This window comes from Metabacillus sp. GQ13 (assembly GCF_059758525.1).
Map to the genome: position 1 here is coordinate 173,014 of NZ_JCAXET010000001.1, position 57,671 is coordinate 230,684.

Genomic DNA, 57,671 nt, shown 5'->3' on the forward strand with positions numbered 1-57,671 from the left:
TATTTGCATTTACTATTGAGGCAGTTCTTTTGAAATTTGAATAAGGTAATTTGCCATCTCACTATGATTTAGCAATTTATCTTGGCATTCTACTAAACTAGGCACTTTCTCCTTTCTCATATATTATTTTGGGATTTTAAGAAGAAAAAACGGAATTATTCCGTCTTTATCTTCTATTAATTCGATAAATACGTACATCAAAAAAAGTCTACTGTCACAATAAACGTTATTCAACCGATATCATCCACTTGCCATTTTAACTTTTCCTTAGCTGAGTATACGTATCTGAATAAATTTCTTTTAGTTTTTGTAGTGGCTGATTCATCAAAATGTCTTCCTGTATATACGTAAATATTTGCAAAAGTTACACTAATTCCCTCTGCAAAGCCAAAAAAACTCTAACTAATCACATTTAAAAAATTCCTCAAAAAAATAAGCAGGTGCTTGTAATCACCTGCTTACCTGAACTATTAAAATTTGGCTTGATAATTTGTTAATTCCCAACTGTGTACAGCTGTACGGTAGCTATCCCATTCTGCTTTTTTAGCAGTTACGTATTCAGCAAATACATGTTCTCCAAGTGTTTCACGACCTATTTGGCCATTTTTCATTTCTTCAACAGCAGCCTCAAGACTTCCAGGAAGGTTTTCGATTCCTAATTCACCACGACGGTCCTCCGTCATATGGAAGATATCTTCATTAATAGAAGCAGGTGCTTGTAATCCTTTTTCAATTCCTTCAAGACCAGCTGAAGCGATAATCGCAAATGTTAGGTAAGGATTTGCTGATGGATCTGGACAACGAAGCTCAACACGAGTTGCCATTCCCTTTTTAGCCGGAATACGAATTAGTGCAGAACGATTAGAAGCAGACCAAGCTATGTAACAAGGTGCTTCATATCCAGGCACTAACCGTTTGTAAGAGTTTACCAATGGATTTGTGATGGCTGTAAAACTTTTTACATTTTCAATTAAACCAGCAATAAATTGATATGCTACTGGAGATAGTTGGATTTCATCGCTTGGATCATAAAAAGCATTTTCATTATCTTTAAAGAATGACATATTAACATGCATTCCTGAACCATTAATTCCAAATATAGGCTTTGGCATAAAAGTAGCATGTAAACCAAACTTTTGGGCAATTGTTTTAACAACCCATTTATATGTAGTCGCTAAATCAGCAGCCCCAAGTGCATCTGCATACTTGAAATTTATTTCGTGCTGACCTTCTGCTACCTCATGATGCGAAGCTTCAATTGTAAAGCCCATAGCCTTAAGAGCACGATAGATCTCCAAACGAACTCGTTCTCCGAGATCCTTCGGTGATGGCTCGAAGTATCCACCATTATCACTCAATTCCATTGTTGGATTACCATTTTCATCTGCTTTAAATAAGAAGAATTCTAATTCAGGACCTACTGAAATCGTGTAACCATTATTCTCCGCTCGTTCTACTGTCTTTTTTAAAACATTACGGGTATCACCTTCAAAAGGAGTTCCATCCGGGTTAGCTGCTGAACAAAGGAATCGTGCTTCCGAATAACCTTCTTCAACTGTCCATGGTAATACCGCAAATGTCGAATAATCCGGGATTAAGTAAAGATCCGATTTATTGATAGGAGAAAATCCTTTTACAGAAGATCCATCAAACATCTGCTTCCCTTCGATCACATCATCAAATTGATCCACTGTTACTGTAATGCTTTTTAAGATACCTTCTATATCTACAAATTGAAGATGAAGTAACTCGACACATTGTAAGTTAATCATCTCTTTAATTTCTGTAAGAATTTCTGTATCATTTTTCGCCTTTGACACAACCGCTTCAACCATGTTAGAAAACCTCTCATTCAACGTCTATTTTTATAACATGGATTAATTATATTTAATCTATGTCATTTTGACAAGAGATTTCTAATTAAAAATTCTGTATTTTTATAATATTTAGTAGTAAGCGTTTCCATTTTTTTGTGGACGTATTACTTGATTTTATCATTGATATCAATAAATTAGATCTACTTATTTAATTGTATATTTATGCATATTTTTGTAGTCAGAGTTCATTCTCTTTAGCGGTTTAGTATTAAATTTAATTGCTTTACATAAGTTATACTATCTTGTCAATAAATTTCACCATTTCTTTTTTGTTGAAGATTTCTGCTTTTGTTTATAAGCTCATTTCGGTGCACTTGGCTTTTTCCTGTCAATCACTATGGACGACAAGCATTAATTGTATCTACTTGGGGCTACCACCGATTTTAGATTCATCAAAAATTCTATTAAGCTTATTTTTATAAGATGCCACATTAATTATTTGTTATTTCCAATAAATATTGTTGACACCAAGACTGTTTCTTTGACATTGAATCACTAAATTATGTAAGGTGAGGATGTTATAAATTTTCGCTTTTGATTTAGGTATCATTAAATTTACATACTGAAAGGAGCCAAACAAACATGGCACAATCATTAAAAGGAAAAATGGCATTAATCACTGGTGCCGGTAAAGGGATTGGTCGGGCAACAGCAATTGCATTAGCCCAAGAAGGTGTTAACATCGGTCTTTTAGCTCGAACAGAATCGAATTTAATTGAAGTAGCAAAGGAAGTTGAAGCTCAAGGTGTAAAAGTTGCCTATGCAACTGCTGATGTTTCTTCTATAGACCAAGTAAATCAAGCAGTTCAGAAACTTAATGATTCTCTTGGTACTATTGATATTCTTATTAATAATGCAGGCGTCGGGAAATTCGGGAAATTTCTAGAACTAGAACCAGAGGAATGGAAACAAATAATTGATATCAACCTAATGGGTGTTTATTACGTAACACGCGCTGTACTGCCACAGTTAATTGATAAAAATGGCGGTGATATAATTAATATCTCATCGACGGCTGGACAAAAAGGTGCACCTGTTACTAGCGCATATAGCGCGTCTAAGTTTGGGCTACTAGGGTTAACAGAATCTCTAGCACTTGAAGTCCGCAAACATAATATCCGTGTAACTGCTCTTACTCCAAGTACTGTTGCAACAGAATTAGCTTACAAAGAAAACCTAACGGATGGGAATCCAGAAAAAGTTATGCAACCTGAAGATTTAGCTGAATACATCGTTGCCCAACTGAAATTACATCCGCGTATTTTCATCAAATCCGCTGGTCTTTGGTCAACAAATCCTTAAAACTTGATTATTGCAAATCAATTCCAAATCAACCTGACTCAATCAGACTGATCTAAAAACGTAAACCAACTCAGGAAGAGCACCATATACCTGGGTTGGATTAAGCCTAACCCTCCACCTTTTGAATTAGTCCCTTTTTATCTCTTTTCTAACCCCCTAATCCATAAATAAGTGAATGTATAAGTTCATTTATCTAATCACACTTTCTTTTTCTTCATCAACTTTCATTCATTTATTATTATTTCAACGGTACCTTTTCCCTATTTTCCCTATTAACAGTTGACATTGAAAAACGAATAGCATATTATACTATTAACAATTAACATTTAGTTAATTAAAAATAACGTAGGAGTCCTAAAAAATGTCTAACCATGAAGCTTTAGAACAATACGATTCAAGCCAGTACCGAACACCTGATGGATACACTTCTGACATTGCAGTTTTTACAATCCTATCTTCTCGGATTGGAGATTTTAAGCCACCTCATATGACGTTAATGTTGATGCTGATCAAAAGAGCACAATTAAACGCTGAGGGTCAACCCAATATTGAAGCTGGAAAATGGGCATTACCAGGAGGTTTTGTTCAAGCTGACGAATCTGCCCTTGAAGCAGCTCAAAGAGAGCTTGAAGAAGAAACTAGTGTAAACAGTATTCATATTAAGCATTTTGGTGTTTATGATAAGCCAGGTAGAGACCCACGTGGATGGATTATTTCAAATGCACATTATGCCATTGTCCCAGAACACGAACTTGCGAAACGAAAAGCAAATGATGATGCAGATGATGTCTTGCTATTTCCTTTTGATGAAGTATTTAATCTTGAATTAGCGTTTGATCATCGCGAGATTATCGAGGATGCTATCTCGATCATTAAACATGATTTACTGCAAACAACAATAGCAAAGAACTTCTTACAAACAAATTTTACGTACTCTGAATTACAAGCAGTGCTAAAAACCGTTACAAGCGATCCAGCGATTACTAGTGATCAAGCATTTTCAAGAAAAATTAAGACCCTCCCTTTTATTGAGGAAGTGATTGGTCAAAAAACACAAAGAACATCTAAAACACCAACACAACTATATCGATTTGCAGATGAACAAAATATTGTAAGACCGATTTACACGGCTAGATATTAGTTAAAATACTCAATGGACCGTTAAGAGTAGTATGAACTGGATTTGGATAAAGAAATACGTATGTCATACACAGTACTATAAATAATTAATCTAGGGGGTAAGAATGATGAAGAAGGCTTTAATCAATATTGATTATACAAATGACTTTGTAGCAGATAATGGAGCATTAACTTGTGGTAAACCCGGACAATTGATTGAATCAAACATTGTACAGCTAACAAATGATTTTATTACACATAATGATTATGTCATTTTTGCTATTGATCTGCATGATGAAGGTGATCGTTTACACCCTGAAACAGCGTTATTTCCACCACATAATATTAGAGGAACAGAAGGTCGAAATTTATTCGGAAAACTTCAACAAGTCTATCAAAATAATAAACAAAACGATAACGTCTATTGGATGGATAAAACACGATATAGTGCATTTGCGGGAACAAACCTGGAACTTAAACTAAGAGAACGGGGAATAACTGAAGTACATCTAGTTGGTGTTTGTACAGATATTTGCGTCCTTCATACAGCCGTAGACGCTTATAATAAGGGCTTTTCAATTGTAGTCCATGAAAAGGCTGTTGCAAGCTTTAATCAACAAGGACACGATTGGGCATTAACTCACTTTCAAACAAGTTTAAACGTCTCTGTCAAATAGTTGACTATCGACCATAGCTTAATAAATTGATCTCTATTGGAGGAACTCTTATATGAATGCAAATTATAATGACGATAGTTTAGCTCTTCACACGGATTTATACCAAATAAATATGACTGAATCTTATTGGGATGATCAAATTCATACTCGAAAAGCAGTATTCGAAGTGTATTTTCGCAAACTTCCTTTTGGTAATGGCTACGCGATATTTGCTGGTCTCGAAAGAATGATTCAATATCTTAAAAGCTTCCAATTTAGCGAAACAGATATAACCTATTTACAAGATGAACTAGGCTATAAGGAAGATTTTCTAAATTATATGAAGGATCTCCGCTTTACTGGAAATGTGTATTCTGTCATTGAAGGTGAAATGATTTTTGCTAATGAACCAATTATCCGTATTGAAGCACCTTTGGCAGAAGCACAACTAATCGAAACGGCCATTTTAAATATTGTTAATTACCAAACGTTAATCGCAACAAAAGCAGCAAGAATTAAACACGTTGCTGGTGATGATACTGTCATGGAATTTGGTACCAGAAGAGCACAGGAAATGGATGCAGCAATATGGGGAACTAGAGCAGCTTTTATCGGTGGTTTTAATGCAACTTCAAATGTAAGAGCTGGTAAATTGTTCGGAATACCTGTTTCTGGTACACATGCCCATGCTTTTATCCAGGCATATAAAGATGAGTATATCGCTTTTCATAAATATGCACGCCGTCATAAAGAATGTGTTTTTCTCGTTGATACCTATGACACATTAAGATCAGGTGTTCCAAATGCGATTAAAGTAGCGACTGAATTGGGTGATGAAATTGTCTTTAAGGCTATTCGTTTAGATAGTGGTGATCTAGCTTATCTATCTAAGGAAGCTAGAAAAATGCTAGATCAGGCAGGTTTCCATGACACTAAAATTGTTGCTTCTAATGATTTAGATGAGGAAACAATCATGAACTTAAAATCACAAGGCGCTAAAATTGATACTTGGGGCATTGGAACAAAGCTGATAACAGCCTTCGATCAACCAGCATTAGGAGCTGTTTATAAGCTTGTTTCCATTGAAGGTGAGAATGGACAAATGGTTGATACAATTAAGCTTAGTGGAAATCCAGAAAAAGTTTCAACACCAGGATTGAAAAAAGTCTACCGGATCATTAATCGTTTGAATAATAAGTCTGAAGGTGATTATATTACTCTTCACGATGAACAACCAGAGGATGAACAGAAAATAAAAATGTTCCATCCAGTACACACCTTTATAAGTAAATTCGTTACTAATTTTACCGCTAAAGAACTACATCAAAAGATTTTTGAAGAAGGTAAAGTTGTTTATCACTCTCCTGCATTGCACGAAATGCAATCCTATACAAAGGAGAATTTACATTTACTTTGGGATGAATACAAACGTACCTTGCATCCGGAGGAATACCCTGTAGATTTGAGTCAAAAATGTTGGAATAACAAAATGAAAAATATTGAAGAGGTTAAAGAAAAGGTTGCAGAAATGATATCAAATAATGGTAAGTAATCTCCCTCCTCTGTAGCTGATTACGAAAAAAATCTTTGTGAAAACAGTTTTTCAATAAATCGTTTTGGAGTGATCACTTTGGGGAAAATTGGGATATATGGGTCTTCCTTTGACCCAATTACAAATGTACATCTCTGGACAGCAAGTACGATTTTACATCGCTGCAAACTTGATAAAGTCATTTTCTTACCATGTTCAAGCAAGCGAAAAGATAAGCAAATGAAAACAGATGATCACCATCGCTGGAATATGCTTCAGCTAGCACTTGATAACAATGATACATTCTGCGCTGATGATTATGAAATGAACCTAAATGCCTGGAATATATCGACCTATGAAACGTTAAATTATTTTAAAAGTAAATATAAAAATGATACGATCTATTTTATTATGGGTGCAGACCTATTAATTGATATTGGTAATGGCAAATGGGGTAATTCAGACCTTCTAGTAAAAGAAAATAAATTCATTGTCATGGCAAGAGATGGAATTAATATGCTAAAATCAATAAGCTCCTCTCCTATTTTACGTAATAACGACAACGGTGAGACCTTTCATTTAATCGATAAGGGTTTAGCAATGGAAATTAGTTCAACCTATATCAGAGAAGAGTTTTCCCTTGGTGGTGAACCACGCTATTTATTACCAGAAGCGTGTTATCAATACATTAAAGAACATTCAATATATTTAGGAGGATAAACATGAATTTACAAAAACAAATCATGAGTGATTTACATGTAAAAGAGACAATTAATCCTAAAGAAGAGATTCACAATCGGATTACCTTTTTAAAAGACTATTTAAAGAAAACAGGCGCAAAGGGATATGTCCTTGGGATTAGCGGTGGGCAAGATTCTACCTTAACTGGTCGATTAGCACAACTAGCAGTTGAGGAGCTCCGAAGTGAAGGTCACGAGGCAACGTTTACAGCTGTTAGACTCCCATATGGTATTCAAAAGGATGAAGCTGATGCTCAATTAGCGCTATCTTTTATTAATCCCGATAAAAATCTTGCGGTAGACATTTCTAATACAGTTGATGCATTTGCTAAAACATATAAAGAATCTACTGGTGAGCAGCTTTCTGACTTTAATAAAGGGAACGTTAAAGCTCGTGCTCGTATGATAACTCAATATGCAATTGGAGGCCAGAACGGACTATTAGTTATTGGAACAGATCATGCTGCAGAAGCTGTCACTGGATTTTACACGAAATACGGTGATGGTGGTGCCGATTTACTACCATTAACAGGCCTAACAAAACGTCAAGGAAAAAGCTTGTTGAAAGAATTAGGTGCGCCAGAACGCTTATACCTAAAAGTACCAACAGCCGATTTACTAGATCACACTCCTTTACAAGCTGATGAAACAGAGCTTGGAATCACCTATGATCAATTAGATGATTATTTAGAAGGAAAACAAGTTGATCAATTTGTCGCTGATAAAATTGAAAAACGCTACCTATTCTCTCAACACAAACGCGAAGTCCCAGCAAGCATGTATGATAGCTGGTGGAAATGAAAATCAACATATGAAAAAGTACTTTAAAGATCTAAACGGGTTCGGTTGTTTAATACAAAATATTAAATAGGATTACAAAAGGGAGGTCTATTCGCATATGAATTGGACTCCCTTTATTTATTGATATATCAATAGTTTTTTTATTTATTTAACGGCAATAATCAGTGAGGAAATGTTTAGTTGAGTTTTCAAATATTTATAAAAGGGAATCATAGGTACTTGTATTTATTAGTTTGGTGGGTTTTATTCTTCAGAAAAAAAGACAAATAAAGGATCTATATTGCAATAGGATTTTAGAGGGATTGGAAGAATAAACTTTTGATCCTTTTACATATGCTAAAACATATATAATTGACAAACGAAATAGCTAGCTTTTTGTATTGTTATTTTGTACGTCTGAACAAAATACGTTAGAAAGATCTAAACTCATTTTCATTTTTATCAATAATCTTTTTTGCCTAAAGCATTCAATAAAGTTTGATTGTTTTATTACTAATAATTATCAGCCTCAGTCTCTTTATCATTATATTTATACATTATTTAATTCTCCATCAGCACATTACCAATAACTATATTATGTAAAATAGAATAAATAAAAGGACTGACACAAAGTCAGCCCCATTCAATCTGCTTATAGGGTCACTCCTGTTTTAAAAATAGCAATCTCTCTAAAGCTATTCTTTTCATTATTTACTTTTTCCCCACTTGCCACGTTAATAATATAGCTAATAAATTCTTCTAATAGATTGTCGGATGATTGACCATCAATAAGTGTACCTGCATTAAAATCGATCCAATGCGGTTTTGTTTCATAGATTTGTGTATTTGTTGATACTTTCATTGTTGGGACAAAAGTTCCAAATGGTGTGCCTCTTCCTGTTGTAAATAAGACAAGCTGACATCCTGCTGCTGCTAAAGCAGATGAGGCAACTAAGTCGTTCCCAGGGGCACTTAATAAATTCAATCCTTTAGTGCGTAATGTCTCACCATATTTAAGTACGTCCACAACTGTTGTTGTTCCTGCCTTTTGCGTACAACCGAGTGACTTATCCTCTAACGTTGTTATTCCTCCTGCTTTATTGCCAGGTGATGGATTTTCATAAACTGGCTGTTCGTGTTTTTGAAAATACCGTTTAAAATCATTAATTAACTCGACGATTTTAAGAAACACTTCTTCATTTTCTGCTCTTTCCATTAAAATTTTCTCTGCACCAAACATTTCAGGTACTTCTGTTAACACTGTTGTTCCACCCTGAGCCACAAGAAAATCAGATAATCTTCCGAGTAATGGATTTGCCGTGATTCCCGAGAATCCATCAGAACCACCGCATTTTAATCCGATTTTCAATTCTGATAATGGAATATCTTCCCGTTTATCATTTCTAGCATTCTCGTAGATTTCCATTAATCGTTCGACACCTTCATCAATCTCATTGGAAACTTCTTGAGACCGTAAAAATTTAACTCGTGATTCATCAAATTCACCTAGCGAATCTTTAAACTCATTAATATCATTATTTTCGCACCCTAGACCTAGAACAAGTACACCACCTGCATTTGGATGCTTCACTGCATTCCCTAAAAATGTTCTCGTGTTAATATGGTCATCGCCCAGTTGTGAGCAGCCATAATTATGCTTTAGAACGTGAATAAGTTCAAATGGGCTAATCCCATCTACTCTTGCCTCGAATTCACGAATAATTTGATCTGCTATTCCATTTACACAACCAACAGTAGGAATAATCCAAAGCTCATTCCGTATCCCTACTTGCCCATTTTCTCTTCGGTAGCCTTTAAATGTTCGTTCTGCCTTCACCAGCCTTGAAGTTTGTTTTATTGGTTTGTATTCATACTCTTCAACACCTGAAAGATTTGTTTTTATATTATGTGAATGAACCCAGCTTCCGATTGCTATGTTTTCAGTGGCATAACCAATAGGAAATCCATATTTTATGATATTATCCCCTTGATTAATTGCTGTTAAAGCGAATTTATGACCCTTTTCAACTATCTCATTTATTTGGATGTTTTCTCCTTCAATTTCAAGTCGTTCATTTTTGTCTATTTTTCGAATAGCGACAGCGACGTTATCCTGTGCATTTATTTTAATGAACGCTTTCATTGTAATCCTCCTTCAATTGTGACTGGTTTGGGATTGCCTCTTTTATCCCAGTATGATAAATCTTAAATAGATAGTTGGTAACCATCTCTTTTAAATTCGGTATTTGGTTTAAATTTATCCCCCACAGCTTCTCCTCTGACAAAACGGATGAAACAAGAATTTCGATAGCCTCATTACTACCATCACAATTGTTCCATAATTCTTTAAACAATGATAATGTCCCCTCATCATCTACGAGAGTGATATATTCATCTTCACGTTTTCCGCGATAAAAATACAACAGTGAACTTAATGAAAAAACAATGCCAGTTGGTAGCTTTTGATATTGATCGAAGTAGTCTAGTAATGTCGGTAAAATTCTTGCTTTAAATTTTGCGGTTGAATTTAGAGCGATACTAGATAAGTAATGGTGAATATATGGATTTTTAAATCGATCTAAGACATCATTAGCAAACTGATTAAGCTCCGATTGTGGAAATTTTAAGGTTGGTAGAATTTCGTTGTAAATGACATGTTCAACAAAATCTTTCATCGTATCTTTTGTGACGGCTTCTCTAACAGTATTTAACCCATATAAAAATGCTACCGGAGTCATTACCGTATGTGCACCATTCAATATTCTAACTTTTTTCAGCCTAAAAGAACTTAAATCATCCACTACATGCACATTTAAACCTGCCTTTTCTGCTGGAAATTCATCCTTGATAAATTCCGGTCCTTCAATAACAAACAAATGAAACTGCTCACAAGATACGATCAACTTATCTGTATAGCCCAGTTTAGCCGTTATTTCCTCAATTGTATCCTTTGGAAACCCAGGTACGATCCGATCAACTAATGTATTACAAAATGTATTTGCTTCTTCGATCCAATCGTGAAATCCAGCTTCTAATTTCCATGCATCTGCATATTTTTTTATTATTCTTTTAAGTTCGTTTCCATTATCCTCAATTAACTCACATGGAAGAATAATAAACCCTTTAGCAAGATCACCCTGAAAGAATTGATATCGTTCATATAAAAACGCAGTTAATTTACCTGGGAAGCTTTTTTGTGGTCGGTCATGAAGTGTATCATTGGAATTGAAAGAAATTCCAGCTTCTGTTGTATTTGATAGGATAAATCGCAAATCGGGATTTTTAGCTAATGCCAAATAGCCATCATATTCCTCAACTAAATTTAATCCCCTACTTATACTGCTAATGACCTGATGCTCACTAACTGACTTATTCTCTTTTATTCCTTGCAAATAAAGCGTATATAATCCTTGCTGCTCATTAATTGTTGATACGGTTCCATTTGGCGTTGATTGCACAACGACCACGCTACCGTTAAAGAGATTCTTTTTATTCATTTCATGTATTTGCCAATCGGAGAAAGCCCGTAGGAAATTTCCAGTACCGAATTGTAAAACCTTTTCAGGATATGCTTGCTCGTCGGTTATTACAGATTTTGATAATTGTTTCAAGCTACTACCTCCTAGAATATTATTATGCACACGTGAACAATTTCATGTATGAGTCAAATTTAAAGTCAGTTGACTCTACTTTCTTACTGAAATTAACTGCAACTATACACCTACTACAGGCTTAAACTAAAAATGTCACTCTTACTTAGCGAGGAGATGATACAGATTCTCTAGTTACTAATGTAGTCGTAAGGAAGATCGGATCACTATCTTTCTCCTCTCCAGCTAACAATTTTAATAGTTTTTTAGCACCTACCTTGCTAATTAATTCAATAGGTCTTTTTACTGTGGTAAGAGCAGGAATTGAGAATTCAGAGTAGCCGATGTCATCAAAGCCAATAATTGAGAGATCTATCGGTACCTGTAGACCGGCCTCATTTATTGCCTTCATTGCACCAATCGCCATATCGTCATTTGAACAAAAGACAGCAGTTGGTGGTTTTTCTAGTGCTAATAAATTCTTCATTGCGTGATAACCACTCTCCATATTGTAGTTCCCTTTTACAATATACTGTTGGTGAATTGGTAATTCACTTTCCATTAATGCTTGTAAGTACCCCTCTTTACGTTCTTGTGAAGAACGAAATTGAGAGGTTCCCTCAATAATAGCAATATCACGATGGCCGTTGGCAATAAATAAACTAACTGCCTCGTAAGAACCAACACGATCGTTTGATAAAACATTTGTAATATTATGATCATTTACTTGTCGATTAAGAACAACAATAGGAATATCTTGATTTAAAACGTGATAGATAAACTGGTTATCAACATCACTTTGACTCATTAAGATAATGCCATCAAAACGCTTAGGATTGATGGCAGAGAAATCTTGAAACTCTTGGATTCCACTTACAAAAAGGTTATAATCTTCTCCAATTACCATATTAACTCCTCTAATGGTTTCGGCAAGGAAGCTTGATGAAGTACCATTCGTCAAGCTTGTTAAAAACAGTCCGACTGTATAGGACTTTTGAAGCACGAGACTTCTAGCATTGACATCTGGTGAATAGTTTAGTTGCTTAGCAATTTCAACTATTTTTTGTTTTGTGTTTTCTTTTATAAGCGGACTATTATTTAGTGCTCTTGATACGGTTGTATGTGATACGTTTGCTAGTTTCGCAATATCCTTTATGGTAACTCCCACTTGAAAAACCTGCCTTTAGATCCTCATATGTTTTATTTTTGGCTTTTTACTATAAAAGATTGTTGCTATTCAAACGAATATTACATAAGTTTGATTGGAGCGGAAGTGCGAGACCCCTATAGGAGAAGCTTTGCGCCCTCTTAAGATGAGCATCTGAGCGGACATCAACCCAAGCGCACTACTCGGTAAACTAGCAACAAAGTGTGCGAAAACAGCCTATATTTAAAAACTGAAATATTCCTTTGCATTTTGATAAGATATACCTTGAACAACTTCGCTTAAAAGCTCTTGATCATCTGGAACTTCGCCACTTTCTACCCATTCACCGAGTAAATTACAAGCTAGTCTTCTAAAGTATTCATGTCTAGTATACGATAGAAAACTTCGAGAATCGGTTAACATACCGATGAATTGACTAAATAAACCAACATTGGCTAAAGCCTTCATTTGATCTAACATACCATCCTTATTGTCATTAAACCACCAAGCTGTTCCAAATTGGATTTTGCCGCGGATCCCGCCACTTTGAAAGCTCCCGGTGATACTTGCAAGTACTTGATTATCACGCGGATTTAGCGAATAAAGGATTGTTTTAGGTAGAGTATCCTCACGGTCTAATGCATCAAGGAACTGCACTAATGGCTTAGCAACTAAGTCATCGTTCATGCAATCGTAGCCTGTATCAGGTCCAAGTGTTGCTAGCATTCTACTATTATTATTTCGGAGGGCATTTATATGTAATTGCATCGCCCAGTCTAAGCTATCATATTTTTTCCCTAAAAAGACAAGTGTATACGATTTATACTTCTTCTCGTCCTCTTGACTTATTTTCTCGCCAGCCAGTGCCTTTGTGAAAATCTGATCGATATCTGTTTTATTTGCATCGACATACATCATTGTATCGATAGCGTGATCGGAAACTCTTCCGCCAATCTCATGGAAAAAATCAACTCTGGATTCCAACGCTGTTAGGAAGTCATCATAGGTGTTTATTGAAATATTAGCACTCTCTGATAGCTTTTCAACCCATGATTTAAAACCATCCCGGTTTATTTCTAGGCCTTTATCTGGGCGAAAACTTGGTAATACACGGACAGCTAAATCTTCGATAACACTTAGATCTTTATGATATTGTAAAGAGTCAATTGGGTCATCAGTTGTACAAATCACTTCTACTCCAGACTTTTTGATCAATTCTCGTACTGAAAATCCATCCTCGTTTAATAAATTATTTACCTTTTCCCAAATCATCGGTGCACTTTTTTCATTTAAGATATCATAAATACCGAAATAACGTTGTAATTCTAAATGTGTCCAATTATAAAGAGGATTACCAATTGTCATTGGCACAGTTTTTGCCCAAGCTAGAAATTTTTCATAATCACTAGCTTCTCCAGTAATATATTTTTCTTCAATTCCGTTCGCTCTCATCGCTCTCCATTTATAATGATCACCATATAACCATGCTTCTGTTATATTTTTAAAACGTTTATTTTCATAGATTTCCTTTGGACTTAAATGGCAATGGTAATCAATTATTGGTAGTTCCTTAGCATACTGGCGATATAATTTGATAGCGGTTTCATTTGTTAACAAGAAATTTTCTCCCATGAATGTGTTCAAGTAACTCATCCCCTTTGTGTCATTATGCCACGCGAAATACCTTTGTTCATACTTTATAAGATTAATGCACACGTGAACATTTAATATAAGTGTAAGCGAAGTCTTGTGATTTTTCAATCTATTTTTGATATATTCTGTCAAATGTTTCTATTAAAAGTTTTTACTAAGGATTATTTCATTGGACTCATCAAGAAACATTTCGATGGTAAAAACGATATTGAAGGCGAAGAAGGAAATTTTTTCAATTTTTTAAGTGGTAACTCTATCATTTATTTATTAAACTTGTAATAATGATATTGAACCATCTGTTAACTAAACATAAAGGCAGGTAATTTAATGAAACGAATGAAGCGGTATATCTTTTGTCTTACCATCTTAACCTCACTCTCAACCATTATTTTAGCAACTGTCGTACTAAAAAAGAAACAAATTAAAAATAACCATTTAAAGCCAATTATACCGACAAAGTACCATTATGATATCATGAGTGTTTTAAGAGAAAGCCTTGGTTCTTCTCCTAAGTCTATAGCACATGATCATATCATCAATAAGATGACTAAAATTAACGTGATTGAACGTTATTTCTCCTTTACTGATTTACCTATTACAAGTGACCGATTTAAAAGAGTCCTTAATCAAGTTTTTGGACTGAACTTAAATAAAATCTCTGAAGACGGTGAAGGTGCTAAACTCTTTATCTATCCTGAAGAGATAATGGTTTGCTTGAGAAAAGAGTTTTCACAAATAAATTCAACAATTGAGTTAGACCAACACATAATGAATCTAAAAAAATCTGAGGTAATGGATATTTTTATTAAAACGAATAATAGTAAAACCTACGAGGATATGATCACGATTATTAAATTAATCTATGGGATAAACCTACAAGGGATCTCATCATTAGAACATTCACGAATCTCTCTTTATACTAAAAATCTATGGTTACTGAAAAATGACCGTGATTTATTTGTGGTGTATACAGGTAAGGGTGATATAGATGTTCGTGTATATCCTACTACTTATTATATAGAGAAAACCGGTTTCAACGAGATACCTTTAACTCTACAACACGCATTAAATACAATTGGTTTTACATATAAGCGAGAATTTCATGCTTACTACTATAAGAATCTAAATAGTGAAACTGTTCCAGATTCTTTTAAAGGTCAAACATTAAGAGCGATTCGATCTGTTATTGAAACAGAGCTAAAGGATTTGTAGGCATCTATCTCACTATAGGTGAAAAAAACAGAGAAAAGACAAAGAGCCAAAATAAATTGAAACTTTGTCTTTTATTCCTTATTTATGATTGAAGGTATTCTTCAATCGGTAAGTGTAATTCTTTAATTCCTTCACCAACTAGTTTAGCAATCTCCAAAGCCCCCTGCACACAAAAATGTGTATTATCCTCTATACCATCTGGATAATTCGGTTGCGTATAAGGAGGAAAGATCGTAAACAATTGCTTCGATTCTTCAACTCCGAGTGATTGATAAAGTTGCTTTGTTTTTGACCATAAGTCAATTAAAGGTACTTCCAGTCTGTCCGCTAATTGAATCATTGCAACTGGGTATTCGCCTAACGTATTTTCTAGGTTCCCCGCTGAATCAAACCTCCTACGGTGAACCGATGTCAGCAATACCGGATGTGCTCCTTTTTCTCTTGCTCCATTAATATACTGTTGTAAACTAGCTTGATAGGTTGTAAACGGTTCTGTTCCGTATGATTTTTGATCATTATGACCAAATTGAATAAACAAGTAATCATTGGCTTGAATTTGGTCTAATATTGTCTGTAATCTACCTTCTTCAATGAAACTATTTGAGCTTCTGCCACCCATCGCATGGTTATGTACGATGAGATTATTCTTAAAAAGGTCTTGAAACAACTGGCCCCAGCCAGCCATGGGTGCTTCATGTTCTGGACAACTTGCTACAGTCGAATCCCCCGCTAAATAAATAGAAACCTTGCTAATTGATGTATCCACTTGACTAAAATCACCTCCAAGTATCTCTACTTAACGATAGACTTGTTTACTAGATTTTAATAATTCCGCTAAAAACACAAGCGTTAATCCTTGTCCCCAACCTTGAATACGTTTATATGGCACACTCTTGTACCCTTCATCATCATTCATCACGGCCGTTCCAGCTGAAACCTTCGAAACCCTACCATCTTCTTCAAATTCATTTAGTATCCCTTGAATTGATTTTTGAATCGTTTTGTTATAAAGCGTTCCTCTCGTTAATAAGGAGGCAGCAATTGCTGATGAACCAGATATCTCCAAATAAGAGGTTGGATCATTCACAATCGTGTGCCATAAACCAGAATCATCCTGAAGTCTAACCAACGCACTTAATTGATCCCTTAATGAACAATCAATAACCATATAAGACGGATGTTGAACTTCTATTAATTCCAAAGCTTTTGCCATTGTCAGAGCAGCCCATCCATTACCACGTCCCCAAAAAACAGAAGACATATTGTTCTTAGAAATATTATCCCAACCGTGGTAATAGAGATTCGTTATCGGATCTTGCAAGAAATCTTCATGGCCATGAAATTGTTTTAAGCCGTCTTCAAAGTAGTCTGCTCGATTGACTAGTCTACCGACACGTAGGAGAAATAACCCTGCCATCATCATCGTATCAACCCATGCTTGTTCAGGGAATACATCCTTCTCGGAGTTCACCGTATGTTGAAATATTCCATCCGCAAAACGGAGGGCATCATTTTGTAAGTATTCTGCCATCTCTTTTATAACCACTAGGTATTTCTCGTCCTCTGTTACTTTGTAGAGTGTGATCAGGGCATGACCTATAGAAACACCATTAATTGATAATTTTGGTAGTCCATCCTCTAGCCATTCATCTACCCATGCTGTTAATAAATCGATATATTCTTGTTTTCCAGTTGCATCATACGCTTCTGCAACTCCATAAAAAGCTACACCGCCAGGCCAATCCCAATTAAAATCCATTTGAAATGTCCGCTTGATTACTTTATCAATCAATTGAATAATCTCTGCATCATCAAAATCAAGTTGTTTTGGCATGTTTAATAATTCCTCCATAAGATTAATCTGATCGTACACTAGTACTTTTTCTAAACTATGTTTTCATTCTTACTCAAGCTTTTCATTTTCTATTAAAATATCTTCAGCTAAATCCCTAAATCTTTTTGCACCTTCTTCAGCAGTGATTTTCTTAAACAATATTTGATCAGAAACATCTTTTAAAACCTTCATTACTTCTACACTGCCAATTGGATCTGGTGGATAAATCTCATTGGTTAACGATGAAGCTTCTTCTACATACTGGAAAATTTTCATTTCCTCATCGGTAATTTCTGATTTAATCGCTTCTGCAACCTCCGATGAAACAGGAACACCTCGTTCCCCTTTCATTTGAATATTAGCTTCAACATTATTAACAAAGAAATCAATAAATGTCGCGGCAGCTTCCTTTTGTTTTGAGCTTTTTGGGATCGAGAACAACATACTGGATTTTAAGAATAATGCTTTATTCTTAAGATGATCTGGTGGCACATGGAGTGTTAGTGGTGCATCCGTTAATTGAACAAAAGAAGCATACTGATTAGAGTAATTCCATGTAATAGCTGAACTTTTTTTTACAATAAAGTCATCTTCCATCCCCTTAACCGCTGCACTTTCATCAGGAGTAGGAAATGCATTTTCGTCAATTAACCTAACTTGTCTTTCAAAATAATCGATGAATAATTGATCATCTTTATAGGCTAAACCTGTGCCGTCGTCTTTATAGAATTTCTCTCCCATTGTTCTTAAATAGTACGGAAAGAAAACATCTGGTGGGCTCATCCCATTTGAACCATATACATTTGCATTTCTTTTAATCTCTAACGCATATTGTTCCATATCATCCCAGTTCCAATTTTCTTCGATTTCCACACCTGCCTTTTCTAGCATATCATCATTAGAAATCACAGATAATACATTTACACCGAGAGTAAATCCATACATTTTATCATTGATTTTTCCACTTGAAATAATATTTTTATCAATTGCTGAACTATTAATTATCCCATCTTCTATGTATGTAGTTAAATCTTCTAGCAAGCCTTTCTCACCGTACTGAGCTAAATAAGCCATATCCATTTGAAGGACATCAGGTAGCTGATTTGCTGCAGCCATCGGGGCAAGCTTTTTCCAGTAGTCATCCCAGTGAGCAAATTCGGCTTCAATGTTTATATGTGGATATTCCCTTTCAAACATTTCAATAACTCTCATTGTATTTTCATGACGTGGCTGTCCACCCCACCAAGCAACTCTTATTGTGACGTGTTCTTTACTGTCAGTTACTATATTTGACTGACTATTACCATTACAAGCAGATAAAATAAATACCCAGAGAAGAATAAAAAGGAAAGACTTTTTCATATTCATCCTCCTCGTATATTAATATGAAAAACATATCGTTTTAAAAATATCTATCTATTCATTTCTAATGGCTTCAATTCCTGCATCGTCTTTTGATGCTTTACGTTTATTTTATTGAATGCTGTGTTAGCTGGTTTCGTAATTGCCAACGCTAAAATGTTACCACTGCAAATGATCATTAAAGGTGGTGCAAACGAAAGTAGGAAGAATAAACCGAAACACCCTATCAATATGACGATCGTCGAGATTGGATTCATAATCATCACAAAAAATGAATTTTTAATGATTTGTAGAACCTTCATTTCATAATGAACATACATCGGAAAAATATAAAAAAGCATACAGGTCATTATCAACGTGACGATCAGAAAGGGTACATATAGTAAGTTTAAAATAGTCTCATTTGCTTGCTGAAGAAAAAGGTAGTCAATAACCAATACAATTCCACTGATTATGATCAACAAACCAAGCAAATTACTCTTTATAAATTCTTTTTTATATGAAACCCAAAAAGTCTTCAAGACTGGAATATCCATATCACCTAATGCCCATCTCCGTACCACTGCAAACAATGCAGCAGTAGCAGGAAAAAAACCAAACAGAACGAGACCTAACAGTGAAAAGAAAATCCACAATAAATTTAAAAATACTAATCTAGTAACCCATTCTAATAATTGATTTAACCCACTCATTACTCCAGATGTTTGCATGTCTATTCCTCCATTCAGATAACACTTAGTTTATAACTTATCCCTTTAATCCACTAGTACTAATTCCTTCGACAACATGACGTTGGAATAGAAAGAAGATTACAAACACCGGAATTAATGTAACGATTGACATTGCAAACATGGCACCCCAGTTTGATACAGTTTCATTGCTTAGAAACATATTTAAGGCCATAGAAACGGTATACTTATCAGGACTGTTTAAATACAGTACAGGTCCAAGTAAAGCATCCCATGTCCAATAAAATGAGAAGATCGAAGCTGTTGCAAGAGCAGGTTTGATTAATGGTAAAATGATTTTATAAAAGATTTTAAATGTGCTACAACCATCAATTGTCGCTGCCTCATCCAGTTCTCTAGGTATTGTACGGATAAATTGTACTAGTAAAAAAATAAAGAATGGATGACCGAAATATGCTGGAATAACTAAAGGCTTAATTGAGTCAAGCCATTCAAGTTTTGCAAAAATAATATATTGAGGGATCATCACTACCTCATACGGAAGCATTAGCGTGACTAGCATGATCGCAAACCAAAAGCCTTTACCCACAAAATCCAATCGGGCAAAACCAAATGCAATAAAAGCCGACGAAATGACTTGACCGATCATTGTTAAAACCACTAATACTGCGGTGTTCTTAATGAACACACCGAATGTGTTACCACCAATACCTTCCCAACCCTGTGCGAAGTTATCCCAGATCCAGGGGTCAGGAATAAGTGATTTAGCCGTAACAAATATCGTATCGCTTGGTTTAAATGAACTCATTAATAGCCATATGACAGGATAGAGCATTAACAATGCGAAGCCGCCCACTAGTACGTGATATACCCACCATTTTACCGGTTTTTTCTTCATTTGTTACTTCCCTCCTTCAGATTCGTAATGAACCCAGAACCTTGATGTAAAAAACACGATCGCTGTCAATATTCCTACGATAATCAGCATGATCCATGCCATTGCTGAGGCATATCCCATATTGAAGAATTCAAAGCCCTGAATGAAGAGATAGAGCGAATAAAGAAGGGTCCCATCTAACGGGCCACCAGTACCTTTTGAAATAATAAATGCGGGTACAAAAGTCATAAATGCTGCGATTGTCTGCATAATTGTGTTAAATAAAATAACAGGACTAAGCATTGGCAGTGTTATTTTCGTAAACTTTTGCCAAAAGCTAGCACCATCGACACTTGCCGCTTCATAATAAGTAACTGGAATACTTTTTAATCCTGCAAGGAAAATTAACATCGAAGAACCGAATTGCCATACTGATAAAAAGATTAACATCCAAAGGGCTGCAGTTGGATCACCAAACCAACGAACATCTGGTATCCCTAACAATCCAAGAAAGATATTAACAATTCCCTCATCACCAAATATATTTCTCCACATAATCGCAACTGCAACACTACCACCAATTAATGAAGGTAAATAAAATAATGACCGATACAGACCTACAGCTCTAGAAACAGTATTTAATACCATTGCAACGACCAAGGCGAAACCTAACCTTAACGGCACACCGGCAAAGACATAAATGAGTGTCACCTTTAGAGATTGCCAATACCTAGGATCTTCGGTAAACATCTTTTTATAGTTTTCTAACCCAACCCAGGTAGGTGTTGAAAACAAATCATATTTTGTAAAAGAAAAATATAAAGACGCAAGAATCGGTATGAATGTAAACGCCAAAAATCCAATAATAAAGGGACTTATAAATAAGTAACCATTCAAATTTCGCTTAATTGCACGGGTATTCATCGTATCATTTCCTTTCTCCGGAACATCAGCATAGTGTGGATAAATAGGCTGGTTATAAGATATGTTCTGACCCAAAGGATAGGGTCAGAACATACAATTGTAGTTCCTCTTATCTTTTTTTACTAAAAGTTGTTTTGATAAAATTATTATTTATTTTGTGAAAGGATGCTTTCAGCTTGTTTTCTAAATTGTTTTGCAGCATCAGCAACTTTTAGCTCACCAAAGGCCATTTGTTCACCTAGACTGTCTAACAGTTCAATTACTTCACCTGCTCCAATTGGGTCTGGCCCATCAAACGCAGAACTATTTATTTCAGCCCATTCTACATGATCAAATACTTGAACTTGTTCCGGAGTAAGTTCGGGTTTCAACGCTTCCTTTACTTTAGAAGATCCTGGTATTCCACGTTCTCCTAATATAATCTTATTCGCTTCAATATCATTCACGAAGAAGTTAATAAACTTAGCTGCTTCTTCTGGGTGTTCTGAGTTAGATGCTGCTGACCAGAACATACTAGGCTTTAAATACAATCCTTCTTTTGTTCCAGGTCCTGGCATATTATGAATACTTAATGGTCGATTTGCTACCTGTTGTAAACCAACAAATTGGTTGGACCATTGCCATATACCAATCGCGTCTTTTGTAACAACTGGATCATCCTCGATACCTTTTAATTGAGCTAGATAATCAGGCGTGGGTACAGCACCATCCTTTACCAATCCAGACGTCATTTCAAAGAAATCCATAAACAATTGATCGTCATCATAGCCCAAAGTAGTACCGTCCTTGCTATATAATGATTTTCCTAAAGTTCTTAAATAGTAGTTAAAAAAGACATCAGCCTTCATACCTGTATCTGCATATACACCGGCATCCTTTGCCTTTTTAGCAAGTTCCTTGTAATCATCCCATGTCCAATCCTCTGTAAGAGAGTCAACACCTACTTTTTTCAACATTTCAGGATCATAATGGAAGCCGACTACATTGACCCCAGCATTAAAGCCATATAATTTGTCACCAATTTTTCCTCCATCAATGATATTATCATTGAAATTCGTTACATCTATTTGATCACCTACAAATGGAGTGAGGTCTGCTAGCTGTCCATTTTCTGCATATTGAGAAAAGTAGGAAAGATCCATTTGGATAATGTCTGGTAATTTTTTAGCTGATGCTTGTGGGGCTAACTTTTTCCAATAATCATCCCAGCTTGCATATTCAGCTTGGATTTTAACATTTGGATTTTGTTCTTCATACATTTTAATAACTTCTAATGTATAATCATGTCGCGGTTGAGAACCCCACCATGCAATACGGAGCGTTACTTTCTCATCCTTTTTATTATCATTACTTTTACCTGAATCTGCCGACTCCCCTGATGTACCGCTTCCACTACATGCTGCCATTGAAAAGACCATCACAATCGATAGCAACAAAAACAAGAACTTCTTCATTCTAAATCCCCCTTAGACCTCTATTTGATAACGCTTACAATGAATATCTTACAGTCTATTTGGAATCTTTTGAATTTAAAAATCAGACATTCATGTTTAAAAAACAGAGTTTATTGAAGATAGACCTTCTATTTTGTTATTACTCGCTATTTTTTTAATGGACGATTTCAACACTTAATGGAGAATTAGTAGTTTATTAAAGTTCTAGATCGACTTTCGATATTCAGAAGGAGAATAACCCGTATATTTCTTGAAAACTTGACTGAAATATTGGGGATTATCACCAAATCCAATCTCTTCAGCTATTGTAAACAGCTTTACATCATCCATTTGTTCAATTTGTTCAATCGCTTTGTTTATGCGCATCTGAGTGACATAACTAGAAAACTTTTCTCCTGTTTCTTGTTTAAATAACTTACCTAAATAATCGGGATTCATATACACCCGATTAGCAACCCACTTCAAAGAAAGCTCTGCATTCCCTATATGATTGTGAACTAAATCAACCATACTGTGAATCACAGTTGAATGGTTTGATTTATGTTTATCGTAATAAACATTAGTAATCTCTTTTGCCATTCTCAAAAAATAGTCTTCCATTTGTTTTAAGGTATCCAACTCCATGAAAGTAGACATTTTCTTCATGTATTCTTGTATCGCTTTTGTATCTGCGCTCTGAATCATTAACAGAAAAAGCTGTAGAATATACGATGTTGTTAAACTTGAAGTCAACCTTCTCTCAGTTAGTTCACTAAAAAAGCGCTGAATTTCACTTTCAACTTTCTGCCAATTTCCAGACTTTATTAACAAACAAAGACTTTGTCCATCAAATTCAAAACTGCGATAATGCTGTTCCTGATTTATATCTCTTTTTGTAATAATCGTTCCTTCACCGAGGTAAAATCGATGATTCAAACTTTCTAATGCATCGATATATAAGTTTCTAGCATTTGCAATTGAGTCATGTTCACTAATAGCAACTGTCATATCAAGATTATAAATTTCATAAAAATGATCTCTAAGCTGGATAATTCTTTTTTCTATATCCTCTAGATCAAAATCATGAACCAAGAATAGGATATTCTCACCTATGTTTGTAGATAAAATAGCAGGACCAAATAAATCCTCACCTAAATTTTCAATTATAAACATATGCTCATAATAATAATCACCTTCTGGCTTGAACAAAATCAACCGGATTTTATCATCTTGAAAATTAATTCGTAATAGGTTCTCATAAAAGTCAATACCTTTGCTACTATCTGTCTTACTTGTAATAAACTCCTTTAATAATTGTTTTTTTACATAGGGTTGTATTTGTTCTAGACGCCTCTTCATTTCTATTAAATACTGATCGTTTTTTTCCTCCAGCTTTATTTCTTCCATTACGTTTTGAAGTGCTTCAACGATACTATTTTCATTACATGGTTTGACTAAATAATATTTCACACCGTACTCCATCGCTTTTTTTGCATAATTAAATTCTCCAAAACCAGATAGAATAATAAATTTAGTCGTTAGCCCCTTCTCAGAAATTCTTTTAACCAACTCTAGACCATTTAAACCAGGCATCTTTATATCACAAATTACAATTTGTGGACGATTCTTTAAGATGAAATCATATGCTTCAATTCCGTTTTTTGCTGTTCCAATTAATTGCGTGCCAATCTCTTCCCAGTTAATTATTTTAGAGATCCCCTCCAAAATAATTCTCTCATCATCCACTAATAATACGTTATACATTAGTCCCACCCCATTTGATATGGTATGACAAGCTTAACCTTTGTACCTTTATTTAGTTTGCTAGTTATTGATAATCCATACTCATCTCCGAATACAAATTTGATTCTGGCCTCAATATTTACTAACCCTATTCCATTACCTCGAGTTTTTAGCTTACCTGATTTCAGCAATTCGAGCTTTTGCTCCTCGATACCCACCCCGTTGTCCTCGACAAGAATATGAACATTGTCTCCTTTTTTATGTGCTGTTACAGATATCTTACAAGGCTCAATCATCATTTCTAACGCATAGTGGATAGCATTTTCAACTAATGGTTGAATAACTAATTTTGGAAGTGCACATTGATTTACCTCCTCATCGATCAATAAGAGAAAATCAAGCCTTTCTTCAAAACGAAACTTTTGAATGGTTACATAATGCTTAACCATTTCTAACTCTTCTTGCAAAGTAATCACATCTTCTTTTAAACTTATCGCATTTCGTAATAAGTAGCCAAGCGACTCAACCATCTTTGAAATTTGCTGCTGATGATTTGTTTTCGCAAGCCAATTAATTGATTCAAGTGTATTGTAGAGAAAATGAGGATTGATTTGCGATTGTAAAGCTTTAAATTCGGTATCTTTTATTAATAATTGTTTTTCATAATTTTCTTTTATCAACTCGTTAATTCTCTCAAGCATAATGAAAAAATTATTGTGGAGTATTCCGACCTCATCCTGGTATTGTGAGAAGGTAAATGTATCAGCTACTTTAAAGTCACCCTCCTGAACATTTTTGCTAACAGTAACAAGATTCTCTATTGGTATTGTTATTCTCTTAGAAAACCGAATTACCATATAAATGGACGTCGAGAATATCGTCAAAAATAAAAATAAAACAATAAATTTAATCGATGTTACCTTTGCAAACATCGATCCAAAAGGAATAACATTCCAATAGGTCCAATTCTCGTACGGGGACTTAGAATGTGTAACAAAATAACTTCTGCCATATACATTTTGAATTTGATAGCCTTGTTTTTTATTAATCGTAAAATCTAGTTTATCTAGATGAGGAAAGGTCTTCTCCTTATAAAAAAAGTTTTCACCTTTTGAAATCATGATAAAGCCTTCCTCACCATCCCAGACCCTGGGCAATTCTTTGATAATCTCATCTAAATTAACTTGAATAACAATTGTTCCAAGTTTATCAAGACTTAAATTTTCGTACGTTTTTAACTGTCTTGTGGATACAATTGATTTCTCTGTTTCATCAAGGGACATCCATACATTACTCCCGTTACCTTCTTCTGCTTTCCTAATAATGTCTTCCATGTTCTCAATAAGCCCTGCTGATTTCCCTCCTCCTGCTCGGTATTCTGTACCATTTAAATCAAATAGGTAAATAGATTCAATGTATTTTTCTGAACCTACATAATTGGTGAGTTTCTCCCATATCTGTCTTTCAATCTGGTATTGTTCATATTTGGTTACATCACTCTTCGTTTTCATTAACGAATTCTGAATGCCCTGATCTGTTAGTACATTATAAGTTACTTCTTCTATTCTCTTTAATTCATCTTCTATCCTATTTGAAGACATGATCAATACTTGAGAGGATTTACGGTATATCTGTTCATCATAACTAGTAAAAGCGTACTGAAAACCAATTATGATAAACAATAAACATACGAGCATGATGATCGAAATAAACACAATTAATTTATATTTAATTTTTAAGTTTTTATAGCGAGAAAGTAAATCTAAGTTAACCCGTTTCATTACAAAGATGTTCACCTCAGTAGGTTACCCACTATTTTGACAATTTCTATTTTAATCTATATATTTTGCAAGAATTATAGTCTTTACTTTTTAAATTTTTATCTTGTAAACCCTTACAAAGCCGACACTACTTTTTGGTTAACATACCTACATTACCTCTCATTTTAATGGATAGCCCATGGTTGATAAAAGTGCTAACCCAGGCTGTGTAGAGTCTAAACGACTATATTGAACAATAATTGGTAGATTGCTTTCAACTTCTATTGAATATGGGATACCTACTGGAATAAATGTTCCTTCCTGTTCCAAGGTAGAAGTACGTAAATGATTACTTCTCTTCCCTTGAACAATGACCGGTATCTTCTCGATCGGATCTCGATCTTCAAAGTAAATCGTTATATAGATAGTTGCAGCCTCTTCGTTACAATTTAAGATGCAAATTGATTCGTGACTCATTAATTCTCCAGTACTTAACGGCGGTATATAACCATCCGGTATAATCCAATGTTTTTCACCTTTTGATTGATTCAATGAAATTCCTCCTAAAATAGTAAACAATCGCTGATGGTTCACTATAGTTTTTATATGTTCATTTGTGTTCATTATAATATGAACTTCTACTTTTAACATCCTTTTTGTTATTCCTATAATCAACTTTTTTAGATAATCAGCTGTTTCAATCCTTTTCTTGAGAATATAAAGCAAATTAATTGACGATGTTAGAAGTAGAACCAATAATATAATAGCGAGATATTACATACATGAACGTCAGGAGAGAATAAAATGACTGCAAGAGCAGAGAAAAAATGCAGAGAATCAGTAGTAATAAAAACAAGTAGAGTATTTCCATTAGATACAAACAACCATAATACGTTATTTGGTGGAAGATTAATGAGTTATATTGATGATGTAGCATCGATATCAGCTGCAAAGCATTCTCGATGTGAAGTCGTAACAGCCTCAACAGATTCAGTAGATTTCTTAGTACCTATACGCCAGAGTGATTCTGTTAACCTAGAGTCTTATGTATCTTCTGTTGGAAATTCCTCAATGGAAGTTTTTGTTAAGGTTATTGCTGAGGACTTAAGAACAGGTGAACGTAAACTAGCCGCAACCTCTTTTCTAACATTTGTTGCATTAGATGATGAAGGGAAACCAATGATCGTCCCAAACGTTATCCCTGAAACTGATGAAGAAATCATGCTTAATCGAACAGCACCTGAACGAATTAATGTCCGTAAAGCACGCCGAAAACATAGCGAAGCATTTGCAAATGTAGTTACCTTATAAAATTCAAAAACACCTCGTGTAATAAAGGCTCATTAAGAAATGAGCCTTTATTACACGAGGTGTTTTTTATAATCCACTAAATTACCGCTTTCATTTGTTTCTCCGCTTCTAAAATAAGAAGTTCCATCTAACAATTAACAATAAAACAACAATAAATTAACATAATAATACCTCCTTTTCGGAATTCAAATAGGCTGTCAACCAATCTTCTTCATCTTTTATCCATATATACAACTCATTTACTACCCAATTTACACGTTGCCATTAAACGCGAAAGATAAAAGTTAAAATCACATACCCCTTTTGTCAAAACCAGTGCCTCTCTTCGGTCTCTTTGTCTTTTTAATGATAGTAGTCTAGTAATAAAATGCTAAAAAAATTTAATGGATTTTTCTATTGAAATATATTGAAAAGTTAATAGAGTTGCCTATAGCAGTAAAAGAGTTATTGCATATGGTATAAAAGAAAGCTTGATTAAGAGACGGTACTGTAAAAAAAATAAGGAGCTTTGACATGAAAGTAATGACAATTTTAGGGACACGGCCAGAAATTATCCGATTAAGTTTGATCATTAAGAAACTGGATCGTTTTGCCGAAAAACATATTTTAGTTAATACAGGACAAAATTTCACTTCTTCATTAAGTGATATATTTTTCCAACAATTAAATATTAGAAATCCAGACTATACCTTGTCAAATCATCAACAATCTCTAGGGAGTCAGCTATCACTTATGTATTCTCGATTGGAAACTATATTTTTAAAAGAAAAACCTGATAAAGTTTTAGTACTGGGAGATACAAATAGTGGTTTAAGTGCAATATTAGCAGAAAGAATGGATATACCTGTCATTCATATGGAAGCTGGTAATAGATGCTTTGATTTAGAGGTACCTGAAGAAAAAAACCGACGTGTGATCGATGCAATTTCTAGCATTAATCTCCCTTACACACCTCAAAGCAAAGAAAACTTAGTCAATGAAGGTATTCCTCGAAATCGCATTATGGTCTCTGGTAACCCAATTAATGAAGTTTTAGAACATTATAACAATAAGATCGAAAAGAGCGATGTTCTTAAAACATTAGGGCTAGCAAAGAACGATTACTTTTTAGTCACAATACATCGTGCTGAAAATGTTGATCATGAAGATCGCCTTCTTGAAATTTTTGACGGCATCAACAAAGTTGCTGAAATATATGGGAAACGGATTATCTGTAGTATACACCCACGCACAAAATCACGGGTTAATAAAAGCTCAAAATTTGAGACCCATCCTTTGGTTGAATTTCATGAACCGTTTGGATTTTTTGAATTCGTCAAACTTGAAAAAAATGCTTATTGTGTATTGACTGATAGCGGGACTGTTCAGGAAGAATGTTGTCTGTTTCAGGTTCCAACTGTAACAATTCGTAAAACAACAGAACGACCAGAAACGATTGAATGTGGAAGCAATATGTTATCAGGAATCAATGCCAGTCGAATTGTCCATTCCGTTCATACAATGGTAAACCAATCAAATAACTGGTCATTTCCAGAAGGATATAAGCATAAAAACGTTTCAGATAAAGTAGTTAAAATAATCTTAGGAGGCATGAAAGTTGTTTAAAAATCAAACAGTTTTAGTTACAGGTGGTACTGGATCATGGGGTCACGAGTTAGTCAAACAGCTTTTAACTTATAATCCTAATGAAATTCGGATCGTTTCAAGAAATGAATCAAACCAATTTTCAATGAAACAAGAGTTTGATAACAATCCCAAATTGAAGTTTATTATTGGCGATATTAAAGAAAAAGATGTATTAATAGAAGCATGTCAAAATGTTGATTTTGTCTATCATTTAGCAGCATTAAAACACGTTCCAGTTTGTGAGGATCAACCTATTGAAGCTTTAAAAACAAACGTCATTGGTACTCAGAATGTAATCGATGCAGCTATCCAGTGTAATGTTAAAAGAGTTGTTTATATTTCTACAGATAAAGCCTCAAACCCATCCAATTTTTACGGATTATCTAAAGCGATGGGAGAGCGATTAATTATTCATGCTAATACTTTACAGACAAAAACTAGATTTGTTTGTATAAGGGGCGGTAATGTTTTAGGGACAAATGGTAGTGTGTTACATGTATTTAAAAAGCAAATAATCGATAAGCAAAAGGTAGGGATTACTGATTTAAATATGACACGATTTTTCTTAACGTTAGAGGACGCTATTAAACTAGTTTTTAAAGCTACATTTGAAAGTATCGGTGGAGAAATCTTTGTCATGAAAATGCCTGCTTGCAAAATTATCGATATTGCCCACGTTTTAATTGAAGCTTCTAAATTAGAAAATGTAAAAATAGAAATTCTCGGTATTCGACCTGGAGAAAAAATTAATGAATTATTACTATCGAAGTATGAAAGCCAAAAAACAGTCGTTTTTGATGAAGAGTATTTTGTCATCCTTCCCTCTATTCAGCTTCCAGGTTTAACGGAGCATTATTCAAAATATCAACCTGTGAACTTAGAAAGTTATCATTCTGGGACAGGATTAATGAGCCAAGAAGAAATCAAGGAAATGTTAATGAAAGGTGGATTCATTTAATGAGAATATTGATCCTTGGTGGAAAAGGAATGGCTGGGCATATGATGACATCATATTTCAAGCAAAAACCACAATATGATGTACTTTATACATCAAGGGATCCGAACGATAAAAAAGGTCTATATTTAAATGTTACTGATTTTAAAAGATTAGAGGCAATAATCGAAAATACAAAACCCGATATCATCATAAATTGTATAGGTATTTTAAATGATGATGCCAGTAATAATCCGTTGCTGGCCTTCCAAGTTAATAGCCTGCTGCCTCACCAATTAGCAAAATTAGCAGAACGTTATCAGGGGAAAATTATTCAAATCAGTACAGACTGCGTATTTTCGGGTGTGAAGGGCGACTATATTGAAACGGACATTCCTGATGGAACAACTGTATATTCCCAGTCTAAACAATTAGGTGAGATCGTTAGTGATAAACATTTAACGATTCGAACATCTATAATTGGCCCCGAGTTAAAAGACGATGGGATTGGTTTATTTTTGTGGTTTATGAAACAAAATGGGCGGATTAATGGCTACGAACGTGTCTTTTGGAATGGTGTCACGACCCTTGAATTAGCTAAGGCTGTCGAGGAAATGATGAACAATAATATTACTGGATTATATCATTTAGGATCTAATCAAAAAGTATCGAAGTATCACTTACTAACACTGTTCAAGAAAATTTTCAATAAAACGGATTTAGAAATCACTCCAGATTCCACCATTTCACAAGATAGAACCATCAAAAATACGAGAACTGATTTTCAATACACATTACCTAATTATGAAGAAATGTTAACTGAATTGAAAGGTTGGATGAACTAACCAAGCATAAGCTGAATTCAACCATTCTGATAGAGGAAAAGCGATTGTCGCCCGCTTTTCTAAACAATTATCAGACGAGCCTAGCTCCATGATAATCAAACTAAAAAACCCACTTCCATTAACAGTGAGTTATTAGTTTGTGTTAGTAAAAAAATAGAGCCTCATTGGATATTTTTATACTTTTTCAACATTGCACTTTGATAAATTTCTAACACTCGTTTAACAGCTTCACTCTGGCTCCAATGTGTAAGTGCCCACTTTCGAGCATTTGAACCAAGGCTTTCCCGATATGACTGGTGTTCAAGTAAATAATTGATATTAGCGGATAAATTACTAGAATTTTTTGCAAGTGAAATAACTCCTGTTTTCCCATGGTCAACCATTTCAGGTAAACCACCTGCATCACTTACGATAACTGCTTTCCCTGCTATTTGCGCTTCTATCACGGATAATGGTTGATTTTCGATAAGACTAGGAAGGACAAATATATCCGAAATTGACAATAAATAAGGCACGTCATCTCGATTCCCCATAAAGATGACATCTTTTTCCAACTTTAATGTTTTGCTTTGTTTTTTTATCTCTGTTAACTTATCTCCTTCACCGACGATCCAACAAATCCAGTCATTTCGACTATTACTTAATTCTTTAAGTGATGATATCAAATAATTAACACCTTTAAGTTCTGTTATTCTTCCTGCATAGATGATAAGTTTCTTATCGGTTTGGTTTTCTACTGGAGATTTCTGTTTCATTTTCGCATCGAATTGTTCAATATCGTACCCATAGTGAGAAAGTCTTATTTGTTCATTAGGAACTTGAAATTCATTCATTAAAATATTCTTCATCCATTCATTAGCCACGACTGTCATGTCAGCAGAAGTAGCACCGTCATATTCAAGTTCATCGAAATACTTGCATGCCACCTGAGAGGTATCTGTCTTATTGACATTCAGTAAGTAATGTCGCAGTTCATGTGCAACACAACCATGAAGTGTAGCTACTAATACTGTTTTTTCTGGCCTTATTCGATTTATACTCACTGTTGATAGTACGTCTTGTGTATGAATTAAATCGTACTTTTCTAAACCCAATTCATTAACCCCATGTTCATAGCCATAACGTTTCATTTCATAATAATTTACAACCGGATCTTTATAAGGAGAAGGTTGAGATTGTTTAAATAGTTTAGGCTTTTTTACATCAATACTCCGATTTTGATTGACGATGTGTACATAGTTATTTCCCTCACCATATCCCAGCAAATCAACCTCGTTCCCTAGCAATTCAAGATTTTTTTTTAATTGCAGCATATAATTCCATACGCCACCTACATGTGGAACTACCCAAAACGTAGCAAGTAATATTTTCATCTGACATCTCCTTTATTCATATTTAGACATTTAACGTAAATGGTTCTATTTATATACGTATTCAGGTAAACGATATTGTTATAGACTAATGTCACTTTTAAGTGAACAATATTTTTAGATTAGAAGAAGGCATACCATTAAAGAAACTTATTTTAATCAGCAATACTCCAAAATCATGTTAATCGTTAATAGACCTAGGTTTCATTCATCTATCACTATTCGAATTGCTAGGGAATCCAAACAGTAATGATCTACTTTTAAAAATAGTGAAACTAATTGAATAGCCTGTAGCACCGAGGTTATAAAAACATACTATATGATATAGAAGGAACAATGAAATTGTCTATCCCTATGAACCTGTTAAAAAGGAAAAGGTTGATATTCTAAAAGATTTAATGAAGAAGGATGAGGAATCATGAATCAACAAGGGAAATTATTAATTACCGGGGCAAGTGGTTTTACAGGTCAACACGCCTGTAAACATTTCTTAGATGCAGGATATGATCTTACAGTCGTGTTAAGAAAAACATCTACACTACCTGAAAACGTTCAAATGGAACTATGTGATCTGACAAATAAACTAGCTGTGAAAAAACTCATTGAAAGGGCAAAACCAGACTTTGTGCTACATTTAGCCGGACAAAATCATGTTGGCGAATCTTGGTTACACCCTATTGATTCATTGGAAGTGAATTCATTCTCTACAGCTTATTTAATCGAAGCAATAAGAGCGGTAAATCCTGCTTGTAAAATTGTCGTTACTGGCTCCGCACTCCAATATGATCCCGCATTGATCTCTACCCTCACACATCCCTATAGTTTAAGTAAAACACTCCAAGCAATCATCTCACAAGCATGGTCAATTTTATTTAATATGAACATTGTCCTAGCTAAGCCTACCAATCTAATAGGCCCTGGTTTCTCAAATGGTATTTGTTCTTTACTAGCACAAAAAATAGTAGATATGGAAGAAGGAACAGCTACTAAAGTACTTGAGGTTGAAAATGTCTTAACTATGCGGGATTTTCTTGATGTCAGAGATGCTATACGTGCTTATGAAACTCTTTTAACCAAAGGAAAACCTGGAGAAACATATGAGGTTGCGACCGGAAATATTCGTACGTTGGGAGAAATAATCAACGAATATAAGTCATTAACACCAATTGAATTTGAGATAAAATCGCGACTAAATGTTCAAACGGAAAAACAAATAACAAATATCCCATCAAACCTCTTTGAATTGGGTTGGAAACCTGTTTATCACATTCAATCATCATTAAAAGATATTCTTAACTTCCACCGCCAAAATCTATAGCCATTTCTGGTTTATTTACTATTTAATTCCCGTCTATTTTCGAAAAGATTGTTGTTTTTCATAATAAATACTTCATTACTAACTTTACCTATCTTTGTGCTCTTTTCGTTAAATGACTCAGGCATTTTCTTTTAATGTCAACGAACAGTTTAAACGTTAATAGACGAAACCTTATACTTATAATCAACTGATTGGTTTTCAAAAATTTAAAACATTTGTCCAGATCACTTCAAATGATCATTCCATATACTAGTTAACATAAGTAGAAAAACAAAACTATTCGGAGGAGGATAGCGCAATGGATCCGAAAGTTTCTATTATTATTCCATTTTATAATTGCTCCTTTGTAGACCAAGCAATTAAAAGTGCTTTACAGCAAACCTATACCAATATCGAAATAGTACTTGTAGATGATGGTTCAACCCTATTTACTGAGAAAGTCACGGAATTTCTAGGAGATATCCGTTATGTTAGAAAAGAAAATGGAGGTACTGCCTCAGCGTTAAACAGAGGTATTAAAGAAGCAACCGGTGAATATATCGCCTGGCTGAGTTCTGATGATTATCTTCTTCCTGATAAGATTTCCAAGCAAATATCGTTTATGCTTACCCACAAAGCTATGGCTAGTTTTACAAATTATGATTTAATCGATGATAATAACCAAGTAATCTATCCGTGGCATTGCCAGAGGTTTTCGAATAATGATGAAGTTTATAAAACATTCTTAAATTATAATACAATTAATGGCTGTACAGTCATTTTAAATAAAGAGTTAGTAGACCTTGTTGGTGATTTTAATCCTTATTTTCGATACACACATGATTATGAAATGTGGTACCGAATATTAGTAAACGGCTACAAAATCCACTATTTAGATGAAGTTTTAACTAACTTCAGGATCCACGAAATGTCAGGCACAAATAAACATAAGGAAGATATGTTAAAAGAAATCACGATAATTGAAGGATCTTATAGGCATAAACTTGTTGAATACTTGAAAAAATCTGGGCTTTTATCGTAATTGCTCAACAATATATTATGGAGGAGTTTTATTTGACAAACAATGACTTAGATATTTTTATGCATATACCCAAAACTGGGGGAACAACTTTGAGTAGGATTTTTAGACAACAATACAATACCAATGAAATATTCGATCATAATTCCTTTAAAGGCATCGTTTTAGAAGCTGATCAATTAAAGGAAGATGAAAAGAATGGCATCAAAGCTGTTTCAGGTCATTATCTTTATGGTATTCACCAGTCTTTCACAAAACCTTATACGTATTTTACGATGTTACGTGATCCGGTAGATCGGGTTATTTCTTTATATTATTTTCTGCAAAACTATCAGGGATATGAGCGAGTAAAAGATATGAGCCTCGAAGAATATGTTATCAAAGAAGCTGAAGCATATAATTTCCAAACTGTTATGGCCAGTGGAATCCCTGATTATCCTGACCTCGAAAAGGCTAAGGAAACATTAAAATCATTTAAAGTTGTTGGCTTAACTGAGATGTTTGATGAATCTCTCTTTTTACTAAAAAAAGAGTATGGTTGGGAAAATATCCATTATACAAAAGAAAACATTACAAAAAAGCGACTTGCGAAAAAAGATTTACCACCTTCTACAATCAAGTTAATAAAAAAATATAATCAATTAGATATAGAATTATATAACTTTGCTAAGAAACTTTTAAATAAAAATCTAAAATCACTTAGTAAAGATGAAAAGAAACAACTGAAAATGTTTAAACACGAGCAAAGTTTATTATCATAATTATCTTCATGAGATAGGTATTTCATTTAAGAAAATTCAAAACCGGAAATTACTTATTCTCTATTCCGGTTTATGTAATGTTTTACTATAGTTTACCCCGAGTGACAAAAGCATATTAATAAAATTACGACAATAAAGATCTGGACTGAAGTGGAGTTTCACATGCTCTAGGGAATTTATACGGATACGTTCTCTTAATGGGTGGTTAGTCATCAATTCTATTGCCTGATCTACTCCTTCCTGAATATTGCCTAAGGTGTAGTACTTTCCAGTATAGTTATGAATAATAGAACTTCTTACACCATCTGAATCTGTGGTTAGCACTGGACATTTGCAGCTCATCGCTTCAAGCAACGAGTATGGCGCGCCCTCTACCTTGGAAGTCGAACATAGAAAACCTCCTGAATCGCCAATAACTGAGAAATGATCGGCCATTTGAGAATTAGGAACATTTAAGTGAAGAATAATAGCCTCTTGTTCTACTCCATTTTTCACTTTTGACTTTACCTCGGTATTAAACTCTTTTACTAGTTGTTCAAATTCAACTCTCTCTTTCGGATCACCAATAGTTGGATCACAGAACATTTGGAATTGGATGTTTGATTTAAAATGATTGATAAGTTGACGTCCTAACTCGAGAAATTCTCGCCAGTTTTTATTATCCTCAATCCGACCAATCCAAGCAATGATAGGTTCAGTCTCTTTAGGTAAAGCACGGTACGAAAAATTACTAGTATCAAAGCAATTATTAAAACTGAATTGAGGAAAGTTAGGATAAAATGTATCTATTATTTGAACGATGTGAGGTGTTTTTGGATTAAGAAATCCATCAGCATGGTTTCTTACAAGTGATATTGCAGAAATAAGAGCAGTTCTCGCTACATCTTTTGGTCCATACCCTTGAATTTCAATGATTATTTTCCCTTTGTATCCCATTTTTCTTAGTCGTGGTAACGCTTGAAAATCTGAAACGACAACGATAGCCTTATAATCTCCATCTTCAACTATTTTTTTTATTTCATTATCATCATTTGTTATATAGGTTGGAGTACCGTGATCGTTTACCAAATCTCTTCTTTTTTCATAATAAAGACAGTGACCATGAATATTATACTTTTTAAGTGCATTACATCGTTGTCGGTTTAACGTCTCAACACCGCCGCTTGGAACATAAAAAACAAATAGTATATTCATTTTTTCTCCTCGCAATTTTAGAAAGATTATCTTAGTCTTAACCCCTAACTTAATAGGCTATTTGGTTTGAACATTCTTTCTCTTTTATATTTATGCTTTGTTAAAATTGAATGGTGATTTCCGTTCCAGACGTTCTTTCCATGAGCGGTCCGGGAGCATCCTCGAAGCATCAGCATGTGGGGGTGTCTCCCCAAGACTTGCTTCATTCGCAGAAGTCTCCATCTTCCACTTCAATCAACATAGTATAGTAAATCAACCCTAAGCTTTAACATAGCCTACATTTATAACTTTTTTGACATCATACTAAATTAATATGTACCTACATTCTTTATATTCCAGTTTATGTAACTCACTTTGGTGACATCCACTAATAACTAGACTGAATTTTTGTTATTTTTATCACATATCTGAAAGTATGGATACTAAATGAATCTTAGTTTGATTAATCGTTGTTTTGTATAGAAAATATTAAAAGAGGGGTGAAAAAACGAGTGGAAAAAGTTTCTATCATTATTCCCTTTTACAATTGTCAATATGTGAACATCGCCATTGAAAGTGCTCTTAGTCAAACATATAATAATGTCGAGGTTATTGTCGTTGATGACGGGTCAACTAAATATATTGAAAAAATAAAGCCCTATTTAAACTCAATTAACTATATTAAAAAAAAGAATGGTGGTACTGCTAGTGCATTAAATACCGGTATTAGAAATGCAACAGGAGATTATTTTACATGGTTGAGCTCAGACGATATTTTCAAGCCAGATAAAACAACTAAACAATTGAATTTCATGAAAGAGAATGATGCAGCTGTTTGCTTTTCACCTTACACGATAATAAACTACGAAGGTGATTATCTAAGTACAATCCAATATCATTCTTCGAATCGAATCATGTTTACTCATCGTTTTCTCGATTATTGTCCTGTAAACGGATGTACCGTAATGACTAAAATGGATGTGTTTGATACTATTGGTTTATTTGATGAAACATTGCTTTATGCCAGTGATTACGATATGTGGTGCCGCATTGTCTTAAAATACAAATTCTTTTATTTAAATAAACCCCTTGTACTTTATCGTGATCATGAAAAAATGGGAACAAAGGTGAACCAAAAAAAAATAGAAAGAGAAACCGAGATAGTAAAAGATAGATATAAAGAACATTTAATCAATTATATTCATGTGGACCTTAGACGGAAGAAATAACAGTGTATAAAAAGGTAACAGCGAATTACCACTCATTAATCGCTTTTCACATGCCTAGGCGTCATTTGACCGAGAACGCTTTACAATAACCAACGGAGTATGGTGTCTCAAGATAATTGAGGCTTTATTTTCATTCATCTTATTTTTAGGAATCAAGCCAAAATAAAAAGCACCCAAAATGGGTGCTTTAAATGAGAATAAATGAGAATAGTTGAGAAAAATATTGAATATATCGTGTATTTACCTAGAAATTATTATTTTACTGCCTCAGGTATAGTCAACCCTAATCCTTCTGCGACACGTGTACCATATTCAGGATCTGCTTTATAGAAGTGACCGATTTGACGAAGTTTAATGTCTTCTCGTTCAACAGGCATCATCGCACCTACGACATTTGATACTAGATGTGCGCGTTGTACTTCTGTCATTAAACGGTATAAGTCACCAGCTTGTGTGTAATGATCATTGTGATCATATCCTACACTGTCTGCAACACCAGAAACTGGGAATGCTGCTTGTTTATTTTCAGGTGTCTCAGTTGGTCCATTTAAGCTGTTAGGCTCATAATAAACTGATTTTCCGCCATTACCATCAAAACGCATTTGACCATCACGTTGATAGTTATTCACTTCATTTTTTGCACGGTTAATTGGCAATGCTTGATGATTTGCACCGACACGGTAACGATGCGCATCAGCATAAGCAAATAATCTACCTTGAAGCATTTTATCTGGTGATACATCAACACCAGGAACAAGTGTACCGGGTGAGAATGTTGCTTGTTCAACTTCAGCAAAATAGTTTTCTGGGTTTCTATCTAATACCATACGACCAACTTCGATTAGTGGGTAGTCTTTTTGTGACCAAACCTTTGTAACATCAAATGGGTCAAATCGGTACGTATCAGCATCTTCTACTGGCATGATTTGTACAAATAATTTCCATGCTGGGAAATCACCCTTTTCGATTGCATTAAATAAATCTTCAGTATGATAATCAGGATTTTCGCCTGCGATTTGCGCTGCTAGTTCCGGGCTAATATTTTTAACACCTTGTTCAGTTTTAAAGTGATATTTAATCCAAACTCCATCACCTTCAGCATTCGTCCATTTAAATGTATGACTACCAAATCCATGCATATGACGTAACGTTGCTGGAATTCCTCGATCAGACATCAAAATCGTTACTTGGTGTAAAGATTCCGGTGATAATGACCAAAAATCCCATACAGCTGTTGGATTCTTTAAATGTGTTTGTGGATTCCTTTTCTGTGTATGTATGAAATCAGGGAATTTGATTGCATCACGGATAAAGAATACTGGTGTATTGTTTCCGACTATATCGTAGTTACCATCTTCCGTATAAAATTTTACAGCAAAACCACGTGGGTCACGAACTGTATCAGCAGATCCTAATTCACCAGCAACAGTAGAAAAACGAATAAACATTGGTGTGCGTTTTCCAACTTCTGAAAGAAAGTCTGCCTTCGTATATTGTGACAGGTTATTTGTTACTTCAAAATAACCATGTGCACCAGCTCCTTTTGCATGAACAACACGTTCTGGAACACGTTCTCTATTAAAATGCGCTAGTTTTTCTAAAAGGTGTACATCTTGTAGTAAAGTCGGGCCACGCCCTCCAGCAGTCATTGAATTCTGGTTGTCCCCTACTGGAGCACCCCAGCTTGTAGTTAGTTTATTATTAGTCATTTTTAGAATCACCTCATGTTTTATTTGAATATAATATTATAATAACATGTCTCAGATAGAAATCAATACTTTTTTATAATTATTATAATTTAATACTAATAATTAGTTGCGTACTTGCAGAATGAGTTCAATACAACTGATAAAAAAGATACCTAAATGAACATAGTAATCTTCTACTTGTTCATTAACCCTTTTTATACCTATGAATATGGTCGTTAAACTAGTACAATAAAATCTAGCTTTTTTAAATTGCCTTTTCAACAGTTCGATTTCTGTGCTTATTTTGTCTTTTATGAAATTATCATTCGTTATGAAACACCAAAAATAAGACTTTACTTTATAATCTACTCCCGCAGATTATTGTAGAATGTATGAGCCATCGAAACAAATTCAAATGGAAAGAGAGGGTTTTCTTTTGGTAAAATAGATTATTTTATATCAACACATTGGGTCAGGGGAGTAACTTTTAGATTGATTCCAATATTATTAAGAATAAGAAAACTTTAATAAAACTGTATTAAATACACTAAAAATATCAAATAGTATTTTATAGGAAATCGTTAAATTCCACTAATATTAAAAAGTACCTCCATCAGGTCTTATAGGCCAAAGTAAGGCCAGACCGACGCATTTACTATTCTAGTATCGGTGAAAAAACCATTTTATTTAGGTTAAAAGTTCTACAACGGAAGAATTGAGAGTAAAAAAAGCTCAGCATTTAAGCCAAGCTGTTCTTCTCATAAACCAAGCGAAATATATTTCACTTCCAAATATTCTTCAATACCTTGATGACCACCTTCACGTCCGATACCACTCTGTTTAAAACCGCCAAATGGCGCTTGTGGTGTGGAAGGAAGTCCATCATTAAGACCTATAATTCCATATTCAAGTGCTTCTGTGATTTGAATGCCTCTCGTTATATTTTCTGTAAAGACATATGCTGCTAATCCATAGATTGAATTGTTAGCTCGTTCGATAACCTCATTAACGGAATGAAATTTTGTAATTGGAGCAACAGGACCAAAAGTCTCTTCTATCATGCATAGCATATCGTCATTAATATTTGAAAGAACGGTTGGTTCAATGTATAAACCATTATTCTTTTTCCCACCTGTTTCAATTTTTGCACCCTTGGCAATTGCATCATCTATATGGTTAAAAACTTTAGTAACAGCAGCTTGATCGATTAGAGGACCAATGTCTGTGCTCTCATCCATTCCGTTTCCAGTAGATAACTCTTTTACTTTTATGACAAATTTGTTAATGAAAGCATGATAAATAGATTCTTGTACATATATTCGATTTGCACAAATGCATGTTTGCCCTGCATTACGAAATTTTGCTGCGATCACTCCATCAACAGTTTTATCTAAATCGGCATCTTCTAGTATAATAACTGGTGCATGACCACCAAGTTCTAGAGACAGCTTTTTAACGGTTTGCGCCGATTGTTTCATTAATTCTTTGCCAACTTTTGTTGAACCTGTAAATGTTAATTTACGTACTCGATCATCTTTAAGCCAAACCTCACCTATTTCCTTTGCATCACCAGTTATTACATTTATTACACCTCTAGGTATGCCCGCCTTCTCTGCAAGTAATACTAGTTTGAGCGCAGTTAATGGCGTTTGTTCGGCCGGTTTAATCACAACGGTACACCCTGCTGCTAGCGCAGGAGCCACTTTTCTAGTAATCATTGCTGCTGGAAAATTCCAAGGGGTAATGACGGCTACAACACCAACTGGCTGTTTTTGGACGAGAATTCGCTTATTTCGTTGCGTTGCAGGAATCGTTTCTCCATAAATTCTTTTTGCCTCTTCCGCATACCATGAAATAAATCCATTTGCATAGTTTATTTCACCCAGTGCTTCTTTCAATGGCTTTCCCTGCTCCATCGTCATTGTTTCTGCTAGATCATCACGGTGTAACGTAATCAGATCATACCATTTCCTGAGTAGGTCTGAACGTTCATATGCTGAATAAGCCGACCAATCTCGGAACGCAGAACTGGCAGCTTCAATTGCTTTGTTTGCTTCATTTGCTCCACCATTTGGAACTGTTGCTATGACTTCATGGTTTGCAGGATTTATCACTTCTGTCGTCGGTAAACCCTCACCTGTCCATACCCCATTAATAAATATGTGAAATTTTTCCATCGATGTTATACCTCCTACATTGGAATCCACTCTTTTTAACATTTAAAATGATATCTTTTAAATATTCATTTAGATAGCTCTTTTCAATCTATCTAATACTTTTCCCTCCTATATTAATTGTAATCTAAAAGACTTTCATTTATCTTGCTCAGTATCCTATTCCAATACAAATTTATGCCCTTCCTTAAACATATATATTTAAAAACGGAAAAAACACTACATACCCCAAAGGGTAGTAGTGCCTTTACCTTTATCTATTCTCTTCGATTTTACTTAAACTGTTTCAACGGCTTGAATTTTTTCTCTGTATACATGTGCTGCATTAACCATAACTTTTAGTGCTGCTACAGTCTCTTCTTCACCTCTCGTTTTCAAGCCACAATCTGGATTCACCCAAAACGCACGATAATCCAAGACTTCCAGTGCACGTTTCATATTTTGTGTAATCTCCTCTAATGCAGGTACACGGGGACTATGAATATCATATACTCCTAGACCAATTCCTTTGTTATAATGGTGTTTTTCAAAGGATGCAATCAATTCTCCATGACTTCTAGATGTCTCGATCGAAATAACATCTGCATCAAGGGCGTCAATAGCATGGATAATATCATCAAAATTCGAATAACACATATGTGTATGAATTTGCGTATCTTCATTGACAGAAGATGTCGCCAATTTAAAGGCATGAACAGCAGCTTGTAAATAACTTTCTGTTTTTTCTTCCTTTAAAGGCAGTCCTTCTCGTAATGCTGCCTCATCTACTTGAATCATCGTAATCCCATTTGCTTCAAGCGCTTCAACCTCTTTGCGAATTGCTAAAGCTACATGATTTAATACTTCAGTACGACTAATATCATCACGGACAAATGACCAATTAATAATGGTTACAGGGCCGGTTAGCATTCCCTTTACAGGCTTTTTAGTTAAGGTTTGTGCATAGACTGTTTCCTTCACGGTCATGTTTCCAAGACAGTAAACATCACCGAAAATAACTGGTGGTTTCACACATCGGGAGCCATAAGACTGAACCCAACCAAATTTGGTAATTGCAACACCTTCAAGCTTTTCACCAAAAAACTCAACCATATCTGTTCGTTCAAATTCTCCATGAACAAGAACATCTAATCCTAGGTCTTCTTGAATATCAATCCATTTCTTTATTTCTTTCTGAATATACTGCTCATATTGTTCAGACGTTAACTCCCCTTTTCTCCACTTCAACCGCTGTTTTCGAACTTCCTTTGTTTGAGGAAAGCTACCAATCGTTGTAGTAGGAAGTATAGGTAGATTCCATTTAGCTGAGTGTAATTCCTTCCGTTTTTCGACACTTATTCTTGAAGAAGAATAAGATTTAATATTGTGCATTGCTTCATGAACATTTTTTACATTACGATAGAATGAATGTTTAATTGAGTGTATAGCTTGATCATACTTATCAAGTTCATTCATCTTAATTTCCTCATTTAAATACCTCGTTAGCATCACAACTTCGCTTAACTTTTCATCCGCAAATGCTAAAGAACCCTTCACTTGAGATTCTAATTGCTGTTCACTGTTTATGGTCACGGGAACATGTAACAAACTACAAGACGGTTGAACCACTAAATGATTTTCATCAACAAATTCCAATATCTCTTTTACAAGTTTTGACTTATCCGTCAGGTTAGATTTCCAAATATTACGCCCGTCGATGACTCCAGCAAAAAGAACTTTATCACTAGGGAAACCATGTTTTTCTAAATTGATAACACTGACGCCTTCATCGTGTACAAAATCAACACCAATTCCCTGTACAGGTAACTGAATAATTTCTTCATAAAATTCAATGCTCTCAAAATAGGTTTGAAGAATAAGATTTACATCCTTCACACCATCATGAAACGCTGAATAAACGTCCTTAAATTCATTGATGATTTCCTTGTCCACATTTTTAACAAGAATAGGTTCATCTATTTGAATCCATTCTGCCCCAGCTTCCTTAAGTTGATTAAACACTTCGATATAAAGTGGGACAAGAGAGTTTAGTAGCTCAGATCGCTTTTGACCATCAAAGCCTTTTGAAATCGATAATAAGGTAATCGGACCTAATATAACAGGTTTCCCTATAATGTTTAGCTTTTCCTTAGCCTCTAAAAACAAGCGTAATAATCGATTATCTACTAATTTAGGCTGTGCTTCTTTTAACTCAGGAACAATATAATGGTAATTTGTATTAAACCATTTCGTCATTTCAGAAGCTATTTTCCCCTTACTTCCTCTCGCGATCTCGAAATATTGGTTTAAAGAAAACGTCTGAGCTATAGTTTTAAATCGTTCTGGAATTAATCCAAACATTGATGCTGTATCTAAAACATGATCATAATAACTAAAATCTCCAACAGGAATGAGATCGATTCCTTTTTCATGTTGTTTACTTAAATGTGTTAAACGGATTTGTTCCATTTCATTATGAAATTGTTCTTCATTTATTTGCTGTGACCAAAATAATTCTAATACTTTTTTCCATTCGCGATTCTCACCAATTCTTGGGTACCCGATATTTGAACTTTTAATTGTCATTTGAGGAACTCCTTTTCTATGTAACTAAAGTTTTAAACTATTTTTTCCCATTAAAAAAAGCCTCTCTATGGGACAATAAGAGAGACGAACGATAGGCATAGTTAACTAGAGTTGAAATGAATATTAAATGGTTTCAACATATGACCACCACTCCTCCCTATTTCGCGTAGGTAATAAGTGCATACAACAGGCAGGTCTCCTGACTTAGGTTCATCACTTAATATCCCTTCCCATTTCTAGTTGAAACAGTGGATTGTAATCAAGCTCCCCTTAACAGTGGCGCGACCGTGTCGGTTTTTCACCGAACTTCCCTTTTAAGTTAAAAGTGATTTACTTTTAACACCTATTGACTGAACATTATTAAATTTTAAATAATTAAAGCTTGTGACTTACAATAAATCATTTTGAATGTTTTATCAAGAGTTTTCTCCTAATTTTTATCAAACTAGTTATCAGGTATCATTTGTTTACATAATAATATTATTGTATATAAGGTGTTATGTAATTATCCTGAAACGTTATAAGCATTCTTCCTATTTTAGATATATCAGTTAATTTTTGTTAATTATGTGGTATAATTATAGATTAAAGGGTTTTTTCAGGTTTCTATGACAATGAGAATAGCAACAAACATAAAGAAATAGCCTAAAAACAGCTTACATATAACCTGGAGGAGTCCAAATGGAAGAAAATTTTTATATGTCGAAAATAAAAACGTTTAGTGCTTTTTTCATCATGCTTATTTTCACTTCCGCTTTTCTAGTATTTACAATTAATATGCTTCTATCCGACGGTGTTTCTCTAATCGCTATTTTTTTTAGCCTAAGTTTGATCCTATTTGTATGGTGCACATATATGATTGGAAAGCAACTATTCGGGATCGATCCGTTCATTTCTGTTAGTCCTTCTGGAATAACACTAAATGGTCCTCTTAAACTTGGCTTTGTTCGTTGGGATGATATTGAAGGATTCCTACCCTATCAACATAAAACCATTAGATTTCTAGCTATCGTACTTAAAGACGAAGAGCGTTTTATCGAACAATTACCTAAGAATAGTAAAATGATGGCGAAGATTAACCAAAAGACTGGCTTCCCCGCTTTTAGTTTTTCATTAAACTATTTGAAGGAAAAAGAGCAGTTAATTGATATCTTAATGAAATATGAAGTTGCTTTCTTTGTTCCTGATGATGAGGATCAAAGTGATGAACAGTAAAAGTAAGTGAATGAGTACGAGAAAAAACAAACATCTCAACATTCATTAGACCTTGTTATAAAATTCGTCACCAACATGGCTTATTATGTAGTAAAATGTAATTATCTGCGGTTTCCCGAGAAATAATAGCCGCTGTGATTACTTTACTTTCCTATTTCTTCATTTAACAACGGGGGCGACGGGCTCATCTGTTATTGTTTATACTACGATCTCCACTTCAAAAATAATTAACTACTTTTAAATAACTAGACATATGCCGTTACACTCCACTAAAACCTACATAAACTTATATGGTCTCATCACTTTTCAAACTAAGGAGTGTTCCTTTATGAATCCATATCATCATCATTATTATTATGATGTATCACAACAAGATCAAATACATTATCCACAATATTCTTCCTTTCATCAACAAATGCCTTTTGAAACAAATAGACAACCCACTGGGCTTGAGCGAAGGGTTACTGCCGTTGAGAATCAAAATGAGCGACAAACTCGGGAACTTACACGTCTAAATGAAGAATTAAAAAGGCAAAATCGAGAACATAACCGCTTAAATAAAGAAGTCACCAGACTAAACAGTGAATTTATCCGCACAAATCAGCAGCATACACGTAGACTAAATCGCTTAAATCAACGTTTACGAGATGTAGAGAAAAAATTAGATTTACCATTTACGCCTGGCGAAAGTGGATTTTAGGCTCTCTCTTAAGATTCTAGCTGAGTTGACATGATAATTAGTTAGGTTAGGCTATTTACATTCACAGACTATATGTCCGCAAAAATTTCTAGAAATGACTAATAATCCCCTCTTATTTGAGAAAAATAAACGTATTGAAAAAGAGAGGGGGCCTGCAAAATGACAAATAAAAACGATAATCGTGAACGTAAAAATAAATACCCGAAGAATAAGCAAGATACTGAATTTTCAAAGGAAATTAACATTCGAAGTGAACTGACTAAGAAAGATCTACAAAAATAAAGATTGTTTTTGCAAGGGTTGTTTTATATCGAAAAAGGCTAACATTATACACTCCCATTACAAAAGGTGAGAGGATATCATCCTCTCACCTTTTTCATAGTTTTGATTTTTGAAGTATAGAAAACGGTAAACATCCATCTCCAGTGGGTCTACCTAGAAAAAGTTAGCTACCATGTTCGTGCTGAACAGATACATCTCTTTGTTCTATCGAGTTCTTCGTCTACCTTGAGGACCTGATTGATTTTTAGATCTATTATCATCCCTTTTGGGTCTTGATGAAGAATTTGAATGATTTCTTCTGAGATTGTCTCTGGTTGCAGGACGTCTAGACTTTTTAATTTCCTCGGCTCTCTCTTCTTGATAATCTTCTTTATCTGGAACACTTATTCCTTTAATGACTTGTTTTTCTAATGTTTGATTTATTCCCTTTTCAATCATTCGTAAGAAATCTAAATCTTTTGGAGCAACTAAAGTATATGCAACACCGTCACCACCAGCACGACCTGTTCGACCAATCCGATGGACGTAACTTTCTACATCATGTGGAATATCATAGTTAAATACATGGGTAACACCTTCTACATCAAGACCCCTTGCTGCAACATCTGTAGCAACTAAAAACTGTGTTTTCGCTTCACGAAATCGTTTCATTGCCTTTTCACGTTTTGATTGTGTTAAATCACCATGAAGCTCATCCGATTCGTATCCACTAGTAATAAGTGCTTCTTGAAGCTTTTTAGCACGGATTTTCGTCCGACAAAAAATGATTCCAAGAAATGGACGCTGTTCTTCCAATAAATGCAGAAGTGTCGCCTGCTTTCTTCGGTCAGTTGTTTCAACTACAATTTGTTTAATTTCGTCAACTGTAATTTGTTTTGCCTTTACTTGAATATTCTCTGGGTCTATCATGTACTTTTTAGCGAGTGAACGAATTTCATTAGGCATTGTCGCAGAAAAAAGCATTGTTTGCCGTGTAGATAATGTTTCAAAAATGATATCATCTACTTCCGGAAGAAAACCCATATGAAGCATTTGATCTGCTTCATCTAAAACAAGCTTTTGAACAGTAGAAAGGTCAACTGTATTACGGCGTATATGGTCTAGCAACCGTCCAGGAGTTGCCACGACAATATGCTGTGCACCTTTTAATTTTTTTAATTGATGATTAACGTCTTGACCCCCATAAACAGCTAATACTTGAGCTCCCTCTATATTCTCAATCATTTTTTTGATTTCTTTCGTAATTTGTTGGGCTAATTCACGGGTAGGCGTTAAAATAAGAGCTTGGATTTCAGGATTATTCACATCAAGCTTTTCTAGAATCGGTAGCACAAAAGCTAGTGTCTTCCCAGTTCCTGTTTGAGCCTGGGCAATGATATCCTTTCCTTCCAACACGGATGGGATTGTTTTTTCTTGGATAGGTGTTGGAGTCGTAAGTCCTAATGATTTTAATGTATGGTATATTTCTTTTCGTATGCCAAGTTGTAAAAAATCGGGCAAAATGATCACTTCTCTTTTCTATTATTGTATCTTAGTCTAATTAAAATGGATGTAGTAACTATTCAATGTCAGTAGAGGTAATTTTTAGTTTAGACATAAATGCCTATTAACTATAGCATATTGATTAGTATTTAACAGTGGGAATTTAATTATAACCTTTAAATCTCATAGGATAATGATAAAGATGATATTTTTCATAAAATGTTTGGTTTTCGTGATAAATGGACATGAAAAAACCAGTCTCAGATTACTAAGACTGGTTTACCAGGTTTATAAACGGATTTGTATTGCACCTTTTGAACTTTCTGGACTTACAATTATTCCTAATGCATGTGATGTTACTTTTCCACCTTGTACGGATACAATCGTTTCAATCCCTCGTAATTGCACAGTCCAAGGTTTTGTTGCACCTTCTACATTGATCGTAATAATATTCGATTGACGAGTAGCTTTGAAATCGATATTATAATCACCTTGATCAGAAGAAATAGTCGTACTAGCAACCCCACCTTCTTCTAGTTCAAATAATTGATATTGGATCTGATCTGCATAGTCGTAATCTGGTTTATCATCAACATTACCGACAGCTATGACGGAGTTTTCTCGAGCAAATAACGGCACACTTTCATAACCATGATATTCGTTATGCCAAGTACCACCTTCGACCTTTTCACCGCTGATAAAGTTTGTCCAATTACCTTTAGGTAAGTAGTAATTTGCTTTTCCTTGTTCATTAAATATTGGAGAAACTAATAATGAATCTCCCAACATATATTGACGATCCAATTGATCACATGTTGGATCCTCCGTAAATTCTAAAATCATCGGTCTCATCATCGGAATCCCTTTACTTGACGATTCCTTTGCCATATTGAATAAGTAAGGCATTAAGCGAGATTTTAATTTAGTGAAGGATCTTAAAACATCTACTGCTTCTTCATCATAAAGCCACGGCACACGATATGAACGACTTCCATGTAATCGGCTATGACTCGATAATAGGCCAAAAGCAATCCAACGTTTATAAACATCTGCTGTCCCATTGCTTTCAAACCCACCGATGTCATGACTCCAATAGCCAAAACCAGACATACCTAATGAAAGACCACCACGCAAACTTTCAGCCATTGAAGCAAAAGTAGCAGTGCAATCACCACCCCAGTGAACTGGAAATTGTTGTCCTCCAGCCGTTGCTGAACGAGCAAAAAGGACTGCTTCTCCTTTTCCACGCTTTTCTTCCAGCACTTCAAAGACAATCTTGTTGTATAGGAAGGTGTAGTAGTTATGCATTTTCATCGGATCTGAACCATCATGGTAGACCACATCTGTCGGAATTCTTTCACCAAAGTCTGTTTTAAATGAGTCGACACCCATATCCACTAAGCGACGAAGTTTACTAGCATACCATTCACATGCTTCTGGATTTGTAAAATCGACAATGGCCATGCCTGGTTGCCATAGGTCCCATTGCCACACATCTCCGTTTTCCCTTTTAAGGAAGTAACCATTTTCGACACCTTCATCAAATAAATGTGATCTTTGAGCAATATAGGGATTAATCCATACACAAATGTTTAATCCTTTTGATTTCAAACGCTGTAACATTTCCTCTGGTTCTGGGAAAATGCTGTCGTCCCACTCAAAATTACTCCAATGGAATTCTTTCATCCAGAAACAATCAAAATGGAAAACACGTAATGGTAGATCACGTTCTGCCATTCCATCAACAAACTGGTTGACAGTTGCTTCATCATAGTTCGTTGTAAACGAAGTTGAAAGCCACAATCCAAATGTCCAAGATGGAGGCAATGCCGGTTTTCCTGTTAAAGTTGTATAGTTTTCTAGTACTCCTTTCATAGAAGCTCCACCAATAATATAATAATCTAACTTCTGGCCAGGTACGCTAAATTGCACTTTAGATACGTGCTCAGAGCCAACTTCAAAAGAGACAAGCTCTGGATGGTTAACAAACACACCGTAGTTTTTATTTGTTAAGTAAAATGGGATATTTTTATAGGATTGTTCTGAACTAGTCCCGCCGTCTTTATTCCAAATATCAACAACTTGGCCGTTTTTAATGAATGGTGTAAATCGTTCACCAAGTCCATATACATATTCACCTGGAGCCAATTCTAGCTGTTCACGCATATATACTTGTTGATCATCCGCGATAATGTGGCCAATGCTCTTGAAACCACTCGAGGTAACCTTTTCCCCTTTATATTCAAAATCAAGTTGCCAATTGCCTTCCTTTTGTACTTTTACAGTCATATCTCCAGCCTGGAAGCTTGCATATGACTTTTCATCTCTAATCACTATTGGATTATTAGGATCCTCGTATATTTCAAAATGTGGTCCAAGATTTCTAACACCTTTATGATGATAAATTTCAACACGTATAACATCTGGAATTGGTGATGAAAAATTAACCTCAATCAGTGCTGTATCAAGCTGACCAGAACGATCTGTAATTGGTTTAGGTGGACCAATTATTGAAAGCGATTTCTTTTTCTTGATTATCTCGAATACTTCAACAGGACTTATAATTTGATAGCCCTCTTTCGTCAACCACTGTCCATTGCTAAATTTCATAATATATTCTTCCCTTCATCGCTTTGTATTTGAATCTATATTATAATAATACTGATTATTAAAAATGAATTCTCCCATAATATTCGCATTTTCATAACACAATACTGATATCTTCATGGAGTGAGAAAATGGATAAGAAAACTCTTTTAGAAGCAAGGAATCATGGTGATCCAATGTTTCCACTAACTATTTATAAAGTTGATCATTTAGATGGGGACGTCATATTCAATTGGCATTGGCATCCGGAAATCGAGTTTATTTTAATGGAAGAAGGGACTGCTAACTTTCAAATCGGCACATCAAATTATACAATAACTAATGGTGAAGCACTCTTTATCCCTAGTGGGCAACTACATGCAGCATTTCCAATTGGTCAAGAGTTTTTTCGCTTTTACGCAATTGTCTTTGACCATAAATTAGTAAGTAGTTTTTCTTATGATAGTATTCAAAGTAACTATATAGACACACTAAGCACATATATTAATGATCAACAAGCTGTATTCCGTTCTAGTCATTCTTGGCAAAAAAATATCGTTAGTTCCCTCAGAATGATTGTTCAAAAAGCTGAAACACAAGAAAAAGCATATGAATTAGCCATTAAAGCCCAGCTTTATACTATTCTTTATGAAGTTTATAATCATTTACCACAGACCTCGAAACAACAGACCTTTCATACATCGGATACAGAAAAATTAAATCGATTAAAGCAAGTACTGACATATATTGAAGAACATTATCAAACAAAAATACAAATAAGTGTGTTATACGAACAGATCCAAATGAGTGAAGGTCATTTTTACCGCTTTTTCAAATCTGTTGTACAAATGTCACCAATTGAATACATTAACACTCTGCGGATAAATAAAGCTGCAAAACTACTAAAAGAAACAAACCAGAAAATTATTGATATCTCATTTGAAGTTGGGTTTGATAATACAAGTTATTTTATAAAGACATTTAAACGTCAAAAGAAATGCACGCCATCCGAATTTAGAAGAATGATATGATAACTTCCTAATTAGATGGTTATTACAATTTCAACATATTCCTTCTCACTTAATTGTGGTACCACAATTTAATAGAAAAATATGTTATTATTAAATCGCTGAGTAAAATATAGGAGTGAATACATTTGAAAGATGAATTAAATTACATTGGGAATAAAATCATTGATAATAAGCGAGTATTGGCCAATAACGTCTTAAAACTACAAAAAAACTTATTTTCTAAAACATTAAGTGAAAAAAATATTATAAACAGAGAGATAAATGATAATGATAGTTCATCTATATTAATCGAACTATTAGGTAAGTCGTTAATAGATCAACATGAAGTTTCAAATGATATCAAAAACTGGGCAAATTCAGAGGCTAGTTTTTTAGTGAATAATACGTCACTAACAAAGTCTTTACGATCGTTGGCTTTCTATCGTTCTGTTATATGGGATGTTTTTACTGTAGAGTTAGAGCAAAGGCAATTCGCTCCAATAACAATGCTAGATGTCAGTAAGGTCATTGATCCTTTACTTGATGAAATTAGTGCGGAGTATGGAAAGGTTTTTCAAGAACATAGTAATAAATTAATGAAAATCGCTTATACCGCACTAGAAGAACTTTCTGTTCCAGTCGTTCCTATTAATAAGACTGTTGCTGTTGTTCCAATCATTGGAGAAATTGATACCCATCGTTCTCAACTTATCCTTGAAGTAACTATGGAAGAGTGTTCACGATTAAAGCTAGAATATTTAATCTTAGATGTAACAGGAGTTCCAGTTATTGACACTATGGTAGCTGATAATTTATTCAAAGTTATTTATGCCTTGAAGTTATTGGGTGTTGAAACAATTATTACAGGAATCCGTCCTGAAATTGCTCAAACGATTGTATCCATCGGTGTTAACTTTAAAGGTGTGACAACGTTTGCCGATTTACCTACTGCTTTAGCAAGTATCGATCTTAAAGTAGTTCAGACAAATTAATTGCCAAAACGGAACTAGAGTCGCATTAGAATATAAATAATTTAAAAAGGCCGTCTACACTTCATAACCAAACATGTAGACGACCTTTTTTATATTATTGAACATTACTAGTTTAGGACTCTAATAGGATCATCCTTCGTACTTTTCTTCTTCTTCAACTTCTTCTTTTACTGGTATCTTTGATAGTTGATCAATACTTTCTCTTATGTTTCCTTTTCCTGAAAAGTTCTCTAAAAGGTTTTTCACATCAATTCCCGATGATGCTTTTAATGATTCCTGTAAGGTTGACATTAAGTTAGTTGCATACCCTGTTACTTTATTTGCCCCTCCGTTTTCTCCATTGCTTCCTGTATCAACGACAGTAATTTTATCTATATTTGATAATGGACTTGCCACTTGTTTTGCATATTCAGGTAACATGTTAACGACCATATCTAGGATAGCTGCTTGACCATATTGCTCAAACGCTTCAGCTATTTTACGTTTAGCTTCGGCATCTGCAAGACCTTTTAGGCGAATAACATCTGCTTCAGATTCCCCTTGTGCTCTCTCGGCTTCAGCCTTGGCTAAACCGTCCATCCGAACTTTTTCGGCTTCTGCTTTTGCCATTGCCTCAATACGATATTTGTTTGCATCCGCTTCTGCAATTTCCTTCGCTTTATTAGCCGATGCTGCTTGTTCAACAGAATATCGATCTGCATCAGCCTTTTTCTTAACTTCTGAATCATATTGTCGTTCACGACGTTGAATCTCTTTTTCTTCTAGTTCAATTTGTTTTTGACGTTCAATAATTTTTATTTGCATTTCTTGCTCTGTTACTTCCTGCTTAGCTTTGGCCGTTTCCAAATCATAGGCTTGGTCAGCACGGGCTTTGGCAATATCCTGGTCTCGTCGATAATCAGCCATTTTCATTTGATTTTCTTTTTCAGCTTCTGCCACTTCAGTTGCACGTTCAAGCTCAGACTTCTTAGCTTCTTTACTTGCTTGAGCCCTCTTAATTCTCGTTTCCTTTTCAGCCTCTGCTGTTGCAATATCAGCATCACGTTTTACTTGTGCAATCCTCGGCTTACCTAACGAATCTAAATAACCATTTTTATCTCGTACATCTTTAATCGTAAATGAAACGATCATAAGTCCCATTTTTGCTAAGTCTTGAGTAGCAACACGTTGAACTTCTTGTGAAAATTTATCGCGATTTTTATAAATTTCTTCAACGGTCATTGATCCTAAAATTGATCGTAAGTGACCTTCTAAAACCTCTCGAGCCTCATTTTCACGATCTTCTTTCTTTTTCCCTAAAAATTGCTCAGCAGCTGTTGCAATTTCTTCAATCGAACCACCAATCTTAATGATTGCAGTCCCATCAGCCATGACAGGAACTCCTTGTTCTGTGTAAACCTCTGGTGTAGTAACATCTAGTTTACTAGATAATAAACTTATAGGCTCCGCTTGCTGGAAAACTGGTAGAATAAATGCGCCCCCACCACGGATAATTTTAATTTTATTGCCAGACTCATCTACATGAACATTTCTTTTACCTAAATAACTGCCGGTAACGATTAGTGCTTCGTCAGGACCAGCCGTTTTATATTTCGCAACAAATACTGCAATTAGTACAATTAATAGAAAAACAACGACACCTACAACTGTTAAAATTAATGTCATTCGTAAAACCCCCTATAAATTAAAGTCTTCAGTTCTCTCATGTGGAGAAACATGTAATACACCATTCAAAACATCAATGACGAGTACTTGCTCTCCTTCATTAATTGCAATTTCATCAAAGCTTACAGCTGACTTTGCGATCGTACCACTTTTACTCGGTAGTACAACTTCTCCAAAACCATCAACAGGAATTGGAATAATGACCTTTCCTACTCTTCCTTTTAACGAATCTGTTGTATAGACAAGAGATTCTTCCGCTTTTGAGAGCGGTATTAAAATAAAAACATTTAATAGAGTGACAAGAATAAGAGCAATAATAATTGAAAACAAAATAATCAACATGCTTGTGAGAAGTGAAAACACCTCAAATAAATATCCTGAAGCTGAAAAAATTGTTAAAAACGATAAGATAAGCGTAGGACTAAGGAAGCCAGAAGCTTCTGTCAATCCCTCTACTACATCCCCAAACATCACGTATAAAAATGTAATGGTTCCTGCAATTATTAGTGTAACTAAATAGATTGTTTCAAGGGACACTCCGAAAAATTCCATATGTCACCACCTATCTTTTTCATTGTTAATTAGGTCCTCTATATGTATCTTTTTAAATACTACCGTTCTTCATTGTTCCAACCCCTTCGATTCAAATTTTTCCCTCTCCCTTTTTTACGTTTTAAAATGGAGAAAGTTTCATAATTTAACAAATTATTTCCTGTATCTTTTTGTTCAACTATAGATAGATTCTAGGTTTCTATATGTTTAGAACCACAAAAATAGGTTTATCTATATATAATTACGAAAATTAATCCACACAAAGAAACACCATGCTAAAATTTCAACATGGTGTAAAAAAAGGATCAATTTGACTTAACTACCCATTTTTCTTCGAGTAGTACTAGTCTTTTTTGACTGCTGGCTTTTCATCTTATGATTTTGTGATAGACCTTTATTTGTTTGTTTTTCATTGGCTTGTGCTTGCTTTTTATTAGCAAGCTGTTGTTTCATTAGTTCCTGTAAGCTTACTTTCTTTTTTTCAGTCGATTGAGTTGGTTGTTCATTGTTGTTTTCTTGATTTGACATAGTGTATCTCCTTTTTGAAAAGTTTTGTTATTCTTTATTATAATATAGTTTCTGTTAAAATACCTAACTCTTTAAGCAAAGTCGTACCATTGCACTGTGTTTTTTAGTTTTTATTTTGCTTATAGACAAAAAAGACTGTAAAGCTCGTAGCTTTAAACAGTCTTTAACAAGCAATTACTCTTCTTCAGTAAAACCATCTAGTCCCTGTTTGTTCAAATCTTCTGCCACGATTCGGGCAAGTTGTCTTGCACCATCACGATTAGGATGGAGACTATCTCCATTCATGTAGAGTGCACTTGTAGCCTCAGCACCAATTGATGTAAAATATGCTGAACTTAAAATATTAAGGTCCACTAATGGAACATTTTCTTCCTTTGCTAAAGCAAGAATTGAATGTCTATACCATCTATTCTCAGAGTGATGCTCATTGTCTATATTGAAGTCTGTTGCTCTGCCTTGTGGTGTTGACAGGACAATGGTTGCCCCAGTTTCCTTAACTTGGGTAACCATATCACGCATAATTTCTTTAAATTCTTCTTCAGTTGTATTGTTTTTTGGATTGGTATCATTTATCCCTAGTTGTAAAATGAAATAATCTCCTGGTTTAATATATTTGATGATGGCTTCCAGCTGACCATCATCCCGAAATCCTCTAGCAATCTGACCCCCTGAAGCCATATTTCGAACTTGGAAGGTATTTTGATCAACAAATTCTGGTAGCATTTGTCCCCAGCCAGCTTGAATACTATTTGTTAGTGGATAGTAATTACAAACCGTTGAATCTCCGCCAATATAGATTGTCCGCTTTGTCACTGGATGTTTGGAAAGCTTCTTTATTTCTAAGGCACTAAGTGTAAACGCCGTTCCTACTTTTCCTTCTGTTATATTAAGGTTTAATTGATTATCTGTAATAGGAATTTGAAATGAAGCTGTTGCAGCGTTTCCTGTCATGTTAATGACTTGAAAAACACCTTCTGCTGCGACACTTGCCCTTGAAGTATCCCCAAGTGTTACCTTAATTTCATATAGTCCATTAGGAAGATCAACATTAAATGTGTTTGGAGTTTTCGTGCCGAAGCTCATAAATTGAACAGCATCGCTAGCAATACCTGTTCCAGATGCAGCAACATTTTTCATCTCTTTAGGGGTGGAAAAACCAAACCCCTTTTCCTCATTATATTGATCCAATGCATTAACTCCAGTATACCCTTTCTCTACTATTCCTTCTCCAAAATCAAAATTATACTTTTTGGGTGATGCCTCCACTTGAGAACTTATTGGTCCCGCAAGCAGAACAGCAGAAAGGATCATGATTATGCTTAACAATTTCCAAAGTAAACTACTTCCCATTAAAATCCCCCCTAGATCATGTTTAGTTTTTAACTGTCATTGTATTTTCACCTGTGAATCTATCTCCGTTTTCTAACATCCCTGAAACCTTTAAGGTAATAAACCCAGTTTTACCGTTAAGCGCACTAATTAGTTTTTCCTTATTCCATTTAACAGTATGTCCTTTAACATTTCCTATCAACGACTCTCCATTTACGAACATTTCTATCGATGACACAGGAGAACTACTAGGTGTTGACACTTTGCTAGTGACAGAATTTTCGACACTTTTTCCTTTTGTTTGAAGTGTTTTAGGTGTAAATATAACATTTGCAGGTGTAACAACATACATATTTGGAAAAGCTGGAGCTTCCATCCCATGACCTAAATAAAAACTTGTATGAGGTGGTTGATTATAGGCTACATTTTGCCATGCAACACCTAAACGATATACGCGATCATGCATTAGCGTATAGATTCGCTGATCTGTTAAGTCTGTTGTTGTATAAATACGAAGCTCATTACTATCTACAGACCTCCAAATTGCTTCTTCACGCCAATCCCCAAGAATATCTGCTTGCAGGCTTGGATTTCCTTTTGTCCAATTCGATGAAGCAGATCCTTCTGCAATTAATAGATTTTCGGTTTTTTCACTTTCGTAATTCCACTTATCAATAGTACCTGTTCCATAACCTAAAGATTCATCCCATTTATGGTCTAGAAGCTCTCTAGAAAGGTCTCCATCCCACCATATTCCAAAATTCGTTGATGACGGCATAGCTTCTGTAATTAATTCACCTTTACTAGAATAGACGCCACCTCTTGCCCATACCTCTTCACCTTCATAGCGTGGGTCAATATCTGCAGACATTCCTCTCCCTGTATCTCTTCCTGTGAAAATACCCCAAAGCGTCTCACCTGTTTTAGCATCACGATACTCCATGCCATATTCTGCACTTTTATCTTCATGTACTTGGAAAACTTCTAAACCTTGACGTGTCGGGTCTAAGTCACCTAAATGCATGGCATCACCATGTCCTAAACCTGTTGTGTATAATCCAGTTCCATCATCATCAATAGCCATTGCAC

General features: G+C 34.8%; 47 protein-coding genes, 1 pseudogene and 1 riboswitch (1 of these 49 running past the window's edge). Of the genes and pseudogenes, 20 read left to right on the forward strand and 28 right to left on the reverse strand.

The annotated features are described in order from the left end of the window. Window positions 1-470: 470 nt before the first annotated feature. Window positions 471-1,835: a type I glutamate--ammonia ligase gene (glnA, locus tag AC6CHR_RS00950; RefSeq protein ID WP_498246570.1), complete on the reverse strand. Its 1,365-nt coding sequence runs from the start codon at window positions 1,833-1,835 to the stop codon at window positions 471-473. 624 nt (window positions 1,836-2,459) lie between these two features. Between glnA and AC6CHR_RS00955 the strand changes: the two genes are divergently transcribed. The 6 genes from AC6CHR_RS00955 (at window position 2,460) to nadE (ending at window position 8,026) form a co-directional block, all read left to right on the forward strand. Further along, a complete protein-coding gene (locus tag AC6CHR_RS00955; protein WP_498246571.1) occupies window positions 2,460-3,179 on the forward strand; it encodes a 3-ketoacyl-ACP reductase in 720 nt (239 codons plus the stop codon). Window positions 3,180-3,540: 361 nt separating this feature from the next. Then, on the forward strand, window positions 3,541-4,320 hold the full coding sequence (locus AC6CHR_RS00960; RefSeq protein WP_498246572.1) for an NUDIX domain-containing protein: 780 nt from the start codon (window positions 3,541-3,543) through the stop codon (window positions 4,318-4,320). A gap of 106 nt (window positions 4,321-4,426) precedes the next feature. After that, window positions 4,427-4,975 (forward strand): cysteine hydrolase family protein, encoded by a 549-nt coding sequence (locus tag AC6CHR_RS00965; protein ID WP_498246573.1) that lies wholly within the window; start codon window positions 4,427-4,429, stop codon window positions 4,973-4,975. 52 nt (window positions 4,976-5,027) lie between these two features. Further along, window positions 5,028-6,506 carry a nicotinate phosphoribosyltransferase gene (locus tag AC6CHR_RS00970; protein ID WP_498246574.1) on the forward strand — a complete coding sequence of 493 codons (1,479 nt, stop codon included), beginning with the start codon at window positions 5,028-5,030 and terminating at the stop codon, window positions 6,504-6,506. A 78-nt stretch (window positions 6,507-6,584) separates the two neighbouring features. After that, window positions 6,585-7,205 carry a nicotinate (nicotinamide) nucleotide adenylyltransferase gene (gene nadD / locus AC6CHR_RS00975; RefSeq protein WP_498246575.1) on the forward strand — a complete coding sequence of 207 codons (621 nt, stop codon included), beginning with the start codon at window positions 6,585-6,587 and terminating at the stop codon, window positions 7,203-7,205. Window positions 7,206-7,207: 2 nt separating this feature from the next. Then, the gene (nadE, locus tag AC6CHR_RS00980) at window positions 7,208-8,026 is read left to right on the forward strand and encodes an NAD(+) synthase (protein WP_498246576.1); all 819 of its coding nucleotides are present in this window, start codon (window positions 7,208-7,210) and stop codon (window positions 8,024-8,026) included. A gap of 631 nt (window positions 8,027-8,657) precedes the next feature. Here nadE and AC6CHR_RS00985 read toward each other — a convergent pair. The 4 genes from AC6CHR_RS00985 to uxaC form a co-directional block, all read right to left on the reverse strand. Beyond that, window positions 8,658-10,148: a UxaA family hydrolase gene (locus AC6CHR_RS00985; protein ID WP_498246577.1), complete on the reverse strand. Its 1,491-nt coding sequence runs from the start codon at window positions 10,146-10,148 to the stop codon at window positions 8,658-8,660. Further along, window positions 10,132-11,616, reverse strand: a complete 1,485-nt coding sequence (locus tag AC6CHR_RS00990; protein ID WP_498246578.1) for a tagaturonate reductase — start codon at window positions 11,614-11,616, stop codon at window positions 10,132-10,134. Before AC6CHR_RS00990 ends, AC6CHR_RS00985 begins: the two co-directional genes overlap by 17 nt. A 145-nt stretch (window positions 11,617-11,761) precedes the next feature. Further along, window positions 11,762-12,763 carry a LacI family DNA-binding transcriptional regulator gene (locus AC6CHR_RS00995; protein WP_498246579.1) on the reverse strand — a complete coding sequence of 334 codons (1,002 nt, stop codon included), beginning with the start codon at window positions 12,761-12,763 and terminating at the stop codon, window positions 11,762-11,764. A 222-nt stretch (window positions 12,764-12,985) separates the two neighbouring features. Beyond that, window positions 12,986-14,374, reverse strand: a complete 1,389-nt coding sequence (uxaC, locus tag AC6CHR_RS01000) for a glucuronate isomerase (RefSeq protein ID WP_498246845.1) — start codon at window positions 14,372-14,374, stop codon at window positions 12,986-12,988. 348 nt (window positions 14,375-14,722) lie between these two features. Between uxaC and AC6CHR_RS01005 the strand changes: the two genes are divergently transcribed. Next, complete coding sequence (locus AC6CHR_RS01005; RefSeq protein ID WP_498246580.1) at window positions 14,723-15,607, forward strand: hypothetical protein; 885 nt, start codon at window positions 14,723-14,725, stop codon at window positions 15,605-15,607. Window positions 15,608-15,689: 82 nt separating this feature from the next. Here AC6CHR_RS01005 and AC6CHR_RS01010 read toward each other — a convergent pair whose 3' ends face one another. The 10 genes from AC6CHR_RS01010 to AC6CHR_RS01055 form a co-directional block, all read right to left on the reverse strand. Next, entirely contained in the window at window positions 15,690-16,373 is a 684-nt protein-coding gene (locus tag AC6CHR_RS01010; protein WP_498246581.1) for a rhamnogalacturonan acetylesterase, read from the reverse strand. Between the two features lie 30 nt (window positions 16,374-16,403). Next, the gene (locus AC6CHR_RS01015; RefSeq protein ID WP_498246582.1) at window positions 16,404-17,441 is read right to left on the reverse strand and encodes a glycoside hydrolase family 88/105 protein; all 1,038 of its coding nucleotides are present in this window, start codon (window positions 17,439-17,441) and stop codon (window positions 16,404-16,406) included. 69 nt (window positions 17,442-17,510) lie between these two features. Then, the gene (locus tag AC6CHR_RS01020) at window positions 17,511-18,803 is read right to left on the reverse strand and encodes an ABC transporter substrate-binding protein (protein WP_498246583.1); all 1,293 of its coding nucleotides are present in this window, start codon (window positions 18,801-18,803) and stop codon (window positions 17,511-17,513) included. 50 nt (window positions 18,804-18,853) lie between these two features. After that, window positions 18,854-19,513: a YesL family protein gene (locus tag AC6CHR_RS01025; protein ID WP_498246584.1), complete on the reverse strand. Its 660-nt coding sequence runs from the start codon at window positions 19,511-19,513 to the stop codon at window positions 18,854-18,856. A gap of 37 nt (window positions 19,514-19,550) precedes the next feature. Further along, window positions 19,551-20,390, reverse strand: coding sequence for a carbohydrate ABC transporter permease (locus tag AC6CHR_RS01030; protein WP_498246585.1), 840 nt, complete (start codon window positions 20,388-20,390; stop codon window positions 19,551-19,553). Between the two features lie 3 nt (window positions 20,391-20,393). After that, a complete protein-coding gene (locus tag AC6CHR_RS01035; protein WP_498246846.1) occupies window positions 20,394-21,293 on the reverse strand; it encodes a carbohydrate ABC transporter permease in 900 nt (299 codons plus the stop codon). A 146-nt stretch (window positions 21,294-21,439) separates the two neighbouring features. Beyond that, window positions 21,440-22,747 carry an ABC transporter substrate-binding protein gene (locus AC6CHR_RS01040; protein WP_498246586.1) on the reverse strand — a complete coding sequence of 436 codons (1,308 nt, stop codon included), beginning with the start codon at window positions 22,745-22,747 and terminating at the stop codon, window positions 21,440-21,442. Window positions 22,748-22,951: 204 nt separating this feature from the next. Then, the gene (locus AC6CHR_RS01045) at window positions 22,952-24,490 is read right to left on the reverse strand and encodes a response regulator (protein WP_498246587.1); all 1,539 of its coding nucleotides are present in this window, start codon (window positions 24,488-24,490) and stop codon (window positions 22,952-22,954) included. Continuing rightward, entirely contained in the window at window positions 24,490-26,265 is a 1,776-nt protein-coding gene (locus AC6CHR_RS01050; protein WP_498246588.1) for a cache domain-containing sensor histidine kinase, read from the reverse strand. The genes AC6CHR_RS01045 and AC6CHR_RS01050 overlap by 1 nt, the downstream gene beginning before the upstream one ends. A 144-nt stretch (window positions 26,266-26,409) precedes the next feature. Beyond that, a complete protein-coding gene (locus tag AC6CHR_RS01055) occupies window positions 26,410-26,781 on the reverse strand; it encodes a sensory rhodopsin transducer (protein ID WP_498246589.1) in 372 nt (123 codons plus the stop codon). Window positions 26,782-27,033: 252 nt separating this feature from the next. On the opposite strand from AC6CHR_RS01055, the gene AC6CHR_RS01060 reads away from it, so the two are divergent. The 4 genes from AC6CHR_RS01060 (at window position 27,034) to AC6CHR_RS01075 (ending at window position 30,945) form a co-directional block, all read left to right on the forward strand. Next, entirely contained in the window at window positions 27,034-27,540 is a 507-nt protein-coding gene (locus tag AC6CHR_RS01060; RefSeq protein ID WP_498246590.1) for an acyl-CoA thioesterase, read from the forward strand. A gap of 513 nt (window positions 27,541-28,053) precedes the next feature. After that, the gene (gene wecB / locus AC6CHR_RS01065) at window positions 28,054-29,145 is read left to right on the forward strand and encodes a non-hydrolyzing UDP-N-acetylglucosamine 2-epimerase (RefSeq protein ID WP_498246591.1); all 1,092 of its coding nucleotides are present in this window, start codon (window positions 28,054-28,056) and stop codon (window positions 29,143-29,145) included. Next, on the forward strand, window positions 29,138-30,124 hold the full coding sequence (locus tag AC6CHR_RS01070; RefSeq protein WP_498246592.1) for a polysaccharide biosynthesis protein: 987 nt from the start codon (window positions 29,138-29,140) through the stop codon (window positions 30,122-30,124). Before wecB ends, AC6CHR_RS01070 begins: the two co-directional genes overlap by 8 nt. Continuing rightward, a complete protein-coding gene (locus AC6CHR_RS01075) occupies window positions 30,124-30,945 on the forward strand; it encodes a dTDP-4-dehydrorhamnose reductase family protein (protein ID WP_498246593.1) in 822 nt (273 codons plus the stop codon). Before AC6CHR_RS01070 ends, AC6CHR_RS01075 begins: the two co-directional genes overlap by 1 nt. Window positions 30,946-31,106: 161 nt before the next feature. Here AC6CHR_RS01075 and AC6CHR_RS01080 read toward each other — a convergent pair whose 3' ends face one another. Beyond that, complete coding sequence (locus tag AC6CHR_RS01080; RefSeq protein WP_498246594.1) at window positions 31,107-32,318, reverse strand: glycosyltransferase family 4 protein; 1,212 nt, start codon at window positions 32,316-32,318, stop codon at window positions 31,107-31,109. Window positions 32,319-32,733: 415 nt separating this feature from the next. Between AC6CHR_RS01080 and AC6CHR_RS01085 the strand changes: the two genes are divergently transcribed. The 3 genes from AC6CHR_RS01085 (at window position 32,734) to AC6CHR_RS01095 (ending at window position 35,412) form a co-directional block, all read left to right on the forward strand. Beyond that, the gene (locus AC6CHR_RS01085; protein ID WP_498246595.1) at window positions 32,734-33,633 is read left to right on the forward strand and encodes an NAD-dependent epimerase/dehydratase family protein; all 900 of its coding nucleotides are present in this window, start codon (window positions 32,734-32,736) and stop codon (window positions 33,631-33,633) included. Between the two features lie 298 nt (window positions 33,634-33,931). Beyond that, a complete protein-coding gene (locus AC6CHR_RS01090) occupies window positions 33,932-34,654 on the forward strand; it encodes a glycosyltransferase family 2 protein (RefSeq protein ID WP_498246596.1) in 723 nt (240 codons plus the stop codon). A 32-nt stretch (window positions 34,655-34,686) separates the two neighbouring features. Beyond that, the gene (locus tag AC6CHR_RS01095; RefSeq protein ID WP_498246597.1) at window positions 34,687-35,412 is read left to right on the forward strand and encodes a sulfotransferase family 2 domain-containing protein; all 726 of its coding nucleotides are present in this window, start codon (window positions 34,687-34,689) and stop codon (window positions 35,410-35,412) included. 60 nt (window positions 35,413-35,472) lie between these two features. Here AC6CHR_RS01095 and AC6CHR_RS01100 read toward each other — a convergent pair whose 3' ends face one another. Next, on the reverse strand, window positions 35,473-36,606 hold the full coding sequence (locus AC6CHR_RS01100) for a glycosyltransferase family 4 protein (RefSeq protein WP_498246598.1): 1,134 nt from the start codon (window positions 36,604-36,606) through the stop codon (window positions 35,473-35,475). A gap of 90 nt (window positions 36,607-36,696) precedes the next feature. Continuing rightward, complete coding sequence (locus tag AC6CHR_RS01105; RefSeq protein WP_498246599.1) at window positions 36,697-36,840, reverse strand: hypothetical protein; 144 nt, start codon at window positions 36,838-36,840, stop codon at window positions 36,697-36,699. Window positions 36,841-37,097: 257 nt separating this feature from the next. On the opposite strand from AC6CHR_RS01105, the gene AC6CHR_RS01110 reads away from it, so the two are divergent. After that, window positions 37,098-37,814, forward strand: a complete 717-nt coding sequence (locus AC6CHR_RS01110) for a glycosyltransferase (protein ID WP_498246600.1) — start codon at window positions 37,098-37,100, stop codon at window positions 37,812-37,814. Window positions 37,815-38,068: 254 nt separating this feature from the next. Here the strand turns inward: AC6CHR_RS01110 and katA are convergent, their stop codons facing one another. From katA to metE, 3 genes are all read right to left on the reverse strand, one after another. Further along, window positions 38,069-39,523, reverse strand: coding sequence for a catalase KatA (gene katA / locus AC6CHR_RS01115; protein ID WP_498246601.1), 1,455 nt, complete (start codon window positions 39,521-39,523; stop codon window positions 38,069-38,071). A 737-nt stretch (window positions 39,524-40,260) separates the two neighbouring features. Further along, a complete protein-coding gene (locus AC6CHR_RS01120) occupies window positions 40,261-41,679 on the reverse strand; it encodes an NAD-dependent succinate-semialdehyde dehydrogenase (RefSeq protein ID WP_498246602.1) in 1,419 nt (472 codons plus the stop codon). A 273-nt stretch (window positions 41,680-41,952) separates the two neighbouring features. Beyond that, window positions 41,953-44,241, reverse strand: coding sequence for a 5-methyltetrahydropteroyltriglutamate--homocysteine S-methyltransferase (gene metE / locus AC6CHR_RS01125; protein WP_498246603.1), 2,289 nt, complete (start codon window positions 44,239-44,241; stop codon window positions 41,953-41,955). A gap of 172 nt (window positions 44,242-44,413) precedes the next feature. Beyond that, window positions 44,414-44,603: riboswitch (cobalamin riboswitch) on the reverse strand. Between the two features lie 319 nt (window positions 44,604-44,922). On the opposite strand from metE, the gene AC6CHR_RS01130 reads away from it, so the two are divergent. From AC6CHR_RS01130 to AC6CHR_RS01140, 3 genes are all read left to right on the forward strand, one after another. Next, entirely contained in the window at window positions 44,923-45,456 is a 534-nt protein-coding gene (locus AC6CHR_RS01130) for an STM3941 family protein (protein WP_498246604.1), read from the forward strand. Window positions 45,457-45,784: 328 nt separating this feature from the next. Next, window positions 45,785-46,156 carry a hypothetical protein gene (locus AC6CHR_RS01135; protein WP_498246605.1) on the forward strand — a complete coding sequence of 124 codons (372 nt, stop codon included), beginning with the start codon at window positions 45,785-45,787 and terminating at the stop codon, window positions 46,154-46,156. Window positions 46,157-46,315: 159 nt separating this feature from the next. Beyond that, complete coding sequence (locus AC6CHR_RS01140; protein ID WP_498246606.1) at window positions 46,316-46,438, forward strand: hypothetical protein; 123 nt, start codon at window positions 46,316-46,318, stop codon at window positions 46,436-46,438. Between the two features lie 204 nt (window positions 46,439-46,642). Here AC6CHR_RS01140 and AC6CHR_RS01145 read toward each other — a convergent pair whose 3' ends face one another. Beyond that, complete coding sequence (locus AC6CHR_RS01145; RefSeq protein ID WP_498246607.1) at window positions 46,643-47,938, reverse strand: DEAD/DEAH box helicase; 1,296 nt, start codon at window positions 47,936-47,938, stop codon at window positions 46,643-46,645. Window positions 47,939-48,208: 270 nt separating this feature from the next. Then, window positions 48,209-50,530: an alpha-xylosidase gene (gene yicI / locus AC6CHR_RS01150; RefSeq protein ID WP_498246608.1), complete on the reverse strand. Its 2,322-nt coding sequence runs from the start codon at window positions 50,528-50,530 to the stop codon at window positions 48,209-48,211. A 128-nt stretch (window positions 50,531-50,658) separates the two neighbouring features. Here yicI and AC6CHR_RS01155 point away from each other — a divergent pair, with 128 nt between their 5' ends. Both AC6CHR_RS01155 and AC6CHR_RS01160 read left to right on the forward strand, forming a co-directional pair. Then, complete coding sequence (locus tag AC6CHR_RS01155; RefSeq protein ID WP_498246609.1) at window positions 50,659-51,537, forward strand: AraC family transcriptional regulator; 879 nt, start codon at window positions 50,659-50,661, stop codon at window positions 51,535-51,537. Between the two features lie 125 nt (window positions 51,538-51,662). Then, complete coding sequence (locus AC6CHR_RS01160) at window positions 51,663-52,508, forward strand: STAS domain-containing protein (protein WP_498246610.1); 846 nt, start codon at window positions 51,663-51,665, stop codon at window positions 52,506-52,508. Window positions 52,509-52,637: 129 nt separating this feature from the next. On the opposite strand, the gene floT is transcribed toward AC6CHR_RS01160, so the two are convergent. From floT to AC6CHR_RS01185, 5 genes and pseudogenes are all read right to left on the reverse strand, one after another. Then, entirely contained in the window at window positions 52,638-54,173 is a 1,536-nt protein-coding gene (floT, locus tag AC6CHR_RS01165; RefSeq protein WP_498246611.1) for a flotillin lipid rafts scaffold protein FloT, read from the reverse strand. Between the two features lie 12 nt (window positions 54,174-54,185). Then, window positions 54,186-54,725, reverse strand: coding sequence for an NfeD family membrane protein (locus AC6CHR_RS01170; RefSeq protein ID WP_498246612.1), 540 nt, complete (start codon window positions 54,723-54,725; stop codon window positions 54,186-54,188). Between the two features lie 315 nt (window positions 54,726-55,040). Further along, window positions 55,041-55,253 (reverse strand): hypothetical protein, encoded by a 213-nt coding sequence (locus AC6CHR_RS01175; RefSeq protein WP_498246613.1) that lies wholly within the window; start codon window positions 55,251-55,253, stop codon window positions 55,041-55,043. Window positions 55,254-55,427: 174 nt separating this feature from the next. Next, window positions 55,428-56,564, reverse strand: a complete 1,137-nt coding sequence (locus tag AC6CHR_RS01180) for a rhamnogalacturonan acetylesterase (RefSeq protein WP_498246847.1) — start codon at window positions 56,562-56,564, stop codon at window positions 55,428-55,430. 364 nt (window positions 56,565-56,928) lie between these two features. Further along, window positions 56,929-57,671 (reverse strand): annotated as a pseudogene (locus tag AC6CHR_RS01185) (rhamnogalacturonan lyase) (its annotated part continues 1,162 nt past the right edge of the window); the annotation flags it as partial.

What these genes read in the sequence shown, in the direction of transcription:
- AC6CHR_RS01030 (WP_498246585.1), bottom strand. Translation starts at nt 20,390, where the DNA reads ATGAAGAAAAAACCGGTAAAATGGTGGGTATATCACGTACTAGTGGGC.
- AC6CHR_RS01180 (WP_498246847.1), bottom strand. Translation starts at nt 56,564, where the DNA reads ATGATCCTTTCTGCTGTTCTGCTTGCGGGACCAATAAGTTCTCAAGTG.
- yicI (WP_498246608.1), bottom strand. Translation starts at nt 50,530, where the DNA reads ATGAAATTTAGCAATGGACAGTGGTTGACGAAAGAGGGCTATCAAATT.
- AC6CHR_RS01170 (WP_498246612.1), bottom strand. Translation starts at nt 54,725, where the DNA reads ATGGAATTTTTCGGAGTGTCCCTTGAAACAATCTATTTAGTTACACTA.
- AC6CHR_RS01060 (WP_498246590.1), top strand. Translation starts at nt 27,034, where the DNA reads ATGACTGCAAGAGCAGAGAAAAAATGCAGAGAATCAGTAGTAATAAAA.
- AC6CHR_RS01090 (WP_498246596.1), top strand. Translation starts at nt 33,932, where the DNA reads ATGGATCCGAAAGTTTCTATTATTATTCCATTTTATAATTGCTCCTTT.
- uxaC (WP_498246845.1), bottom strand. Translation starts at nt 14,374, where the DNA reads ATGGGAGAAAATTTCTTGTTAACAAATGAAACCGCTATCAAATTATAT.
- AC6CHR_RS00970 (WP_498246574.1), top strand. Translation starts at nt 5,028, where the DNA reads ATGAATGCAAATTATAATGACGATAGTTTAGCTCTTCACACGGATTTA.
- AC6CHR_RS00955 (WP_498246571.1), top strand. Translation starts at nt 2,460, where the DNA reads ATGGCACAATCATTAAAAGGAAAAATGGCATTAATCACTGGTGCCGGT.
- AC6CHR_RS01080 (WP_498246594.1), bottom strand. Translation starts at nt 32,318, where the DNA reads ATGAAAATATTACTTGCTACGTTTTGGGTAGTTCCACATGTAGGTGGC.
- floT (WP_498246611.1), bottom strand. Translation starts at nt 54,173, where the DNA reads ATGACATTAATTTTAACAGTTGTAGGTGTCGTTGTTTTTCTATTAATT.
- AC6CHR_RS01040 (WP_498246586.1), bottom strand. Translation starts at nt 22,747, where the DNA reads ATGAAGAAGTTCTTGTTTTTGTTGCTATCGATTGTGATGGTCTTTTCA.
- AC6CHR_RS01140 (WP_498246606.1), top strand. Translation starts at nt 46,316, where the DNA reads ATGACAAATAAAAACGATAATCGTGAACGTAAAAATAAATACCCGAAG.
- AC6CHR_RS01130 (WP_498246604.1), top strand. Translation starts at nt 44,923, where the DNA reads ATGGAAGAAAATTTTTATATGTCGAAAATAAAAACGTTTAGTGCTTTT.
- AC6CHR_RS01120 (WP_498246602.1), bottom strand. Translation starts at nt 41,679, where the DNA reads ATGGAAAAATTTCACATATTTATTAATGGGGTATGGACAGGTGAGGGT.
- AC6CHR_RS01025 (WP_498246584.1), bottom strand. Translation starts at nt 19,513, where the DNA reads ATGCAAACATCTGGAGTAATGAGTGGGTTAAATCAATTATTAGAATGG.
- AC6CHR_RS01005 (WP_498246580.1), top strand. Translation starts at nt 14,723, where the DNA reads ATGAAACGAATGAAGCGGTATATCTTTTGTCTTACCATCTTAACCTCA.
- AC6CHR_RS01075 (WP_498246593.1), top strand. Translation starts at nt 30,124, where the DNA reads ATGAGAATATTGATCCTTGGTGGAAAAGGAATGGCTGGGCATATGATG.
- AC6CHR_RS01020 (WP_498246583.1), bottom strand. Translation starts at nt 18,803, where the DNA reads ATGAAAAAGTCTTTCCTTTTTATTCTTCTCTGGGTATTTATTTTATCT.
- AC6CHR_RS01135 (WP_498246605.1), top strand. Translation starts at nt 45,785, where the DNA reads ATGAATCCATATCATCATCATTATTATTATGATGTATCACAACAAGAT.
- AC6CHR_RS01085 (WP_498246595.1), top strand. Translation starts at nt 32,734, where the DNA reads ATGAATCAACAAGGGAAATTATTAATTACCGGGGCAAGTGGTTTTACA.
- katA (WP_498246601.1), bottom strand. Translation starts at nt 39,523, where the DNA reads ATGACTAATAATAAACTAACTACAAGCTGGGGTGCTCCAGTAGGGGAC.
- AC6CHR_RS00960 (WP_498246572.1), top strand. Translation starts at nt 3,541, where the DNA reads ATGTCTAACCATGAAGCTTTAGAACAATACGATTCAAGCCAGTACCGA.
- AC6CHR_RS01100 (WP_498246598.1), bottom strand. Translation starts at nt 36,606, where the DNA reads ATGAATATACTATTTGTTTTTTATGTTCCAAGCGGCGGTGTTGAGACG.
- AC6CHR_RS01175 (WP_498246613.1), bottom strand. Translation starts at nt 55,253, where the DNA reads ATGTCAAATCAAGAAAACAACAATGAACAACCAACTCAATCGACTGAA.
- AC6CHR_RS01035 (WP_498246846.1), bottom strand. Translation starts at nt 21,293, where the DNA reads ATGAATACCCGTGCAATTAAGCGAAATTTGAATGGTTACTTATTTATA.
- AC6CHR_RS00965 (WP_498246573.1), top strand. Translation starts at nt 4,427, where the DNA reads ATGAAGAAGGCTTTAATCAATATTGATTATACAAATGACTTTGTAGCA.
- metE (WP_498246603.1), bottom strand. Translation starts at nt 44,241, where the DNA reads ATGACAATTAAAAGTTCAAATATCGGGTACCCAAGAATTGGTGAGAAT.
- AC6CHR_RS01155 (WP_498246609.1), top strand. Translation starts at nt 50,659, where the DNA reads ATGGATAAGAAAACTCTTTTAGAAGCAAGGAATCATGGTGATCCAATG.
- AC6CHR_RS01015 (WP_498246582.1), bottom strand. Translation starts at nt 17,441, where the DNA reads ATGCCAAAACAACTTGATTTTGATGATGCAGAGATTATTCAATTGATT.
- nadE (WP_498246576.1), top strand. Translation starts at nt 7,208, where the DNA reads ATGAATTTACAAAAACAAATCATGAGTGATTTACATGTAAAAGAGACA.
- wecB (WP_498246591.1), top strand. Translation starts at nt 28,054, where the DNA reads ATGAAAGTAATGACAATTTTAGGGACACGGCCAGAAATTATCCGATTA.
- AC6CHR_RS00985 (WP_498246577.1), bottom strand. Translation starts at nt 10,148, where the DNA reads ATGAAAGCGTTCATTAAAATAAATGCACAGGATAACGTCGCTGTCGCT.
- glnA (WP_498246570.1), bottom strand. Translation starts at nt 1,835, where the DNA reads ATGGTTGAAGCGGTTGTGTCAAAGGCGAAAAATGATACAGAAATTCTT.
- AC6CHR_RS01045 (WP_498246587.1), bottom strand. Translation starts at nt 24,490, where the DNA reads ATGTATAACGTATTATTAGTGGATGATGAGAGAATTATTTTGGAGGGG.